This is a genomic window from Pseudomonas sp. MG-9 (assembly GCF_018729515.1).
GTDB lineage: Bacteria > Pseudomonadota > Gammaproteobacteria > Pseudomonadales > Pseudomonadaceae > Aquipseudomonas > Aquipseudomonas serboccidentalis.
The window spans coordinates 1-56,809 of the sequence record NZ_JAHHZH010000003.1; the positions used below are offsets into that span (position 1 = coordinate 1).

A 56,809-nucleotide genomic window follows, 5' to 3' on the forward strand; every position below is an offset into this window, starting at 1 on the left:
TTGTTAAAGAGCGGTTGGTTAAGATCTTTCGTCTCAACCGAGGCGCGCATTCTACAGCAGCCTCATTTGCTGTCAAGTGATTATTTTCAGAAGTTTTCGAAGATTTCTTCAACAACTTCAACCACTTACGCTTCAGATCTCTCGTCAGCGGGAGGCGAATAATACAGGACTGAATTTACTGGTCAACCCCCTTCGAGAAATTCTTTTCAAAACAAGGGACTAAACCCGCCATGACAACTGATGCCGCCGTCAGCATCAGATCGAAGACAGACCTCAAGCCCCCTGTTTCAGGTTATTTCGCTGCGACAACGCCCATTGTGCCCTGGTCAGCCCGTAACACTTGCACAGGGCGGGCGTTGCCGACAGTCTCAGCTCGGCGTCATATAAATGCACCGCGCCGATCTTCAGGGCGGCTTTCTGCGAGCGGATGTTCGAAGGTGCGATGTGCAAATAGACAGTGTCGTACGTCTCGAAGGCATGCTCCACCATCAGACGCTTCAGTTCGCGATTGGCCTCCCCTCCCCATTTCGCCCGGATTAAAAAGGTGTACCCGATGGCGATGCTCTCCGGTAAGTCAGGCGGTATATAGAAGCTGGACGTCCCGACGATCTGCCCCGACTCGATGTCGATGACTGCAAGCGCTTGGCCGGTGGCCAGGCGAGCGGCGAAGTAAGCTGCAAACACCTGCCGCTCATGACGGTCGCAGGCAGGATGGTCAACCCAGATGAAAGGATCGCTGGCTGCCAGATACAGCCCTTCAAAATCACTGTCGGCCAGTGGCCTGAGCCTCAGCGTGCTCCCGCACAAAACAGGTTGCCTATCGAAGTCGCTCACAAGATCAGGCTCCTTTCCAGATGAGTCATGGGAATGGAGCCAGTCTAGGGCGACAGCTCAGCAAGGAAAGATCCAATGTGACTGCTATTAATGGAGCCATCACCGACGACCATCGTCTGCAGCAGACTTCATCGATGATGCACAGGGTATGATCAGCCCCAACCAACACCTCGGACCTACCTTATGCCCGACTCCCGGATTCGCCCAACCCCCGCGCCCTTGCTCAATCCGGGCGAGACCGTGGTTCTGTTCGACGGAGTCTGCAAGCTGTGTAACGGCTGGGCAAGGTTCCTGATTCGCCATGACCACCAGCACCGGGTGCGCCTGGCCGCAGTGCAATCGCCCGAAGGCCAGGCATTGCTGGCATGGGCCGGTCTGCCGGTGGACCAGTTTGACACCATGGCGGTGATTCGCGACCGGCATTACTGGGTGCGCTCGGATGCGTTCTTCGAAATCGTCGCGCAACTGCCTGCCCGTTGGTGGCCGGCCCGACTGCTGCGCATTGTCCCACGGGCACTTCGGGACTGGACCTACGACTGTGTGGCGCTGAATCGCTACCGGATCTTCGGCAAGTACGACACCTGCCTGTTGCCCGATCCCGATCACGAACGACGCTTCTTAAAGGCGCCGGTGTGAATCCCCTGCTACATCAGCAGTCCGAGCCACTGTGCCGGCGTCATCTTCGTCACCATCATCAAGACAATCACGAACATCCCCAGAAAGCCGAAAACGCCCATCCAGAACCACTGGCGGTAAACAGCCTGGTAATCGGCATCAAGCCCCGCCCCACGTTCGACCGCGCTCACCGCCATCCCCTGCAAGCGCTTTTGCAACACCAGCACCGGTAACCAGAGCGAGCCCACTATAAAGAAGAGGATCAGCGAGACCAGTACCCACTCTGTAGTCAGCGGCAGTCCACTGAGTCTCGTCAACATATAGCCCGTCAGGATCTGAATGAAGCCCGCCGGTGTGGTGATCCAGGCGTCGTAGCGCACGACCATTCTCGCCACATGCGCAATCACCTGCGGGTTGGCCGCGCGACTGGCAGCGATCAGGTAGAGATAGGACCCCATGCCGAAACCGAACAGGAAAATCGCGGCAATGACATGCACGTACTTCAGGCCCAGATACAGCATGCTCAGCGCTGCCCGTCAGAGAAATGCACGGACAGACTCAGGTTCTGCGGATCGTTGATCGCGGCCATGTACTCGTCGACGCTGATTTCGCCCACGCAAGGACGGGCGCCGGGTTCGGGCAAATAACCTCGGGCGATCTTCGCAGCCAGTGCGACGGCAGCACAACTCGGGATCTCCGGCCCTTTGTCATTCAACGCAGTGAGTTGCGCCGACATCGACAACGTCTGGTCATCCAGACCGACACCCCGCACATCTATATACATCGCACTTTTGCCATCGCCGAAACGTTCGAACCACGTCCCCCAGCGATGCAACCTCGCGGCCCAGGGTGCATGGTCACGCACCAGGCCCTTCCTCATCGCCAGAGCAAACAGATAATTCGCCACACCGCCGAGTTTGAGGCCGGCACCCGCCTTGAAGCTCAGAGTGTGCGCACCATAGCGGCTGGCAAAAATGTCCATGTCCGGCACATCGACATTAGCCAATGCACGAGTGCCCAGCCCCTGCAGCTTGCGCAGGGTCAGGTCCTCCCACCCCATCACCTCATGCACCTGACCATTCCTTAACTGACGGATCGGCTTGCCGGCGTATGCGAGTACGCCTTCGACCGTCGACAACCCCGGCATCTTGGCCGATGAGGAAATACCGTGTTCGATCGAGTCGATGCGTTTGAAGCGATAGCGCTGTTCATCGATGATCGCTGACGAAAGCGTCGGCACCGAGCTGCAACCACTGAGGATCGCAACACCCGCCTGCCGGGCTCGAGCATCGAGGACGCCGATGCCATTGACGAACGTCCGGCAGTCCGACAGATCGCAATAGTTGACGCGCGCTTCGATGCAGCTCTCGGCCACCGCATAGGATTGCCCCTGAAACGGGCCACCGGTGTGAACCACCAGTTGAATGTTCATCGCGCGCAAGGCGGAGGCGAAACCGGCGCCCATGGCATCACCGCACCAGCTCTCGCAGGCCGGGCCCAGTTCAGCGACCTTGCGCGCCAGCTTCTGAGGATCGCGCCCTGAGATCGCGAGTTCGACGTCCGGCATGTCGATCAAATGCCGACAAACGATACTGCCAAAGTTTCCATACCCTCCAACCACCAACACCCTGAGTGCCATCAACGCTTCCCTGAACGATTGAAAAACCGGCCCACCATCGGGCTCGGCGCAGCTTCCCCGATATCACCGGGCCAGGCAAGTCTGCCGCCATGGGCGAGAATGGAGTAACGTCTGGGCATCGACAACGGAGGTTGATGTGAGTAAACGAGTTATCGTGATCGGGGCTGGAATCGTCGGCGCGACACTGGCGTACCACCTCGCCGTAAAAGGTGCGCAAGTCGTCGTGGTCGAGGCGAATGAGGTTGCGTCCGGCGTGACGGGACGTTCCTTCGCCTGGATCAACACGTCACACGGCGGGGCAGATCCTGTTGCCCCATTGCGCGCAGCGGCCATCGCAGAATATCGCCGACTTCAATCCGAGTTGCCGGATCTGAACGTTCGATGGACTGGTGCGCTGTCTTACGGTGATGGCGTGTTTCATGCGCCGTCTATATATAGCGCGCAGATTCTCGACCTTGAGCCCAACCTCAAGCACCCTCCAGAACGTGCATTCTTTGCCGCCGATGAAGGCGCGCTGGATGCCGTGCAGGCAACACACATCTTGATCGCGGGCGCTCAAGCCCATGGCGCGACGCTGTTAACGCAGAGCCCGGTACTCGGCTTTCAGACATTGAACGGCTCGGTCACCGGTGTCATCACTGCGACGGGCAACCTCGATGCCGATATTGTCGTGCTGGCGGCAGGCACCGCGATCCCGCAACTGGCAGATCAGTTGAACGTCACCCTGCCCATCGACGCTTCACCCGCCCTGTTCATCCGCTACAAAACCCAGCCTCATCGGGTAAACACGATCATCTCCAGCCCCGAGATGGAAGTCCGGCAGGACGCCGACGGCACGTTGCTGGCGGCGGAGGACTACATAGATGACGCGCCGCACAACAGCGCGCACGCCATCGCGCTGAAAACAGCCAAAGCCATCCAAAACGATCTTCACGGGGTGATTTCCATCGCGCCCGAAGTGGCGTGCGTGGGCCTGCGCCCAGTGCCGGCCGATGGAATTCCGATCATTGGCTATCTGCCGAACATCGGCGGCGCATACGTGTGCGCGATGCACCCGGGTGTAACGCTGGCGGCGGTCGTGGGGCGACTGGTTGCTGAGGAAATCGTCGATGCCGCGCCTGCGGCCGCATTAGCGCCCTGTCGTCCAGAACGATTCCAGTCACAGCCCTGATGATCACCCGCTATAACACCCGAGTATCCGATGGATGTCCGGGCCTGAGTCAGGCTCACCGCAACACGCCTTCTGCTTATACAGAATTCAGTTGTGTTGCACCGACCGGTTGAATCCACCGCCAATAGCGGACGGAGCTGTGCTATCAATAGGGCTTTGAGTCAGATGGTGAGAAGGCAACCATGAACCACAGCCGAACTGCACTGGTGACAGGTGCAACCAAAGGGATTGGTTTCGCGCTCAGTACCCAACTGAGTCAATCAGGGTGGACTGTGGTCGGCATCGCCAGGCACTCGATCGACTATTTTCCCGGAAAGCTGTTGCTCTGTGATTTAGCCGACACTCAGAAGACGGGCGAGATGCTTGAGAAACTGCTAGAGCGCACGTCTATTGATGCTGTCGTCAATAACGCTGGCGTCGCGGCTCCGCAAAGCCTTGAAACTCTTGATCTTGAAACGCTTCAAAAAGTTTTTGACCTGAATGTCAGAGCCTCGGTGCAAGTTACTCAAGCTTGCCTGCCGTCGCTTAAGCGATCTTCTGCTGGACGCATAGTGAATGTGTGCAGCCGTGCCATTTTTGGAGCCCGGGACAGAACAGCCTACGCTGCCGCAAAAAGTGCTTTGGTGGGTATCACTCGTACGTGGGCGCTTGAGTTGGCGCCCATTGGAATTACGGTCAATGCAGTCGCACCTGGCCCTATAGAAACCGAGCTTTTGCGCAAAACCAGACCTGTGGGAAGTGAGGGTGAGCGTCAAATACTGTCCACGATTCCGATGCAAAGACTGGGCATGCCATCAGAAGTTGCCTCTCTGATTACTTTCCTGTTGAGTGCACAAGCATCCTTCGTGACGGGCCAAGTGATCAGCGTCGATGGCGGAGGAAGTCTCGGTGGCAAGTAGCGATACGACGCAGATCGATGCCATCCCCTGCAGCACATGTTCGCGTCTGTGCGAAAATAATTGCGGGTCAGGCTAAGGTTTCAATCACCGTTGACCCGGAGTTCCTGCACAAGATCCCCCAATGACTCCACGGAACCGTGATGACTGCTGGCCGAGCGTTGCGTATCCCACGACATGGCATCGTCAACGCAGAAGTCGCCAGCGCACTGCACGCTCAGATCTTCATCGAGCAAACCGAGTGGAATCCACACGTAAGTCGACCCGCGAAGCGGGTTGGGCACAGTCGAGCCGCATTGCGCGCAGAAGTCGTTCCTGTAACCCCCGGGTTTGACCCAACTGCTGATCGACGCCTGCCCTGCTTCCCAGCGAAAGTCACGCGCGTTGACCAGCGTGGCGAGGTTGTGGCCGACACCCGTTTGCTTGCGGCACAGGGAGCAGTGGCAGCGGTAAAAAAAGCGCGGTTCAACGGCGAGGGAAAAGCGTACCGCGGTGCACAGACACTGCCCTGTTGTCATGGGGTTCTCCTTTGGACGAGCGCTTGCACATCCATGCTGAAGTTTCTTATGTGCAAAGCATTCTAACGATCTACGAGCGCCCGGCGATGACTCAGATGAACAAGCCCGAAGGCGCTCCCGGCAGTCGGGCAAAACCCGGACTATCCGCTCGCTTAAGCTAATGCGGACTCACCACAACAACGTCTTGTTTTCGTCAAACTTGCCTGCGACCCGTAAATAGGTTTCAGTCCATCCGCTGCTCATGCTGATCTCTTGCAATGGCCCGGTCGGTGCAAACAAAACCGCTTGAAACTGACTTTAACCTGAACTGATTGGGCGGCCAATCGGCACAGAGGTCGGTTTATCGCAGCCGACGACCAGCGCACCGTTGCTTACTTTCACGGAATCTACACGCCTACCGACCGGAGACAGATAAAGTACGCCAGGCCGTCGGCCCGGATGTTCCCGTGGTGCACCTGCGAGGCAAGCGGCAGGTTGCTGCATTTGTCGATGGATTGACCGTCAAGTCCGCGATCTGCCTGGAGTGAACGTGCTTGCCGGCAATCGGTCGGATTGCACAAGTGCTCAGCGGTGTCGGCTGCCGCAGCGAATGTCATAGAGGACCAGCATGGACACCGGAAAACTCGAATTTGGCGCAGATGAAATCGCGCAAATGCAGCGCTTCAACAAGATCCTCGCCTGGCTGCCACGGTTTCGCATCCGCAATCGCGTCCTGCCGAGACTGGTCCAGGCTTTGCTGCGCGTCAGTCAAAAGGCCGGCGCAGACAAGCTGCGTAAACATGGTCTCAAGGCCGAGGAGATCGTGATTGACTCGCATGGCGTCGCAGTGCCGCTACGGATTATCAGGCCCAAAGGCAAAGCCCGAGGCGTGGTGCTGGATTTTCATGGCGGGGGCTGGGTCATCGGCAACCCGCAGATGAACGATAAGCTCAACGCAGGCATGGTCAATGCGTGCAGCGTGGCGGTGGTTTCGGTGGATTATCGACTGGCGGTCGACACACCGGTCGAGGGGCTGCTGGAGGATTGTCTGGGGGCCGCTCGCTGGCTGCTTGGCTGCAACGAATTCGCTGACCTGCCGGTGATCGTCGTCGGGGAGTCGGCGGGCGGGCATCTGGCGGCGGCGACGTTGTTGGGGCTGCAATCATCGCCCGAATTGCTCAAGCGTATCCACGGTGCATTGCTGTATTACGGCGTCTACGACCTGAGCGGAACCGCCAGCGTCCGCACTGCGACTGCCGACACTCTGGTGCTGGACGGCCCCGGCATGGTTGAGGCGCTACGCCTGCTGACCCCAGGCCTGAGCGACGCGCAACGCCAACAACCTCCGCTGTCACCGCTGTACGGCGACTTCGCCGGCATGCCACCTGCGCTGATGTATGCCGGCGAGCTGGACCCGCTGCGCGACGACACCCTTGAGCTGGCCGCACGCTGGGCAAAGTCGGCAGCGGTTGAGGTGCACCTGCTGCCCGTTTCCGCCCATGGGTTTATCCATTTCCCGACGGCCATGGCCGACAGCGTTCTGGCTCACAGCCGCGCGTGGATCAATCTTCGGATTGCCGCGCAGGAACCCGCCGTGGATCGTTGCGCTCAGCTCACGCCAGCAACTCGGTAATCCACTGAATCTGCTGCGCCATCTCTTGCCGCTTTTCTTCAGGCACAGCCTGGCGCGCCTGGTTCAAGCTGTTCAGGGTTTTCTGTTTCTGGCGCAGCAAACGCTGCCATTTGGCGATGAATGCGGGACTGCGCGCCTGCATCTGCAACGGGCCGAAATACAACTGTTCAGCGGTGTAGGCCACCGGGCCGGAGCGCTCGGCGACGATGACTTCGTAAAAGAATCGGTTTTCCTGCAGCAATTCCTCGACGAGGATGCGGTAGCCGTTGTCCATCAGCCACTGGCGCAGCGGTTGCTCGCCGCCGTTGGGCTGCAGGATCAGCCGCTCCTGCCCGCTCAGACGCGATTTGCCGCTGTCGAGGATGTCGCGAATGGTCTCGCCGCCCATGCCGCACAGGCTGATCGCGGTGATCCCGTCACCCGGCTCGATCGCCGCCAGACCGCTGGCCAGCCGCACGGCGATGCGCGGCTGCAGATCGTTCTCGCGCACCGTGCGCACGGCCGCGTGGAACGGCGTCAACGCCACCTCACCGGCCACCGCCGCCGCAATGGCGCCGCGGCGCATCAGGGCCACCGGCAAATAACCGTGATCCGAGCCGATATCCGCCAACCGCGCGCCTACCGGCACGTGCGCCGCCACACGCTCCAGGCGCATGGACAAAGTGTGTTCGTTCAACTGCCGCCCCTTTTCCAGCCATAGCCGGCGCTGCAGGCCGGACAAGGGCCGCGACTCTAGCGGGGTGCGGCTGGCATTTCAAATCCCGGTAAGCAGAGGCATGGCTATCTTCTGCGCGACCGCTCTAATAATCTGCGTTCAGCGCTCCCCGGCTGGCTCGAAGTGCCACCTGATAACAACCAATGCAATCAAGGAAGAATCAACATTGAAAACAGCTCTCGGTGCCCTGCTGCTCAGCCTGTCCACCATCACACTGGCTGACACTCACCCCATCGGCTTTCGCACGACAACCCTGCCGGACTCACAGCGGCCGCTGGAAATGGTCGTCTGGTACCCCGCGACCACCACCGCGCCAGCGCAATTGATCGAAGACAGCCCGGTATTTGTCAGTGCGTCTGCCGTACGCGATGCACCGCCGACCGCCGGCGAGCATCCGTTGGTGGTATTGTCCCACGGTTATCGGGGCAACTGGAGCAACCAGATGTGGCTCGCCAGTGCCCTGGCCGATCAGGGTTACATCGTCGCGGCGGTCAACCACCCCGGCAGCACCACCCACGACCGCAGCCCGCAAGCAGCGGCGCAGTTGTGGCAGCGGCCGGTTGATCTGCGGCGAGCAATCGACGCGGTGCTGGCGCGACCGGAGCAATTTGGCGCCGTCGCGCCGCAGCGCATTGCCGTCGTCGGCCACTCGCTCGGTGGCTGGACGGCCCTGGAAATCGGCGGCGCACGTTTCGATCCCGAGCGTTTTGCCGAGGACTGCAAGGCCCATGCGCAGCTGGCCAGTTGCAGCGTCTACCAACAAATGAATCCCGCCAGCACGCCGCAAGCGAAGGCCGACCTGGCTGCCGACAGGCGTTACACAGCGGTCACCGCCATCGTCTCGCTGGACCTGGGCCTGTCACGCGGCATGACCGACGCAAGCCTCGCGGCGCTGCCCGTGCCAACGCTGGTGATCGCCGCTGGCGCCCCTTCCGAAGATCTGCCTGCGCACCTGGAATCCGCAGATCTGGCCAAACGCCTGCCACCGGCCACCACGCGGTATGTCGAGATCAGCGACGCCACCCACTTCAGCTTCATGTCGATCTGCAAACCGGGGGCAATCGAGATGCTCGAGGAAGATGCTCCGGGCGATGGCATCATTTGCCGCGATGGCGACAAGGCGCGCCCGCGTGAGGTGATCCAGCAGCAAGTGGTTGCGCTGATCAGCGATTTTCTGGCGTCGCCGAAGCCATGATCGACCGCGAGCTGCTTCTTCTGATCCTGCGCCACCTCAACAGACTCGCCAAATCGCTTCGACCCGGTTCTAATGCCCGCTTGGTGGGCACGCGCCCCGCTCCCTTTCACCGAGTAGAAACATGAACCGTCAAAAGAAACTGCAGCAGTTGTTCAAGGAAAAGGCCAAAAAGGCCAGTGCCAAACTGGCGCCGAAAAAGCCCAAGTACATCAGCAAGGCTGACCGTCTGAAGATGGCCGCAGAGGCGGCGTCGGAACCGGTCGAAACCACCGAGGGCTGATCCCGCTCCGCGTGCGTTATAAAAACGGCGAAATGTTGGCCATTGCCCGTGTGGTGTAGAGGTCTTTCTCGCCAACCGGCGCCACGTAGTGCAGCGCGTTGCGTGCCGCCTCTTCACCGGCAAGACGGGCGATGAACCAGGTCGCCAGATACTGCGAAGCCAGGCAGCCGCCGGCGGTAGCGACATTGCCCTTGGCTACGAACGGTTGATTGAGCACAGTCACGCCGGCCTCCTCCGCCCAGGGTTTGGTGATCAGATCCGTACACGCCGGAACCTCATTCAACAAGCCGAGTTTTGCCAGAATCAGCGTGCCCGAGCACTGGGCGCCCAACAGTTGCCGCGCCGGATCGAACTGCAGACGCGACATCAGTTGGGCATTCGCCACGATGTCCCGGGTCATGCTCCCGCTACCCACCAATACCGCGTCCGCGGCGCAGGCCTGCTCCAAAGACATCTGCGCCTCGATCACCAGGCCGTTCATGGACCGCAGCTTGTCCGTGGGGCCTGCGATCGACACCCGCCAACCGGGCTGTTTAACCCGGTTGAGAACGCCGTACGCGATGAGCGAATCCAGTTCGTTGAAACCTTCAAAAGTCAGGATGGCGATGTGCATGATCAGCCTCGTGCCAGGTTGCCGGTGGCTCATCGTAAAATCGGCCAATCAATACAATCAAAAAATTGTCATGACTACATTCTTAGCCGACTAGCCGACATCGACCGGCCGTCGACTGGCCAGCCAGGCGCCCCAGAAGAGACTGCTGAAAAAACGCGTCGCTTCGCCAAATCCCGCTTCATCCAATAACGCCTGAACCGCCGCCTCGGAATGCGGCGGATCCGCGCCCTGCAGGATTTTCCCCAGCTTGGCCGCCACCTCGTCAGCACTCGCGCCCTGCTGCCGCCATCTCTGCCCCCACGCCTGCAGCAATAACGGTTGGCTGGCATAGGCGTAATGATTACCCGCCACAATCAGCGGCGCCCCCGGCTTCAGCCGCTGCTGAATCGAACGCAGGATGTGGCGCTTGGGCTCATCGCCATTGAGGTGATGGAGCACACCGATCAAAGTCGCCGCATCGAAGGCGGGTTCGGCTGGCAAATCATCGACATGCCCCAGATGCAATGCCGTTCGGTGCAGCAATCCATTGGCCTGCAATTGCTCCGTCGCGGTTTCGAGCATGGATGCCGAAGGGTCGACCGCAGTGAAGCGCCAGTCCGGTTCCAGCGCAGCCATCGCGATGATCTCCTGCGCCGTACCACCCACGCCAACCACCAGCACATTGGCCGGACGTGACGGGCCGAGGGTGGCGGCCAACATGCACGCCGCCAGATCGTGACAGGCGTCGTAACCGGCCAATGCGATGCGGCTTTGTTTGCCGTATTCGCTGGCGCGAGAGGTGTCGAATTTTTCTGCAGGGTGGGTCGAGGATGAGGCCACGGCGATTCTCCTTATCGTTGGAGCACGCTACGCCGGTGAATGAGATAAGAAAAATGGATTAATTTCATAAGGCGCATTCCTGCAAGGAATGTGGGTCGGGCCTGACAGCGCGCAAAACGACTGTAGCTTTCGGCCAAAGCCTGTAGGAAAGTTGCCTGCATCGACTGCTGAATGAAAAGGCCAATACCCCATGAAGCCTCTGGATCTGACGCGCTTCGACCTCAATCTGCTGGTGGTGCTTGAGGCACTTTGGGCTGAGAGGCATGTCGGTCGCGCCGCGCAAAAACTGCATTTGTCGCAGTCGGCCACCAGCCACGCCTTGTCGCGGTTGCGCACGGCTTTTGATGATCAACTGTTCATTCGCAACCCGCGCGGGATGGCGCCGACGCCGCTGGCGGTCGAGTTGATGCCCCGAGTCGCGGCGGTGCTCGAGTCGGTGCGGCTGGTTGCCAGCCCCCGGGGGCCGTTCGATCCGGCACGCTTGCAGGCGACGCTCTCGGTGGCGGCCACCGATCATGCGGTGTTGACCGTCATCGCCCCGGCGCTGGCGAACATTCAGGCTGCCGCGCCGGAGGTGGTGCTGAAAATCGGGCCAGTGGATGGCGATTCAGCGATGCGCCAGCTGGATGCCGGTGAGATCGACCTTGTGCTGGGTTCGGGCTCGTTTGCCCAGATTCCGCAGCGCTTCGACTGCAAATTGGCGCACAAGGAGCGCTTCGTCGGCATCGCGCGCAAGGGTCATCCGGCGCTGGTCAAGCGCGGCAAGACGCTGCACATGGCGCTGGAGGACTTTACCCGTCTGCCGCACATTCTGGTTTCACCTCGCGGCGATAGTCGGGGCGCTGTCGACGATGCGCTGGAGCTGCTCGGCCACAGTCGCCAGATCAGCGTCACCTGCCCTAGCTTTCTGGCGGTGCCGTTCCTGGTCGGCGCTTCGCAATCAATCGCCGTGATCGCCGAACGGGTCGCCTTGCAGATGCAGGAAACCGCGCAACTGAGCCTCTTCGAACTGCCGCTGGCACTGCCCACCTGGGAGGTGCTCGTCGTCCGGGCGCGGGGCCGCGCCAACGAACCGGCCGTCGAGTGGCTCACCAACATGCTGATCACCAACTGACGATCAATCTCGCGCATCGAGATGCTGCGCCAATGCCATTGGATCGTCAGCCTCGGTCCTCCTAGAGTGCGGATGTCGTTCATCAGCCCCTCCGGAGTACCGCATGAAACCCCAGCCCACCCTGGTCATGATCCCTTGCTTCGCCGGGGCGCCATGGCAGCTAGAACAGATGGTCCACTTACAGGATCGCGCCATGCGCACCCTGCGTTTGCCCGACGACGTGCGCGACCTGGAAAAACTGACCAACTTCATCGTTGATCAGGTGCAGGATCTGGAGAGCTATGTGCTGGTCGGCGACTCCTACGGCGCGGTCGCCTCGATTGCGGTTGCAACGCGCCAGCCCAAAGGCCTCAAGGGGTTGGTGCTGTCCGGCGGCTTTGCCAAAAGCCCGATCACTTCGCCCCTGCTCAAGACCCTGGCCGCGTTGGCACCGTTGTTTCCCGGGCCGTTTTACCGCCAGACAACCTTGCGCTTTCACGCGGCTCAGTTGGCGTCGTCGTTCGACCAGGAAGGAGAAATCCCCTGGTCAACCGCCAAGAGCCGCGCTTTCTTCATCAAGGAGACGCCGCACAAGGCCTACGTCAACCGCGTGCGTTCGATCGAGAAAGTCGACTACACGCCCTTGCTGAAGAAGATCGACGTGCCGACGCTGATCCTCACCCCCGAAGAGGACAAGCTGATCGGCAAAGAGGCGGCGGGGATCCTGCTCAAAGGCATACGGGGTTCTCAGGAAGTCATCATGCTGCGCACCGGTCATATGTTCAGGTTCTCGCATCCGGGGGCGTACTCGCTGGAGGTGAGGAAGTTTCTGGAGCGGATGGTGCTTTGAGCGGGTATGTACATGGGCTGCTTACCTGTCCGTGTTCGTCTGCCGCAGAACCGTGAAAGCGGAACGCTTGGGCCGCTCTGTTGATGAAAGCTCCAGATCTTTGACGACTTGTCAATAGTACAGGCGGGCGACTGTGCGGGAGGCAACGCGGTAGTAGGCTTGCATGGCGTCAACTGCGCGAGTGCCCGATCTGTTCGGATTATCGATTAAGGCAGGTCAGGCCAATGCTTAAGCCGCATGTCAGATAACTGAAAGGATTCGAACATGAAAAAGTCCATTACTGCTCTGGCCGTATCCACGATGCTCGCTTTCACCGCAACGATCGCGAATGCTTCCGTGCATCCGACCACCCTCAAGGCTCCCCAGACCGTCAATCAGGTAACAGCCTCTATCGACACGCCGTTCGGAACCCATCGAACGGCTGGCGCAATCCAGATGGCCAGCCTGGCCAGAAGTTGCTCCGATGATCGATATTCCTGGTGGGAATACAGCGGTTGGGAAATCGTCGCTTGTCTCGGAAGCGGCCAGTGGTAATTATTCAGACGAGCCTGGTGCGTGGTGAGCACGCACCAGAGCCTGTTGCTGCATGCTGAAGTACTTCGCCTATTGCCTCATACGAAGCGTCGACGACCGAGCTGTGCGCATTTCTGGCCTATCGTTGGCCGCCACAGACAGCCGCAAATCGACCCTTTGTCGCCTCTCTGCCCCTCACACCATTTAAGGTGTCTACTGCTGATTAGGCCCTGTACCTACAAAGCGGTGCGCGCGATGAACAACGATCAGATGGCACCTGAGACAAAAGGCGTTTCGGTGGAGTTACTGGCAACGATTGATCTTGGCCCGGAGATCGAAGGCATGGCCGGGCGCCAACTCAGGATGCGCAGGGTGACCATCGAACCTGGCGGCGTCTTCGGGCCGATTCACAACCATGTAGACCGGCCAGGCACCGTTTACATACTGCAAGGCATCATCACTGATCATCGAGATGGCGTCGCCAGGGACTATGGGCCGGGCGTGGGCTGGCCCGAGGACAGGCACACCACGCACTGGCTGGAGAACAGAGGCACGGTTGCGGCGGTGGAGATCTCGGTCGATATTGTCAGGCAGGCGTGAACAGCACCTGCCCTGCCCGGCTGAAATTTTTCTCGTCGGCCGGTTCGATCACCTAACCTCATAGTTTGTGTGATCAACGAGAACCGGTCCTGCCCATGCGCAACGCCTTGAAGTCATTGTTATTTGTGACGCTGGCCCTGCTCGCTCCGAGCGGATCGGCGCTGTGGGCGGCGGATTTGCCGGCGCCGTCGGTGACCACCACGGCGCCGCTGGTGGAGGTGTCGCAAAGCGATCTGCAAGCCCTGCAATTGCGCCTCGACGGGTTGAAGCAGCAGATTTCCGCCGCCAACAATTACAACCAGCTAGAAGGCCCGCAGGACCGGGTGCAGACGTTCATCCTGGATGTCGATCGGTTGTCGGCGTCGTTGTTGCCGCAGCAGGCGCAACTGGCGGTGCAATTGGGCGTACTCGGCGCGGCGCCGGATACCCAGATTGCTGCTGAACAAGTCGATATCGCCGCGCAACGGGCGACACTCAGTGAGCAAAAGAACAAAGTCGATGCGACGCTCAAGAGTCTCACCGCGCTCAAACAAAGCGCCGCCGACCTGATCACACAAATTGCCGGCATCCGGCGCACGCTACTCGAAAGCGAACTGACGCTGCGCACCGACAGTATTCTGAGTCCGGACTTCTGGTCGCCATTGGTTTCGCCGGCCCCCGACGACAGACAGCGGCTGAATTTTTTCATCGCTCAAGTGAACAGCACGTGGGCCACGGTGTGGGCCCCCGGGCAGCGTTTTTTCACTTGCGTGCTGGTGCTGTTGGCCCTGGTGTTCTGGACCCTCGGACGCCGCTTCGCCGAGCGCGGGCTGACCTGGGTGTGCATCCATCGTATGCCGGAGGGGCGCCTGCGCCGTAGCGCACTGGCGTTCGCCTCGGCGCTGGCGACCCTGGGCACCACGGCCATCGCCCTGCACCTGCTGTTCTATGCCTGCACCCGCCACGAGCCATTGACTCCGATGCTGTCGACTTTTTCCGAGGAGTTCGAAAAAGCCGTTTACGCCTGCGCCCTGATCACCGCCCTGAGCCGCGCGCTGCTGTCGACGCAACATCCCTCGTGGCGGTTGCCGGCGATTGCCGATGCCGTGGCGCTGACGCTGAGGCCTTTTCCGCGGATTCTCGCCGGCACCCTGTTGGTACTGGTGACGCTGGTGCAGGTCAGCAACGCCACCGGCATGAGCAGCCAGATCGTGATCGCCCAGCGCGGGGTGATTGCCATCGTGGTGATCGCGATTCTGGTGCCGATGCTGATGCGCACCGGCAAGGTGCGCAAGGCGTTGATCACCGCCAATGACCCGGAGGCCGGCAGCACGTTTGCCGGGGTGATCTACAGCGTGGCCACGGTGTCGATGTGCGTGTCGGCCCTAGCCCTGCTCACCGGTTATGTGTCGCTGGCGCGGTTCATTACCTATGAACTGGTGTGGGCTTATATCGTGCTGTCGGGGTTCTATCTGCTGATTCAGGTGGTCAAGGACGCCTGCGAATACCTGTTCTCGCCGCGCTATTCGGCCGGCAAGACCATCAAGCAAACACTGGGCATGGGCGACCGGCGGCTGGAGCAAATCTCGACAGTGCTGTCCGGCGCCAGCCGCGCCGGGCTGTTGTTGCTGGCGGTGATCGCGCTGTTCGTCGGCGGCATCGGCACCACGCTCGGCCAGTTGACCACCAACATCATGGGCATCCTCGGCGGCGCCGGTTTGCGCAAGCTGAACATCGTACCCGCTCACCTGATCAACGCCGTGCTGGCGCTGCTGATCGGCATCTATCTGATCCGCGCCCTGCGCCGCTGGCTCGACAATGAGTTTCTGCCCAAGACCGACATGGACCCGGGCATGTGCGCGTCGCTCAGCACGTTGTTTTCCAACATCGGTTATGCCGCAGTCATCCTCCTGACCCTGTCGTCACTGGGCGTGCGCTGGACCAACCTGGCGTGGATCGTCAGCGCCCTGTCGGTGGGGATCGGCTTCGGCCTGCAGGAGATCGTCAAGAACTTCGTGTCCGGGCTGATCCTGCTCACCGAGCGTCCGGTGAAGGTCGGCGACCTGATCAGCATCAGCGGCGTCGAGGGCGACATCCGCCGGATCAACGTGCGCGCCACGGAAATCCAGCTCAGCGACCGCTCCATCGTCATCGTGCCCAACTCGCAGCTGATCTCGCAGAACCTGCGCAACGTCACCCTCGGCGGCAGTGCCCAGGGGGTGGCGAGCCTGGAACTGATGTTCCCGCTGGACATCGACCCCGAACAGATCAAGGAACTGCTGCTGAACACCTACCGGGAAAACGAAAACATCCTCGACAAACCGGCGTCGTACGTGCGCTTCAGCAAGCTTTCGCCGGACGGCATCACCCTGACGATAACGGGCTACGTCGGCAGCCCACGGATCGTTGGCGGGACCAAGAGTGATCTGCTGTTCGAGATTCTCAAGCGCTTGGGGGAAGCCGGCATTGCGTTGGCGAAACCGGCGTCAACCCCCTGACAGACCATTAAGCCCTGTGGGAGCGAGCTTGCTCGCGAAGAGGTTGGCACAGGCAATATCTCTAGCGACTGACACAACGCCTTCGCGAGCAGGCTCACTCCTACAGGGTTCTGCGATTAATACAGATTAGGCAATCTGACCGAGATCATTGTAGGAGTGAGCTTGCTCGCGAAGAGGCCGGCACAGGCAATATCTCTAGCGACTGACACACCGCCTTCGCGAGCAAGCTCGCTCCCACAGGGTTCTGCGATTAACACATATTAGGCAATCTGACCGAGATCATTGTAGGAGTGAGCTTGCTCGCGAAGAGGTTGGCACAGGCAATATCTCTAGCGACTGACACACCGCCTTCGCGAGCAAGCTCGCTCCCACAGGGTTCTGCGATTAATACAGATTAGGCAATCTGTACCGAGATCATTGTAGGAGTGAGCCTGCTCGCGAAAAGGCTGGCACAGGCAATATCTCTAGCGACTGACACAACGCCTTCGCGAGCAGGCTCACTCCCACAGGGTTCTGCGATTAACACAGATTAGGCAATCTGACCGAGATCATTGTAGGAGTGAGCCTGCTCGCGAAAAGGCTGGCACAGGCAATATCTCTAGCGACTGACACACCGCCTTCGCGAGCAAGCTCGCTCCCACAGGCCTCTGCGATTAACACAGATTTGGCAATCTGACCGAGATCATTGTAGGAGTGAGCCTGCTCGCGAATGGGCTCAGGCCGGCGCCCAGCGCCGATGCAACCACCGTGCAAACGCATCGAGCGCAAAGCCCAGCACGCCGATCAGCAGGACCATCGCCATCAGTTCCGAATACGCCAGGCGATCCCGCGTATCGAGAATGAAGTAACCCAGCCCCGCGCTGACCCCAAGCATTTCGCACGGCACCAACACGATCCACAGTATGCCGATCGACAGCCGCACCCCGGTCAGCACATGCCCGAGCACACCGGGCAGGATCACTTTGCGCAGGGTTTCCCAGCGAGTGGCGCTGAGGCTGCGACTGAGCTGCAGCCAGCGCGGATCGAGCTGGCGCACGCCGGCCACGGTGTTGAGCAGGATCGGCCACACCGCAGCGAAGGTCAGCAGAAAGTAGATCGGCTGATCGCCAACGCCCATCAGCATCACCACCACCGGCATCCACGACAGCGGCGAGATCATCCGCAAAAACTGAAACGCCGGAGTGGTCGCCGCTTCCAGATGCCGATAGCTGCCGATCATCAGCCCCAGCGGCACGCCGATCAGCAACGCCAGCAGCAGGCCGACCAGAATTCGCTTCAGGCTGACCAACACGTGTTCGTATAGCTCCGGGCGCAACAGCAGTTCGCCGAGGCTGGCGAGCGTCGCTTGCGGGGAAAAACGCAGCGCCAAGCCGTCATTGCCGCCGAACAGGTGTACGCCCAGCCACCACAGCAGCAACAGGCACACCAGCCCGGCGACACCCAACGCGCCGTGCAAAGTCGCAGAAGATCGCTGATGCATCAGAGGCTGAACTCCTCGCTGCGCTCGAAGCTTTCCGGCAAACCGAAGGTCTGCATGCCGCCGACGGCCGCGATGGCGTTACGCACGAAGCGGTCGTCCACCAGATCCTTGGCGGTTTGCTGCGGATCAAGGCTGGCGAGGAAACCCTTGTCGCCCTCGATCAGCGTGTCTTTCAGGCGCCTGACCAGTTCCTCGGTGTAGCTGGGAAACGGGTACGGCTGGAAGTCGATGCGCTGCTCGTCCCAATGGCTGTGCTGAATCGCCCCGCTGCTCAGGTACAACTCGCGGTCGCTGGCGACCGGCGACAGCACCCGATCGAGCACCGGTTGCGCGTGGGGCGTGTAGCGATTGGTACCGTCCTTGGACAGCAGTCTGGCTGCCTCGGCGCGGTTGTCGCGGGTCCAGACCTGCGCCTTGACGATGGCGTTGACCACTTTCTGCGACCACTCGGGACGGTTGTTCAGATCCTGCTCGTGCATGAACACCACGCAGCAGGCGTGATTGCGCCAGACGTCGCCGGTAAAGCGCTGCACCCGGCCAACCTTGAGTTCCTCGGCCAGGGCGTTGAACGGCTCGGCCACGATGTAGCCGGCAATGCGTTTGGTCGCCAGGGCTGGCGGCATGTCCGACGGCGGCAGCACCAGCAGGTTGACCTCGTTCGGTGCCAGCGCGGCGCTGGCCGACTTGCTCACCGGCACCAGGCCGTGGTCGCGAAACAGCTGCTGCACCACCACGTTATGGATCGAATACCAGAACGGAATCGCCACCGACTGCCCGCCCAGTTGCTTGACCTCGGTGATGCCCGGCGCCACGGTCAGGCCCGAACCGCCGACGTGGTTCCACGCCACGACCTTGGCCGGTACCTTACTGCCGTAGCGCGCCCACACGGTCATCGGCGACAGCAGGTGAATCACGTTGACCTGCCCGGAAATGAACGCCTCGATCACCTGCGCCCAGCTGCGCAGCAGCACCGGACGCTCGGCCTGAAGCCCTTCGGCCTCGAACAGGCCATTGTTGTGCGCCACCAGTAACGGCGTGGCGTCGGTGATCGGCAGATAACCGATGCGCACCGGCGCGTTCGGCTCGGAGGCCGCGCGGGCGTTCAGGCTGTTGAGCAGCGGCAACGCACCCCCAGCGGTCAGCAGCGCGCTGAGTTTGAGGAAGTCACGACGTGTGTGAGTGAAGTCGTCCAGGCACATGGTCAATCTCCGACGTAGCGGGCACAGGTTGAGTGAGGGGGTTACGGCTCGCCCGCCGAAGGGTTTTGAGGATGTCGATGCGCAGCGCGCCCAGTTCCTCGACCAGCTCGGCACGCGGCTGAGGCAGGTCGATGCGCCACTCGCCGAGGATGTGCGCCGGGCTGTTACCCAGTAGCAGAATCCGCTCGGAGAGCAGTAGGGCTTCGTCGATGTCATGAGTGATCAACACGGCTGCGGTGTGGTGTTCGGCAATCAGTTGCAGGAGCAATTGCTGCATGTCGGCGCGGGTGATTTCATCCAGCGCGCCGAATGGCTCATCGAGCAACAACACCTGCGGCTGACGCGCCAGACAACGGGCCAACGCGGTGCGCTGGGCCATGCCCCCGGACAACTGCGCCGGGTGCTGCAAGCGCGCGTGTTCGAGGCCGACGGCAGCTATCGCGTGGTCGATCCGCGCCTTGCGCTGCTCGGCCGTCAGGTGCGGCTGGCGGGCGAAATCCAGACCGAAAGCGACGTTCTTTTCCAGGGTCAGCCACGGCAGCAGACTCGGGTCCTGGAACGCCACCGCCACCCGAGGGTGCGCGCCGGTCAGTGGTTCGCCGAGCAGACTCACCCGGCCCTGCTGCGGTGCCTGCAAACCGGCCAGCACCCGCAGCAGACTGGATTTGCCGACGCCACTGGGGCCAAGAATCGTCACCACTTCACCGGGCTGCAATTGTAGATCGAAGTGTTCCAGCACGGTGTGCCAGCCCTGCTCCCGGGGATAACCGAGGCTGATGCCGTGCGCCTCCAGCAACGCTGCAGTCATGCCGTCGCTTCCCGTTTCTGCCGCTGCAATTCGGCGCGCAGTTGCACCAGACTCGGGGTGACAATCGGCACGAACGCCGACTCGCGCCAGCGCCGGGCGAAGCCACTGCCGTGCTCGGTCAGATAAGCCCTGCCGCCGCTGGCCTGCAGTTCCAATTGCACGGCACTGGCGGCGGATTCGGCCAGCGCAATGCGGATCTGAAACAAGGCGCCCGGTTGGGTCAGAAAACGCCCATCGTGCAGGCCTTGTTTGAGCTCGCTGACGGTCTGCGCCAGTTGCTCGCGTTGCTCATGCAGCGGCTCCAGCAGGATCGAGCGGCCGTCCTGCAAATGCCCTTCGACCTCTGCCAGCGCACGGCGCGCCAGACCGATCGCCATGCCGCACTGCAAGCCAAGAAACGCCGGGCGCACCGCCGGCAGAAACTTGCGCGCATCCTCATGCAGCAGCCATTCGCGACCAACCGCCACGTGCGCGAAATCGATGGCCGCGGTGTTGCTCGATTGCAGCCCCATCAGTTGCAGATCAGCGGAACGTTGCACGCCGGCAGCGTCATCCGGGATCGCCAGCACGAACGGCGAACCGCCCTCCTCGTGCTCGATCGCCGCCGCCACGACGAAACCGCTTTGGCGCAGATTGGTCACCCAGTGCAGGCGCCCCTTCAAGGTCCAGCCGTCAGCGGCGCTGGCCGCGCGCACTTGCAGCGCTTCGATGCCGGACAGGAACTTCATCGCGTTGGACAAACCGGTGGCCCCGGCCAGTTCACCGCTGAGCAACGACGGCAGCAATTTGTCTCGCAGCGCAGTGTTGGGGCTGTGCAGCAAGTATTCGATAAAGGCGCGCTGGCCCCAGAACACAAACGCTGCGGCCAATGAATGGCTGGCGACGGCGGCCAGGGTTTCCACGGCATCACTGACGTGACCACCGCTGCCGCCCAGTGCCGGGCTGATGCCGACGCGCAGTACCTCGGCCCGCGCCAGTTGCGTCAGCACCTGCTGCGGATCGCCGTCGCCCGCATCCAGGGCCTGGGCATTGTGTTCCAGCCATTGAATCAATGCCGGATTGAGCATGTCGTTTCTCTCCTTGTACGCAGCCGCATCAACCATAGACGATGCTGCCTGAAGCGCTGGCCGATTACGCGCGATACGGCGCCAGCTCGGGGTTGAGCGGCGTGTCGGCGAACACGTTGGCGAAGTTGCACAGGGTCGCCAGGCTGACACCGAGGATCACTTCCAGCGCATTGCCTTCGGTGTAGCCGGCGGCTTTGAATTCATTGAAGGTCTGATCGCTGACCTTGCCCCGGGTGGCAATCACTTCGCGGGCAAACGCGGCCAACGTCTCCAGTTTTTCCACGGGCACGGTGGCTTTCTCACGCAGCGCACTGACCACTTGCGGCGGCAGTTTTGCCTTATTCAGCGCGACGGCGGTATGACCTGCGACACAGAAATCGCAACCATGGTGGGTGGCGGCAATCAGTTGCACCACTTCACGCTCGGCGAGGCTGAGTTCGGCCTTGCCATTGAGCGCCGATACCGTAACGTAGGTTTCCAGCGCGGCCGGGGCGTTGGCCAGCACGGCCAGCAGGTTGGGGATGAACCCGGAATTTTTCTGCGCATTTTCGAGGAACGGCCGGGCCGCTTCGGGTGCGCTTTGCAGGGTGTGTAAGGTGACTCGCGACATGGTGCAGACTCCTGCTGATGAGTGTCCGGCAAGTCTGTTGGTTATAAAAATTCCGATCCATATTCTAAAGTAGCGATTACTTGCTCCTGAGTGTTTCCATTAGATGATTTCGTCCAGCCCACTGGTTGATTGGTTATTAGAAAGCCTCGAACTCGACGCCAGCCTGTTCCACGTCGGCCGCTATTGCGGTGGCTGGCACGCCAGCACGCACGGGCTGGCGCGCGCAAGTTTTCACCTGATCGTGCAGGGCCATTGCTGGCTGCATATCGAAGGTCATCCAGCGGCCTTGCGCCTGGACAGCGGCGATGCGGTGTTCCTGCTGCGGGACCTGAATTACCGGCTCTCCAACACGGACAATTCAGCCATCGCCCAAACGCTGCCACGCATGGCGATGTCTGCGCTCGACAGTCAGGCGCAGGACGGTGTCGGGCTGGTTTGCGGCTTCTTTCATTTCAAATCCGGGTTGTCATCGCTGATCATCGAAGGCCTGCCGGACTGGATCATCCTGCGCGCCGGCGACCCGGGCTCCAGTGCGGCGCGGGCCTTGTTCGAACTGATCCTGCAAGAATGCGAACGCCTGCCGGCGCCCTCCTCGGCGTTGCTGGAGCGCTTGAGTCATCTGCTGTTTCTTTACGTGCTGCGCCAGCAAATGGCCGACAACCAAAGCCTCGGCGGCCTCGTGGCACTGGCGCGTAACCCGCAGTTCGCACCGTTGCTGGATCAGTTGATCGAGCAACCGCAATTGCCGTGGTCACTGGAGAGCATGGCGGCGAGCATCGGCCTGTCGCGCTCGGCGTTTTTCAAGCGTTTCAATGAACTGGCCGGGCAGTCGCCGGGGCAAGTGTTGCTGGCCCTGCGCATCCGCCACGCCTGCCAGTTGCTGCGCGCCAACCACACGGTGGAACAGGTATGCGCGGCGGTGGGCTATCAGTCGATTGCCGCGTTTACCCGGGCGTTTGCCAAGTCGGTGGGGGTGCAACCGGGGGCGTATCGCAAGCAGCATGAGGGGCGCTGAGCGAGACGTTAGCTGGAAACCACCGCCACACTCATAGAGTTCCTTAACGCCGATGGGCCAGCGAACGCACCAGCCGGTCGCCCAGGCTTTGCACGCCCTGCACGAGGATGACCAGCACCACCACGGTGGCGACCATCACTTCATTGTTGAAACGCTGATAGCCATAACGGATCGCCAGATCACCCAGCCCGCCACCGCCGATGACGCCGGCCATAGAGGAAAAACCGATCAGCATCACCAGCGTCAGGGTGATGCCCGCCAGCAAGGCCGGCAGCGCTTCGGGCAGCAAAACCTTGAAAATCACGTGGCGGATGTCGCCGCCCATGGCGAGGATCGCGTCGATCCGGCCCTTGTCGACTTCGTCCAGCGCGTTCTCGACGATCCGCGCAAAAAACGGAAACGCGCCAATGGTGATCGGCACCACCGCCGCCGTGCTGCCCAGCGTCGTGCCGACCACCAGACGGGTCAGTGGAATCAGCGCGATCAGCATCACCACGAACGGCAGCGAGCGCCCCAGATTGACCAGCGAACCCAACGCCGCATTCAGCCGCGGCATCGGCCACAGTCCGTCGCGCCGGCTGACAAACAGCAACACCCCCAGCGGCAAACCGATCAGCAGCGTGAACAGCCCCGCGAGCAATACCATGTACAGGGTTTCGCCGGTGGCGTTGAACACCAGTTGCAGGATTTCATCCCAGTTGATCGTGCGGTTCATGACTGGGCCGCCCGTACGCCGTATTGCTTGAGAAAACTCAGCCCCGGCGCGGCATGCCCCAGTGGCAGACCGCAAGTCGGACGCAGCGAGGCACCCAGCCGCGACTGCGGATCCGCCAGCAGGCGCGGCACCGGCCCGGCCTCGACCAGCCGGCCGCCGGCCATGGACGCGGCGTGATCACAGATCGACTTGACCACGTCCAGCTCATGGGTGATCAGCACGATGGTCAGGCCCAGTTGCCGATTGATGTCGCGCAGCAGTTCGAGAATCGACGCCGTGGTTTCCGGGTCCAGCGCGCTGGTGGCCTCGTCTGACAGCAGATACGCCGGCTCGGCTGCCAGGGCGCGGGCAATCCCCACCCGTTGTTTCTGGCCACCGGACAACTGCGAGGGAAAGGCTTGCGCCTTGTCACTCAAGCCGACCAGATCCAGCAACTCGCGCACCCGCATGTGGCGCCAGGGTTTGCCGACGTTGGCGATCTCCAGCGGCACGGCGATGTTGTCGAACACGGTGCGCGAATGCAGCAGGTTGAAGCCCTGGAAAATCATGCCGATGCGCTGACGCTGGCGGCGCAAGTCGCTGGGCGACAGGGTCAACAGGTCGACGCCGTCGATCAGGATCCGCCCGCTGTCCGGGCGTTCGAGCAGGTTGAGGCAACGCAACAGGGTCGATTTGCCCGCACCGCTACGTCCGAGAATGCCGTAGATCGCGCCATCGGGAATGCTCAGCGACACCTGATCGAGCGCCGGTGCAGCGGCCGACGGATACGTTTTGCTCAACTGCTCGACGACGATCATGGCTTGGCATCCACCACTGGAATCACCGAGCCATTGAAGTTATCGGTGATGTATTTCGCCACTTGCGGCGAGGTCAGGTCCTTGGCCAGTTGCGCGATCCGTGGATCGTTCTGCAACGTCGGCGTGGTCACCAGAATGTTGGCGTACGGATTGTGCTCGGCCTTCTCCAGCCCCAGCGCATCCCTGGCCGGCACCAGCCCGGCTTCCAGCGCGTAGTTGCCGTTGATCACGGCGAGGTCGACATCGTCCAGGGCCCGGGGAATCTGCGGCGATTCGATTTCGAGGATCTTCAGCTGTTTCGGGTTCTCGGCGATGTCCTTGGGCGTTGCCTGAGCGGCCGCCGGATCGTTGAAACCGGACTTGAGTTTGATCAGCCCGTTGTCCTGCAACAGGTACAGCGCACGGCTCAGGTTGGTGACGTTGTTGGGCACGGCCACGGTGCCTTTTTCCGGCACCTCGGCGAAGCTTTTGTGCCGACGCGAATAAATCCCCAGCGGCTCGATATGCACCGTGGCAGCCACCGCGAGTTTTTGCCCCAGCGCTTGCTCCTGGGATTTCAGATACGGCAGATGCTGGAAGTAATTGGCATCGACATCGCCGTGCACAAGCAGCTCGTTGGAGTTCACGCCGTTGGGGATCTCGATGACCTTGAGGTTGAGTTGCGGATCGATTTTCTGAATGTAGGCCAGAATCTGCGCGTGGGGCACCGGGTCAGCGGCCACCCGCAACGGCTCCAGCGCCTGAGCGCCGAACGAAGTCACCAGCGCGCCGAGCACGGCCAGGGTCAAACCTGCTTTTTTCAACATGTGCGGAGTCCTTGAGCGAGTGATGAATCAGGCGTTGGCGGTCTTGCGAAGCGGTGCTGCGGGAATCAGCGCGTCGGCATAAAAGCGCCGGGCGACATCGGGATGCGAACGCAACCGGCCCTTGAGGTAGTTCCAGCCGACATCGCGAAACAGCGGATTGAGCGGATCACTCGCCGGGCCACGTGCTTCGCGCAACAGCACGGTCGGCAACGGATACAGCGGCACCACGGCGTCGAGTTGCGCACCGAGGAAAAACGCGATGGACAGCCGCTCGCTGCCTTCGGGCGGCGACACCACGCGATGCACGGTGGCGCGCAAATAGCCGTTGGTGGCCAGCTCCAGCAGTTCGCCGATGTTCACCACCAGCGTGTTGTCGCGGGGCAACGCATCGATCCAGCGCCCCTCCTCGACCTCCACTTGCAACCCCGCCTGCTGGTCTTGCAGCAGAAAGCTGAGGAACCCCGAATCCTTGTGGGCGCCGACGCCCTGATGACTGGCCGCGCTCGACTGCCCCGGATAGCGCATCAGCTTGATGTGCTCGTTGGGCTTGTCGCCGTACAACCGGTCAAAGGCATCGGCCGGCAACGACAGCGCCTCGGCAAACGCCCGCAACAGGCGCAACGACATACGCGTCATCGCCTGCTGCCACTCGAGCAGCAACGGCTTGAGTGGCGGCAAGGCCTGCGGCCATTGGTTGGGTCCCTGCAACCGCGCCCACAGCGGACTGTCCGCCAGCAACGGTAACGCCTCGCGCTCGGCCCCCAGATCGAACTGCTCGCGCAGATCAGGCTGACCGCGAGTGATCTCGGAAGCGGCACGGTTGTAACCGCGAAAGTGCGGCGAATTGATCATGCCGACAGCGCTTTTATCGCCGTCTGGCAAGGCAAAGAACTGCCGCGCCTGATCCTGGACCTGCGCCAGCAAGCCACTGTCGATGCCATGCCCGGTCAGGTAAAAGAACCCGACATCCCGAGCAGCATGGCGCAGGTCTTCGAGAAATTGCCGGCGCTGCTGCGCCGAGCCGTCGAGCAGCGAAAGATCAAGAATAGGCAGCGTGTTGATGACTGGTACGTGCGGCATGATTCACTCCCGTGTGAATCAAACCTGAAGAGCCTGTGATCGATTCAGCGTGTGCCGTCATGGCAATCGGGAGGTCTATCGGTTTGATGCTTTGGTTCGTCTGTGAGCCAAAACTAAACGATATTAAAAACGACGGACAAATATCTTTTTTGCATTAGCTTAGCGCTGGTGATGATCAGCGTTGCTGGCGCCTGAAAAAACAAAAGCCTGCTTTCAAGGCAGGCTTTTAGTCTGGCAACACCCCTTACTTCTGCGCCGCCGTAATCGCCGAATAACTGTTCATCAGATTCCGATAGTTGGGAATCCGCTGCGACAGCAGGTTGCCCAGCCCTTCGATGTCGTTGCGCCAGTCGCGGTGCAGTTCACAGGCCACCGAGAACCAGTTCATCATCTGGGCACCAGCCTGGGTCATGCGGTTCCAGGCGGCTTGCTGGACGGTGGTGTTGAAGGTGCCGGAGGCGTCGGTGACGACGAACACGTCGAAGCCTTCCGCCAGCGCCGACAGGGTCGGGAATGCTACGCAGACATCAGTCACGACGCCGGCAATGATGATCTGCTTGCGGCCGGTGGCCTTGATGGCCTTGACGAAGTCTTCGTTGTCCCAGGCGTTGATCTGGCCTGGGCGGGCGATGTACGGCGCGTCGGGGAACATTTCCTTGAGTTCCGGAACCAGCGGGCCGTTCGGGCCTTGTTCAAAACTGGTGGTGAGGATGGTTGGCAAGTTGAAGAATTTTGCCAGGTCGGCCAGGGCCAGTACGTTGTTCTTGAATTCGTTCGGCGTGAAGTCCTGAACCAGAGAAATCAGACCGGTCTGGTGGTCGACCAGCAGGACTACGGCGTCGTCTTTGTTCAGGCGGTTGTAGGTTGCAGTGCTCATGTTTGAATCCCTTTTCTTGGTTGTGGTGGTTGGGGTTGCGTTGAACATGGGCACAGATTACGGACACAGCCTGAACGGATAAATCCGTTGAAAAGCGTTTCACTGTCAACTCAAAGCAGACAATCAAGCCGAGTGGCACAGGCGCCCCACCCCGCTTGAAGCCCCCGCTCACTCGGGGGCCGGCAACGGTTTGGCGATCATCAGGCTGCACGGTGCCCGGTTCAGGACACTCTCCACGGTCGCGCCGATGAAGCCGTCCAGCCCGCGCTGATAGGCAGTGCCGAGCACCAACAGGTCGCACTGGCTCCGGGAGGCGAACTGCTCGATCACCAGATGCGGAATGCCGGTCAATTGGTGGCGACAGTGCATCGCAATGTCATAGCGTTCAGCCAGCGCATCAAAAGCCTCTTGCTGGGTGTCGTTGATCGCCTCGCACAGGCTGTGATCCAGGCTCAGGGTCGGCACGCTCATCGCCGCATCGCCTAATACCGACCAGTTACTGACGTTGAGGATGTGCAAGGTCGCGCCGCATGCGCCTGCCAGCGTTGCGGCCAGGTCGAGGATGCGTTCGTTGAGGCCCTGGGTCAGGTCTTCCAGATGCGAAAGATCAACCGCCGCGAGTATTGTCAGCGGCAGCGGATGACGGGCTTCGATAACCAGATGCACGGGAGCCGGACAGTCGCGCAGCAGCAGCCAGTCCAGCGGTCGATGGAACGCCCGATTCAGCGCCGGGACATGATGGGCATCCTTGATCACCAGATCAGCCCGATAGTCATTGATGTATTCAAGCATGTGCGCCGGCGTGGCCCGGGCCCAGACCACTTCGCTGGTGACCTGCACGCCACTGCCTGCCTGAAACCGTGCCTGCTGCTCCAGCCAGTGTCGATGCACCTGTAAGTAACCTTCGCGGGCCTGGGCCATCGCGTCGTGGTCGAACAGGCCGGCCACCGCCAACGCCTGCACATAGTCGAACGCCACGATGTGCAGCGCCGCACCGGTGGCCTCGGCCAGGGCCCGCGCTCGATCGAATGCCGGAGTTCGGATCATTTCGGTGGGAGCAATCAACAGCATACGTTTGAGCTTGAGCATCACAGACCTCGCCCTGGCAGCACGAGGCTGGCCCGTTGGCCAGCCTGACATCCCTGTCGATTACATATCGACGACCAAGCCAGTATCCGGCGATGCCCTTGCAGGACTCTGATTTTTATCAAGCGATGGCAGATGTGCAGCAGTGCATCCAGTGCGCTTTGTCCGTTCGTCACCTGCCACTGCTGATGCCGGAATAAGCTCAGCGCCCGAAACCCACAACACCTATGCTCAATGCACCCACAGAGGCGTAATAGCTCCCATGTCAGAAGTACTTCCGTTCCACGCGCAGCATCTCAAGGCCGCGTGCTCCAATTGCAGCGTGCTGGAGTTGTGTCTGCCGATCGGCTTGAACGGTGCGGAAGTCGAGCGTCTGGACACGCTGATCGTGCAGCGGGTCAAAGTCAAAAAGGGCACGGCGCTGTACCGCACCGGCGATCCCCTGCGTTCGCTGTACGCCGTGCGGATCGGCTCGTTCAAGACCAGCATGCTGTCAGTCGACGGGCGTGAACAGGTCACCGGGTTTCACATCCCGGGCGAGATGCTTGGGCTGGACGCCATCAGCGCCGACGAGCATGCCTGCAACGCCTTTGCGCTGGAGGACAGCGAGGTCTGCCCGATCCACTTTGCGCACCTGGAAAAGCTCGCGCAGAACCTGCCGTCGCTGCAGCACAACCTCAACCGGTTGCTGAGCCGTGAAATCGTGCGTGACCACAGTATGTTGATGCTGATGGGCAACATGAACTCGGATGAGCGGCTGGCGGCGTTTCTGCTCAATCTGTCGCAACGCTTGAGCATCCGCGGCTATTCCTCCAAGGATTTCGTGCTGAAAATGCGCCGCGAGGAAATCGGCTCCTACCTCGGGTTGCGCCTGGAAACCATCTGCCGCGGCATCGCCCACCTGCGCGATCAGGGGCTGGTGGAAATCAGCGGCCGCAACGTCCGGATCCAGAACATGGACGGCCTCAAGCAATTGCTTGCCGGCTGCCACCGCTCGCCTCGCTGATCCCTGCTCCGGCGAGCGCTAGCCAGCGTCGCCGCATTGTCTGACCGCCAGAATGCTGCCCGGCACTGAATACAACGCGCGCTCGGTGTTGCTGCCGATCAAGCGATCCATGCCGACCCGATGCGCCGTGCCCATCACCACCACGTCCGCCAGGTATTGCTCGACAAACTCGCTGATCACCGGCACCGGCAAGCCCATGGCAAAATGCCGACGCTCCGGTGGCACGCCGTAGCGATCAGCCAGGGTGACGAAGGCCTGATGCAGGGACTCGCGCAGCTCTTCGACGAAGTTGCCGTTCCAGCCGCCGGTGACCAGCGGCGCATCACCGTTGAACGCCGCCGACAAGTCGTAAGCGTACAGCAGGTGCAACGGCGCATCGCACTGCAGGGCCAGAGCATTGGCGGTCTGGATGATGGTGTCGTTCAAGCCGTTGATCTGCGTGGCCGGATCGAACGGGTCCACTGCCGCCACCACTCGGTGCGGTAAGGCGTATCGGATCTGATTGACCAGGTGCACCGGGACCGGACATTCGCGCAGCAAGTGGCAATCAAGCGGCGTGACGAACACCCGTTTGAGCACCGGCTCCAGCGTCACATCCTTGATCAGCAGATCGGGCTTGAGGGTCTGCACGGTCTTGAGGATTTCCAGCAACGGATGGGTGGTGAACACCACGTCCACGGTGACCTTCAGGCCATGGCCGTTGAGCCGTTCGACCTCATCGGCGATCCAGCGTCGGTAGCGGCGCAGATAGCGTTGCGCGTCGACCTCATCGATCTTGTCTTCCCACAGGTGCGCCACCGGCACCGGTTCGACAAAGGCCCGCACATCCAGCGCAGCCCCGCTCGCCTTGGCCAGTGCCATTGCGCGCAGCATGGCGGGCGACTGATGCAGTGTCTGGTCGGCGACCAGCAGCAAACGTTGATATTGCCCCATCACACACCTCCGCTCGGCACCGGCGCTGACAGGCCGGCAAGGTTTCAGCCTGCGCTCGCGGCCCCCTGCCTGACGTTGATTTACATCAAACACAAGCCAATCAGTGGCGCCATCGCGTGTGTCTGATCCAGATCAGATCCAGACACCGGCAACGGCGTAGAAAGGAAAGAAAGAGCAATTGGTCACCGCGTGTCAGCCTTTCAAACCGGATGGAGGATTACCCCATGCTTACTGTCAAAGACCACAATGATCGGGCCGTGGCGGCGTACGCCGCAGTCTCCGGGCAATACTGGATTGAAGCCGTCAAGGATGGACGCCACGTGTTGATCCGCCCGTTGGCGGAAAAGGACCGTGAGCGTGAATACGCCTTCATCAAGCGCCTGTCACCCGAGTCCCGGCACATGCGTTTTCTGGCGCAGATCAGTGAACCCGGCACGGCGATGCTCGACCAACTGATGGACACCGATAACAAGAAGCGCACGGCCTTCATCGCGCTGGTGCATGAAGACGGCCAGTTGATCGAAATCGGCATCAGTCGTTATGCCGCCACCGGCGAGCATGAATGTGAATGCGCCGTGACCGTTGCCGATGAATGGCAGCACCTGGGACTGGGAACGCTGTTGATGGAGCACCTGATCAAGGCGGCGCGCAAGAACGGCTTTCACCAGATGTATTCGGTCGACGTCGCCAGCAACGAACCGATGCGTGAACTGGCCCGGACGCTGAACTTCGAAACCCATCATGATCCTGACGACAGCCGGCAGGTCATACACCGTCTTCAACTGTAAAAAATCGCCCGGTGATGGGCCCGTCAGGACTCATCACCGGGCGATTGCCTTCACGACTGCAGCGTATGTCCCGGTTTGATCGCCAGCACACTGCAAGGCGCGCGGTGCAGGATCTGTTCGGCGGTGGTGCCCAACAACTTGTTCAAACCATGATGCTGCACCGTGCCCATCACGATCACGTCGGTGTGATGTTCTGCGGCGAACTCGCAAATGCTCGACACCGGCGGCCCCTCGACAAAGTGTCGGTGGGTCGGCGGCACACCATGGCGTTCGGCCAGGGCCGCAAACGCCTCGTGTTGCGCACTGCCCAAAGATTCATAGATCCCGGTGGCCAGGGGCAGCGCGCCATAACCCATGTCCGTGGCGTACACCGACGTCCAGTCGTAAACATGCAGCAACTCCAGCCGGGCATCACATTGCTCGGCCAGCCGGGTGGCAGCTTTCACAATCTGATCGTTGAACACCAGATCCTGATCCTCACTGCGCAGCACGTCGATAATCGCCAGCACATTGCGCGGCCGTGGGTGGACGTCATCGGTGACCAGATGCACCGGCGCCGGGCAATCACGCAGCAACTGCCAATCCAGCGGCGTGTAAAACACCCGCTTCAATGCCGATTCCTGCTGCGCATCCTTGATGATCAGCGCCAGCGGCATCTCGTTGACGAACTGCAGAACTTCTTCATACGGATGTTGCACCCAGACCACCTCGCTGGTGACCTCGATGCCATGGCGCGCGAGCAAGCCGGCCTGTTCGGCCAGCCATTGGCGATGGGTACGCAGATAACCGTCTCGGGCCAGACGGACTTGTTCGGGGGCGAACAGGCCCACCACGGCCAGCGCCTGCAAATAGTCGAAGGCGACAATGTGCAACGGCAGTTGCATGGCGACTGCCAGCGCAGCGGCACGTTCGAACGCCGGTGTGTGGGTCATGGCTGGGGGAGCGATCAACAGTAAACGCGAAGTCTGCGACATGGGGCACCTCGGCACGATGGCCATCTGGATCGAGTGAACAGGGTTCCAGATTGCGCGTTCCTGCCGCCGGCGAGTTGATCTTGATCAGCTCTGCATGACACGCCCCGAGGCCAACATCGAACCCTCGCCGCCGCTGTTTCAGTACCACAAGCTGCCGGCCCACATCGCCAGGGTCAGCAGCACCTGCCCGGGAATCACATAAGCGGCGAAACGCCGGCCACCGCTGACCCAGGCCACCACGCATTTGCTCAGCGAGTTGCTGCTGATCGCGATCAGGGCGGGACCGACAATCGCCTCCACCGGTAACAGACCGGCCTTGGCCAGCCCGGCGATAGACGCGGTCGAGGCGTGGGCATCGGCAAATCCGCTGAAGGTGGCGGTGAGCATCACACCCACCTGACCAAAGTGACTGAGCATTGCCGACGACACCAGGGTGATCGCCGTCATGGTCAAGGCAACGACCACGGCAAGTTTCGGATTGAATGCGCCGCCCACCGACATCGTCTCGGCAGCCCCTCGGGTCGGCCGGGGAAACATCAGACAGGCGCTGTAAATCAGCGTAGCAATACTGCCGGCCATTAACGGCAGCCACATGTTGCGCAACAAGGCTGGATCGACTGCGGCGAGAATCAGCCCGGTCTGAATCATGGTCGCCAGATTGGACAGCAGCGCCGCCGCGCTGAGGACCCGTAGATTCGCCGGTTCCCGGGCGACCCGATGGCCCATGGTCGCAATGGTCACGGTGCTGGACGCGAAACCGGAGGCGATGGCGCTGATGGCGTAGCCGTAACGAACGCCCAGCGTCCGCACGGCGATGTGCCCGGCCGCCCCCACCAGCATCAGTAACACCGTCAAGGTGCAAATGGTGCGCAGATTAATCGCGGCGTAAGGCCCGATGTAACGGTCCGGCGTCAACGGCAAGACCACCAGCGCGGTAATCAGCAAGACCAGGCCGTCGCGCATTTCGGTTTCGCTCAACTGACTGATCGCGAAGTCATGCAGCTTTTCCCGATACGTCAGCAATCCCGCCACCACCACGCCAATGGCGACCGCCAGTTCGGCAGAGCGGGTGCACAACGCGCCCAGTATGAGCACGGTGATCAGCGCCACTTCGCTAGTCACGCCGGGATCGTCATCGCGCCCGCGCCAATAGGCGACGGTGATCAGCAACGTCAAACCGATCGCGACAATCCCGACCAACAGCGCCGCCCCCACCGCCATCGCGGCGTAGCCCAGCAATGCGGTGATCGCGAATGTACGCAAACCTGCGCTGCCTCGACGCTCTCCGGAACCCTTGTGACGTTCGCGCTCAAGACCGACGAGCATGCCAATGCCCAAGGCAGCCGCCGCCCCCATCATGCCAAGGGATTCATTCATCGTCGATTTGCCTTGCCTCGTCCCTGCGCCAATCGGATTCAGCCCGCGACAGCCTCCACAGCTCCGGCCGGTGCCGGCAGTGCAAACACTTTGCGTTCAGTTGCTTGCGGCCAGGGGTGTGGCGCGTCGATGCGGGCCTTGAGTCGGCTGACAAATGCTTGAGCGTCCTCCAACTGATTGAAGTACACACGACAATCATCCAGCGACACAACCCAGCCGTGCGGCACCGCCGTTGCACTGATATCGATGTTCATCGAAAAGCCTCCGTCAAATCGAAAAAGAGCCGTTGTTCAAGGAGTGATCGCCACTTTCATGACCCCGTCACGCTGGTGTGCAAACAGTTCATACGCCGCCTCGATGTCATCGAGTTTGAAGCGATGGGTTACCAGCGGCGACAGATCCACCGCACCGCTTTGCACCACCGCCATCAAGCGGCGCATGCGCTCCTTGCCTCCGGGACACAGGGTCGAGACGATGCTGTAATCGCCCAGGCCAGCGGCGAAGGCACCGAGCGGGATGTGCAGGTCGCTGGAATACACCCCCAGGCTCGACAAGCGGCCACCGGGACGCAGCACCCGCAATGCCGATTCGAACGTGCCCGGAGTACCCAGCGCTTCAATGGACACGTCGACGCCACGGCCATCGGTCAAGGCCATGATCTGCTCGACCACGTCGCCATCCTTGAAGTTGACCACGTGGGTCGCGCCCAGCCGCCGTGCGACGCTCATGCGCTCCGGCACGGCATCGACGCCGATGATCGTGGTCGCGCCCTTGAGCCGCGCACCGGCCACGGCACACAGGCCAATCGGCCCGAGGGCAAACACCGCGACGCTGTCACCGATGTTGATCTCCCCGCGCTCCGCCCCGGAAAACCCGGTGGACATGATGTCCGGGCACATCAGCACCTGTTCGTCGCTCAAGCCATCAGGGATCGGACACAGGTTCGCCAAGGCGTCCGGCACCAGCACGTATTCGGCCTGACAGCCGTCGATGGTGTTGCCGAACTTCCAGCCGCCAATCGCCTTGAAACCGTGGCGGGTGTCCGGGCCGTCCTGCGAGCCACAGCCACACAGGCACGCGTAACTTTGTCCGCTGGGGGTGATGGCCCCGGCAATCACCCGCTGCCCTTCAACGAAGCCACGCACTTGCGAACCCAGCCGTTCGATGACGCCCACCGGCTCGTGACCGATGGTCAGCCCTTTGGCTACCGGGTATTCGCCGCGCAGAATGTGTATGTCAGTGCCGCAGATGGTCGTGGTGGTGACACGGACCAGCGCATCCAGTGGCCCGACCTCCGGAATAGGTTTGTCTTCGAGCACAATGCGGTTCTTTTCGACGAAGATCGCCGCTTTCATGGTGGCCATGGTCAATTCCTCCGAGCGAGTCGCAGCTTGAGTCGTCATCAAGACTGCGCCGCCATCACGGTCCCGAAATTGATAATGGTCAATAATCCATGAATCAGCCCGCCGCACTGCTCGCGAAGAGCGCATTCCAGCCAACATCTGCACCGACTGCGCCACCGCATTCGCGAGCAAGCTCGCTCCCACACGGAATCTGTGGCGGGTGCTGAAAGTGTGTGCACCACTGTAAAACCTGTAGGAGTGAGCCTGCTCGCGAAGAGGCCTGCCCAGTCAACATCTGCAGTGACTGACCCACCGCTATCGCGAGCAGGCTCACTCCTACATTGGATCTGTGGCGGGCGTGAGAAGTGTGTGCACCACTGTAAAAACTGTAGGAGTGAGCCTGCTCGCGAAGAGGCCAGCCCAGCCAACATCTGCACTGGCTGACCCACCGCTATCGCGAGCAGGCTCACTCCTACATTGGATCTGCGGCGGGTGCGATAAGTGTGTTCATCGCAGTAAAACTGTGGGAGTGAGCCTGCTCGCGAAGAGGCCAGTCCAGTCAACATCTGCACTGACTGACCCACCGCATTCGCGAGCAAGCTCACTCCTACATTGGATCTGCGGCGGGTGCGATAAGTGTGTTCATCGCAGTAAAACTGTAGGAGCGAGCCTGCTCGCGAAGGGGCCAGTCCAGTCAACAGCTGCACTGACTGACCCACCGCCATCGCGAGCAGGCTCACTCCTACATTGGATCTGTGGCGAGTGCGAGAAGTGTGTTCATCGCAGTAAAACTGTAGGAGTGAGCCTGCTCGCGAAGAGGCCAGCCCAGCCAACAGCTGCACTGGCTGCCCCACCGCCATCGCGAGCAGGCTCACTCCTACATTGGATCTGCGGCGGACGCGAGAAGTGTGTTCATCGCAGTAAACCTGTAGGAGCGAGCCTGCTCGCGAAGAGGCCAGCCCAGTCAACATCTGCACTGGCTGCCCCACCGCTATCGCGAGCAGGCTCACTCCTACATTGGATCTGCGGCGGGTGCGATAAGTGTGTTCATCGCAGTAAAACTGTAGGAGTGAGCCTGCTCGCGAAGAGGCCGGCCCAGTCAACATCTGCACTGACTGCCCCACCGCTATCGCGAGCAGGCTCGCTCCTACATTGGATCTGCGGCGGACGCGAGAAGTGTGTTCACCGCAGTAAAACTGTAGGAGTGAGCCTGCTCGCGAAGAGGCCAGCCCAGCCAAAATCTGCACTGACTGCCCCACCGCTATCGCGAGCAGGCTCGCTCCTACATTGGATCTGCGGCGGACGTGAGAAGAGCATTCACCGCAGTAAACCTGTAGGAGTGAGCCTGCTCGCGAAGAGGCCGGCCCAGTCAACATCTGCACTGACTGCCCCACCGCTATCGCGAGCAGGCTCGCTCCTACATTGGATCTGCGGCGGACGCGAGAAGTGTGTTCACCGCAGTAAAACTGTAGGAGTGAGCCTGCTCGCGAAGAGGCCAGTCCAGTCAACATCTGCACTGGCTGCCCCACCGCTATCGCGAGCAGGCTCACTCCTACATTGGATCTGTGGCGGGTGCGAGAAGTGTGTTCATCGCAGTAAAACTGTAGGAGCGAGCTTGCTCGCGAAGGGGCCAGCCCAGCCAACACAGACCGCGCGTCCGGTCACCGGCGGCGGCAACGCCTCCCTTTGACAAATATCAAGCCGCCCCCCGGCGCCAGCGCCACGATGGGCGCAAGGCTCACGGCCCGAACACAGCGTCGCCTTTTCGCGTCGCGTGTGCGATCAACCACGGGAGATTTGTCATGTCTGAGCAATCGCGTTTCATGCTGGTGGTGTCGCCGCTGATGAAAAACAGCCCGGCTTTCGAACGCGCAGCCGCCCTGGCCAAGGCGTCCGATGCAGCGTTGCACATCGTCGCGTTCGACTACCTGGAAGGCCTGGCCACCGCCGGGCTGGTCAACGAACAGGCGCTGGAGCAGATGCGTCTGGGCTACGTCGAGCGCCATCACCAATGGCTCGAAGATCAGGCCCGGCCGCTGCGCAAGCTTGGCGTGCACGTCACCACGGAAGTGGTCTGGGTCGAACGGCCGTTGCAGGAAATCCTCATCCACCTGCGCGAACAACCGATGGCGGCGCTGATCAAGGCGCTGGATCACGAATCGCTGCTGTCGCGCCTGATGTTCACCCCGCTGGATGTGCACCTGCTGCGTGAATGCCCGGTGCCGCTGCACTTCGTCAGCCATGTGCAACACGCCCTGCCGCGCCGGATTGTCGCGGCGGTCGACCCGTTCCATCGCGACGGTCAATACAAAGGCCTCAACGACCGGATTCTGTACGAAGCCAGCAAACTGGCAAGCTCGTGCAACGCTGAACTCGACGTGATCTACGCCCATGACCTGTCCTCGATCAGCGCCGCCGAATTCGGCTTCGACCGTGCCTCGGCGTTCTTCTCCTCAAACGCCGCCAAGTTGCTGTTCGACGCCCAGGGCGAAGCCTTCCGTGAATTGGCCGAGCGCAACGACATTCCGGCAGAAAACCAGCACATGATCATGGGCGATCCTGCCAAGGTCCTCGCCAGCTACGCCGACGCGTATGACATCGACATGATTGTCATGGGCCGCGTCGCTCATCGGGGCCTGGGCCGCCTGATCGGCAGCACCGTCGAACACCTGCTGTACAGAATGCCGTGCAGCGTGTGGGTGGTGGCGCCGGAAAGGCTCGAATGAGGTGATGAGCCAATAACACCTGCATTAAACCGTCTTCCAAACGTTGTACTAGGATAGGATCCAATTCCTGACATTGTGTCGACCAGGGAACACGGTCGATGCAAGGTCAGGAATGGATCGTTTCACCTGTCAATCATGGATGACGCTTATGAACTCACACCTGTTCCCTCAGATCGGTAAAGTCATCGCCAGCACCGGCAGCCGGCACTTCCCGCGGATGTTGCATGACCTGATCCAGACTCAACTCGCGGTGGACGCCACGCACATCCGCCAGTTGCGCGTTGAGCCGATGGGCCACACCGCGAACCGCCGCCAGGCGGACATCGGCAAAGACCCGGCCCTGCTGGCCGAAACGTTGTTCTCCGAGCACAGTGCCGCGCGCACCGCCGAGCTGGCTGACCTACACCCGGCCAGCGCCGAAGCCTCGCAACTGCACCTGACCCGGCGCAAGGACGGTTACCGCTATGTGATCTCGGTGTATCGCAACGATCAGTCGCAGCGCTTCTCGGCCCAGGAGCGAAGCTTGTTGGAGGATATTTCTCCGGTGCTGTTGCCGATGGTCGAAAAACACATTCATGCCCTGCAACCGGTACGGGCCAACGCCCACGATCAGTCGCCCAACGCCGACGGCACACAACCGGGCCTGGGCAACCTGCGCCAGCGCTTCGGCGAACGCCTGCAGCAATTGGGCCTGAGCCTGTCCAATCGCGAGACAGAGGTGTGCGTCGGCCTGCTCGCCGGGCGCACTGCGCCGGAGCTGGCCGAGCAGTTGCAGTTGAAGGTCAATACCGTGGAAAGCTACCTCAAACGCGCCGCGATCAAACTCGGGATCAGCGGCCGGCACTCGTTGATGCGCTGGATGTATTCACCCGACGACACCCACCACACCACGCCACCTCCGCTGCCTGAACCCGTTGTCCCTGAGATTGCGACGCGGGATAAAACCATCGGCTTGAATCCCGCCCCGGATCAGTTTCAAGGAGAGGCGATTGCGTGGGCGGCTTTTACATAAAAAGCAGACGACTCGGTGATGACTCGGAACCAGGGATGATAAGGATATGAATCTGACCGGCAGCATTCGCAACATGGAAAACCCGCATTTCTACTGGCAACTGGGGGAACTGATTGCCAGCACTGGCGATGATCATTTCGCCAGCAACCTGTTCCAGTTGGTCGACACGCTGGTGCCGGTCAACCGCGTCGATCTCAGCGAATGGACGCTGGACGAACGCCAGGCCAGCGTGGTCGAGATCAAGGCGCTGGGCAGCGCCGGCCTGCCGCAGACCTTCCCGGCGCCGGATTCGTTGCTGCGCCCGGACGATCATCCGCTGTTGCAGAAGATGATCGAGATGAATGACTCACTGCTGATTCAACTCAAAGCGTCGCTCCAGCCCCGACATCCGCAGCACAGCGTGCACCAGTGCAATCTGGTGTCTCGCACCTCCAACCGCCGTTGTGTCATCTCGTTCTATCGACCGCATACGCAACGGGTGTTTTCCCTGCCGGAGCTGTCGTTTCTCAAAAGCCTGTCCGACACCCTGCTGCCCCTGATCGAGCGCCACGCGCAGCTCAGTCGGCAGATCATCGCCAAACAGCCGCGCCTGCCACTGGCGGACCTGGAGCAGGCGCCGTTGCAGCAGGTGTTCGATGAACGTCTGGCGCTGGGCGGCATCGTCTTGTCGGTCCGGGAGAAGGAGGTCTGCCTCGGGCTGCTGAGCGGCGGCACCGTGCCACAACTGGCCGAGAAGCTACGGGTCAAGAGCAGCTCGGTCGAGACCTACCTCAAGCGTGCGACCGCCAAACTCGGGGTCAGCGGGCGGCATGGTCTGGCGCGCTGGATGGCCGGGGCCTGATCGCGAACAGCATCGACAGCTCGCGCACCAATGAGGTCAGTGTCCAGTAGGCACTCGTCACTTTTTCTTACACCTTTTGTCGCCCGATCCTATGCTGCGCGGCGATCCGCGGCCGGCGGTTGCCTTCAGTTTGGTATCATGCGCCGCTTTTACGGTTAACCCCCCGCCAGTCCTGCCGACTGACGGGCTGCAAAAGGCGGTATTAGATGACGGCTTTGTTGACTCGCCGCAAGGTGCTTGCGGGAATGGGCGTACTGGGCCTGGGCCTGCTCACCGGCTGCGACACCCGTGGCCAACTGTCGTACAAGTACGGCAAGGACCTGAGTGACAAGATCCTCGGACGCACCTTCAAACTGAAGAACACCGACGGCGAAACCATGACGCTGTCGAGCTTCCGCGGCATGATGCCGATGATCTTCTTCGGCTTCACCCAATGCCCGGCGGTGTGCCCGACCACCCTCGCCCGCGCGGCGCAAATCAAGAAGCTGATGGGCAAGGACGGCGACCGTCTACAGGTGATCTTCATCACCCTGGACCCGGAACGCGACACGCCGCAAATCCTCGACGCCTACGTCAAAGCCTTCGACCCGAGCTTCGTCGCGCTGTACGGCACGCTGGAAGAAACCAAGGCCACCGCCAAGGAATTCGACGTGTTCTACGAGAAAGTGCCGGCGGGCGATACCTACACCATCTCCCACACGTCCACCAGTTACGTCTACGACTCGCGCGGCCAGCTGCGCATGGGTCTGTCTGTATCGCTTTCGGCACAAGAGTGCACGGAAGATTTGCTCACCGTTATGGAGGTCTGCTGATGCACCCCGTTCTGAACAACATCAAACGCGCCGTTTTCGGTCTGTCCCTGTTGGGCCTGGCGTTTCAAGCCTCGGCCCAGACCCAGGTCGACGACGCCTGGGTGCGTGCGACCGTGCCGACCCAATCGGCCAGCGGCGCATTCATGACCGTCACCGCCGACAGCGACAGCAAACTGCTGAGCGTGGCCTCGCCGGTGGCCAAAGATGTGCAGATCCACGAAATGTCGATGAAGAACGACGTGATGAGCATGGGCCCGGTCAAGTCAGTCGACCTGCCGGCCGGCAAAGCGGTCACCTTCGACCCGAACGGCTACCACGTGATGCTGATGGGCCTGAACGGCCAGCTCAAGGAAGGTGAAAGCGTGCCGCTGACCCTGACCGTGGAAAACGCCAAGGGCGAGAAAGAGACCGTTGAGGTGAAAGCCGAAGTCCGTTCGCTGACCAATATGCAAGGCCACGATCACAGCAAAATGCATTGATCTGACTGAGCGGTAATAAAAAACGGGGCGGCCTGAATCATCAGGCCGCCCCGTTTTTTTTCGCGTCGTTCAGGGGCGCTTGCGGGCCAATGCATTGCGCACGCTTTCTCTGGACATCCCCGAGCGGGAAACAGGTGCGGGTTTCTGCGCTTTTACCTCAGCCAACTGCTGCTTGCGCTTGAGCACCTGACGCCAGCGATAGCCGAGATAACCGACCGCCGCGAAGAACCCCAGCCACCCCGTCACCCAATTGACCACCGTCCACAATCCGACGGTGATCAGCACGGTTTTCCCGGTGAACAACTTCAGGCTGTCATCGACAGGCACCGTTTCAACCGGCGTCTGTTGCGCCAGCGGAATTTGCTGCATCCCGTCCAGATCAAAGCGCAGGGAGAAGTCCGCCCCGGGCACCTGAACGTCTATTCGATCGCCGTCAGCGGTATGCACTCGAACCTCGCCATTGATGACCGACACCGAGCTGAAACTGACCTGGGTTTCACGGTGAATCTCGCCGTTGACCAGGGTCACGACGGTTCGTTGTTGGACATTGGGGGTGTCGCGCATGCCGATTCCTTGAGAGATCCACGCCGGGCGGCGTGCAAAGGGAAAATCCGTTGGGCTCGAATGCTACTGAGTGGTCACCACCCTGTCCAGAAACGCGGCCAGCGTGTGCCTGCGACGGCAAATCTTAAACAGTCTGAAACAATAAATCTGCCGTCGGTATCACCCCCGTCCATTCGCCGCTATCGGGCTGACACGTATACCGGACGCGGTTTCACGTCTTGTGCCGCGCTGGCGCAAGCAGAACAGCCCGGTGTTTAAAAGGGCGATCCGGCAGCCCACCCTTGGTATCATCGCGCACACTTTTATGACGATTTGATGGCTGGAAGGTCTTTTTGTGAGCGTTCTTTTTCGTTGGTTGCGGCAGCCGCACGCCCGCCTCTTTTCCCTGGTGCTGCTGGTACTGATCGTACCGGTGTGCCTGCGCGCGGCGTTGGGCTGGTCATCGCCGTTGGGCTATTTGTCCGACCTGGCGATCGGCAGCCTGCTGGTGGTGTTGCTGCATCGCCGTGCATGGTGGCTGGCGTTGCCGTTGCTGCTGTTCTGGGGGCTGCTGGCGGTGGCGACGGCCGAGCTGGTGAGCGCCGTCGGCCGACTGCCGAACCCTTCCGACCTGCATTACCTGATTGACCCGCAGTTCGTGGAAAACTCCACCGGTGGCGGCCTCGCCCATCCTGCGTTGGGCATTGCCTTGCTGTTGGCGCTGAGCCTCTGGTTGGTGACCCGTTTCGCCAATCGCGGCCAACCCGCGCCTGCCCTGCCCCGCACGGTGTGGGCCGCGCCGGCGCTGCTGTTCGCCGCGCACTGGGGCGCGCAGAACCTGTGGCCGAACGATGAGGACCCGTGGCGCCTGTACAACCTGCCGCATCATTTGCTCGCCTCGCAGGTGGCCGATCTGCAGTTGCAGGCCGAGGAATGGCTGGACGGTGACGTCGAAGAACCCGCGCCGCAGATGGCCGGGCTGACCGATCTGGACCTCAACGGACACAAGCTGCTGGCCGCACCGGGTCAGGCGCGCAACGTGCTGATCATCGCGCTGGAAGGCATTCCCGGCGCTTACATCCGCGCCAACCGCGAGGCCATTGGCAGCCGTTATCAGGAAGACCTGATGCCCAATCTCAGCCGCTGGGCCGAGCGCGGCATGAACACCCCGGATTACGTGCTGCATACCCATCAGACCATTCGCGGCCTGTACGCCATGCTCTGTGGCGATTACGACAAACTCAACAACGGCACGCCCAAAGGCGTGGAGATGCTCACCCAGCAGGAACGCAATCAGGCGTGTCTGCCGGCGCAGCTGCGCCAGCACGGCTTCAGCACGCATTACCTGCAAGGCGCCGGTCTGCGCTTCATGGCCAAAGACAAGATCATGCCGCACATCGGTTTCGATGCGACCCATGGCCTGGAATGGTTCACCAACGCCAACTACCTGGAGTTTCCGTGGGGCAAGGATGACAAGGCGTTCTTCGAAGGCGCGCTGGATTACGTCGGCCAACTGAAGAAGCAGAAGCAACCGTGGATGCTCACCCTGCTGACTGTCGGCACGCACCAGCCCTACTCCGCCCCGGAAGAATACCTGGAGCGTTACGACACGCCGAAGCAGGCCGCCGTCGGCTATCTCGACGATGCGCTGGAGCAGTTCCTCAGCGGTCTCGAACGCCAGGGCGTGCTGAAAGACACACTGGTGGTGATCACCTCGGACGAATCCCACGGCATCGATGGCGTTCGCCTGGCGTCGTCCTGGGGCTTCAACCTGACGCTGGCGCCGGAACAGGCACAACTGCCGCGACTGAATGCCGGGGTGTATGGCCATGTCGACCTGAGCGCGTCGATCCTCGACTATTTCGACTTGCCGGTGCCGTCGGTGTTGAGCGGCCGTTCGCTGTTTCGCGACTACGACAGCGGGCGCGAAATCATGTCCTATACCAACGGCAAGCTGCGCTACCACAACGGCCAGGGGACCTTCTCCGAGTGCGACATGCCGCGCCGCTGCCGCTATTACCAAAGCGCCGGTTTCATCGCCGACAGCGCCATCTTCAAGGGCAATGAAAGCAGCCAGCACGCCCGGCAGATTGCCGCCCGCGCCATGGCGCTGGACCTGTCGCTGCTGCGCACGCCGCTCAATCAGCGCTATCAGTTCGGCAGCAACAACATCATCCCGCTGCAGGCGCAGATCAACGATGACTGGGCCGACAACCTGATCGGCGCGCAATACCTGGAAATGCCCAAAGGCTCGCACACTCGCGTGCGCCTGACCGTGCGTTCCGTGGATCCGCAGCAGGCGGCGTACATTCAGCTCAAGGCCAAGGAGTTCGAACAGGACGTGCAACTGGGCCTGCCGACGGAGATGGTCGCCACGGCGGATCAGCCGCTGGAGATGGACTTCAGTTTCGACAACCCAAAACAGCGCAAGGCCTTCTCGTTCCACTTGCTGGGTTATGGGCTGGGTGCAGTGGAGGTCACGGATTTCAGTGTGATCACTCAGTTGCCGGGGCAGGAGGATTTGATGGATGCGGTGCCGGAGGACGACACTGCGCAATCGAGTTAGCCCTCCCCGGAAAATAGTCAATCCCTCAACATTAGTCACGACAACAGCTCAACTCAATCAAGCGAACGGCCATTAACATCTCGACTAACGCAGACGCTACCGAAGACAAGCTTACTAATATGAGATTCACATAAACATATCAAAGCCTACAGTAGCACCTGACTACCAACAGCAGTTTATTGAGAAAGAGGTCTGGAGATATCAAACTCCCCCGTCACTTTCCTCCCATCTCTCAATACAAAGTTAATGGTACCTTTTACGCGATGACGGCCCTTGAAAAAGGTGACAGTAACCGACGAACCGTATTGAGCGGGATTCCACACACCGTCGGTCATCGCATCCCAAATCATTGATCCAGAAGGATACTCTACGACATGAGGACCATCACCGACCAATGAGCTCAGAATTGAAAAAGATACCCAGTTTTCATTTTGGTGGATTCCACCAATCCGATACTCATTCAAATGTTCCACTTGAAAAGTGACCGAACTGCTTTTCAGAAATTTTCTCCCGTCAACATAAGCAACGAAAGTGCCAGAGTCTGTTGAATTCTTAAAAATATCAGCAACTTCTTTTTCTCGACTAGACATATCTGCCATTCCTTTATTTGATTAATCAGGCCTGTTAGCCTGCCACCAATATATTTACGGTCAGCTCTATTGGGCACTGTCAGAAATGACAGTTCTTTAGTCGTTTTCGAACTAAACAACTTCCAATCCATTCCATAGCGACATTGATTAAAGAGCGCACGCCGCTCAACCAGCGCTATCAGTTCGACGGCAACAACGTCATCCTGCAGCAAGCGCAGATCAACGATGACCGCCTTCTCGTTCCACTTGCCGGGTTATGGGCTGGGTGCAGTGGAGGTCACGGATTTCAGTGTGATCACTCAGTTGCCGGGGCAGGAAGATTTGATGGATGCGGTGCCGGAGGACGACACCGCGCAATCGAGCTGATCACAAACTCCCCGTAGGAGCTGCCGCAGGCTGCGATCTTTAAGCAAAATCAACAGATCGCAGCCTGCGGCAGCTCCTACAGGGGGGAGTGTTAACAGGTCAACTAATCAGAACGTCGTGCGCAAGCCCACCTGAATGCTGCGCCCTTCTGCCGGCGCGATATCGCGCAGGATCGAACTGGCGTAGCGCACGGTCTGGTTGGTCAGGTTCTCGGCGTTGACGAAGGCCAGCCATTTGCTCTGGCCGACATCAAAGTGATAGCCCACATTGGCGCCCAGCGTGGTGTAGCCATCGGTGCTGCTTTCGTTGGCCGGCACACGATGCTGCGAGCTGGCGTGTTCGATATCGATCCGCGCCTGCCAGCGATCCAGTTCCCACAGCAAACCGCTGTTCAAGCGCAGTGGCGCGATGCGCGGCAGGTCTTCGCCGGTGTCGAGGTTCTTGGCGCGGGTGTAATCGCCTGACAGCTCCAGGGCAAACTTGCCGTAGGCATTTTCGCCAAGTGTCCAGCGATCCTGCGCCTCGATACCACTGAAGCGTGCGCGCACGCCCGAGTAGGTGTATTCGGGAATACCCCCTGCGTCCTCCTCCCCTTCATCATTGAGTGTACGGCCGGTGCCGAGCAGACCGATGTAGTTCGAAAAATGGCTATAGAACACACCGACGCTGCCTTTGTGCGTGCCGTTGTCGAAGCGCAACGCCAGGTCGCTGGACACGGCTTTTTCTTTCGACAGCCCGGCGTCGCCGACTTCATAGGTGCCAGTCGCGACGTGGGCACCATTGGCGTACAACTCATAGAACGTCGGCGCGCGTTCGGTGTAGCCCAAGGTCGCGGCGACCGACCAGATCGGCGTCAGCGTATACACCGCGCCGGACGACAGGCTGCCGGCGGTGAAACTGCTGGAGCGGTCGGCGTTGGCAAAACGCTCGTTGCCTTTGGCATCCGGATCGACGGTGGTGTGCTCCAGTCGCCCGCCGAGGGTGAACAGCAGGCGCTCGGTGGCTTGTAACTCTTCCAGAATGAACAGTGCGCCGGCATCGGTATCGGTATGCGGCACGAACGCTTCTTCACCCAGCGCCGAGAATTCGTTGCGGCTGACCTGGGCGCCGATCACCCCGTTGAACGGCCCCAGTGGCTGATGCCTGGCCTCGACCCGAGCTTCGTAGCCCTTGTTCTTGAACGTGGTACCGACCTCGCCGCCCTCGATTTCCCGGTGCTCGTAATCGGTGTAGCCGGCGTCGAGTTTGATCGAGCTGAAAGGGCCGTCGAGGTTGCGGATTTCCGAGGCGAACGCGTAGTGCTCCTGCTGCATGCGAATGCGCACGTCGTCTTCGGCGGGTGAGCCGTAGTTCGAATCGTAATTGCTGTAGGACAAACCGGCGTAACCGTCATCCCAGATGTAGGAACCGCCGACGGCACCACCGTCCTGGCGACCGTCGCTGTTGGCCAGACGATGCTTGCGCGAATCGCCGTCGTCGTTGGCGCGTGCAGCGCCGGTCTTGGCGTAACCGGGAATCTTCAGGTCATTGAACTCACGAGCGCTGGCATCCAGGTGCAAAGCGAACTGTCCGTTGCCGGCCTCCAGTTTCCCCGCGCTGCTGCGGGTGGTGTCGGCGCCGCCGTAGCGCAACTCGCCGGCGCCGTGTATGCCGTCGATGGCTTCGGTGGGGATGCGGTTATCGAAGGTGTTGACCACCCCGCCGATCGCGCTGCCGCCGTACAGCAGAGCCGCCGGGCCACGGACGATCTCAATACGCTCGACGTTGACCGGGTCCAGCGGCACCGCGTGATCGTACGACAGCGACGAGGCGTCCAGCGCACCGACGCCATTGCGCAGGATGCGAATGCGGTCACCGTCCTGACCGCGAATGATCGGCCGACTCGCGCCCGGGCCGAAGTACGACGAGGACACCCCGGGCTGTTTGTTCAGGGTCTCACCGAGGCTGCCCTTCTGCTGAAACGTGAGGTCGTCGCCACTGAGCACGGTCGAGGGCGATGCCAAGGTCTGGCTGCCCAAGGGATTACCGGTGATGACTTGCGGTTGTAGCTCGAGCGGCTCGGCAGCGAACACCGGCGAGGCAATCAGCAGCGCGGCGGCCAGAGGAGTCAGGCGTCGTTGAAGGGGCTGGGAACGGGCAGGCATTTCAGAACTTCCGTGAGCAGAAAAAATAAGAATCGCTGCCGGTGTTTTGCTAATGACGCCGGCAGAAACAGAATGAAATCTTTTTTATGTTATACAATAACATTTCTTTCTGTCATCCCGATTCTTGCAATTCGTCTTGCAGCAAGCGCTCAAGGACGCGGATCTGCGGCTTCGCTCAGAGGGTTTTCCAGCCTGCACAACGGCATGAAAACGCTGAAAGACTATGGCTATCAGCCCCCAATAGTCGGCCTATTAGCTGACTGCCCGAGTCGGGTCTAGCCTTACTAGTCCGAAGTCGGCACGAGCCGGCCACAGAAGACCTGATAAGGACCCGAACATGGCAAACGAATCGAAATGCCCGTTCAACCACGCCGCCGGTGGTGGTACGACGAACCGTGACTGGTGGCCGAATCAACTGAACCTGAAGATCCTCAGCCAGCACTCGCCCAAGTCCGACCCGCTGGGCAAGGACTTCGACTACGCCAAAGCCTTCAAAAGCCTGGACTTCCAGGCGCTGAAACAGGACCTGCGCGCGCTGATGACCGACTCCCAGGACTGGTGGCCCGCCGACTTCGGCCACTACGGCCCGCTGTTCATCCGCATGGCCTGGCACAGCGCCGGCACCTATCGAACCGCCGATGGTCGTGGGGGCGCCGGTTCCGGGCAACAGCGTTTCGCCCCGCTCAACAGCTGGCCGGACAACGTCAGCCTCGATAAGGCGCGGCGCCTGCTGTGGCCGATCAAACAGAAATATGGGCGAAACATTTCCTGGGCCGACCTGATCGTGCTCACCGGCAACGTCGCGCTGGAATCGATGGGCTTCAAGACCTTCGGTTTCTCCGGTGGTCGTCCCGATGTCTGGGAACCGGACGAAGACGTGTACTGGGGCTCAGAACGCGAATGGCTCGGCGGCGACAGCCGTTACGGCAAAGACAAGGCCGCCATGCAGGAACCCGGTGACGGCACGCTGGTGGCCGAACCGGATCTACATGGCAAAGAGGAAAGCCGCACCGATCAGGGCGAACGCAATCTGGAAAACCCGCTGGCCGCGGTGCAGATGGGCCTGATTTACGTCAACCCGGAAGGCCCTGAAGGCAATCCTGATCCGGTCGCTTCGGGTCGCGACATCCGCGAAACCTTCGCCCGCATGGCCATGAACGACGAAGAAACCGTGGCGCTGATCGCCGGCGGTCACGCCTTCGGCAAGACCCACGGTGCCGGCCCTGCCGACAATGTCGGGCCGGAGCCGGAAGCGGCCGGGCTGGAAGAACAGGGCCTCGGCTGGCGCAACGCATTCGGCACCGGCAAGGGTGCCGACACCATTACCAGCGGCCTGGAAGTGACCTGGACCACCACCCCGACCCAATGGAGCAACAACTACCTGGAAAACCTCTTCGGCTTCGAGTGGGAATTGTTCAAGAGCCCGGCCGGTGCGCACCAGTGGAAACCGAAAAACGGTGCCGGCGCCGGTACCGTTCCGCATGCGCACGACCCGAGCAAGAAACTCTCACCCACCATGCTCACCTCCGACCTGGCCCTGCGTTTCGACCCGATCTACGAGCCGATCGCCCGGCGTTTCCTGGCCAACCCGGAGCAACTGGCCGACGCCTTCGCCCGCGCCTGGTACAAACTGATCCACCGTGACATGGGCCCGCTCTCGCGCTACCTCGGCCCGGAATTGCCCAACGAGGAACTGCTGTGGCAGGACCCGATTGCCGATGCCACTCACCCGCTTATCGACAGCAACGACGCGGCGGCGCTGAAAAGCAAAGTGCTGGCGTCCGGCCTGACGGTGTCGCAACTGGTCTCCACCGCGTGGGCCGCAGCATCCACCTTCCGTGGTTCGGACAAGCGTGGTGGGGCCAACGGCGGTCGGCTGCGTCTGGCTCCGCAGAAGTTCTGGCAGGCCAACCAGCCGGAGCAACTGGACAAGGTGCTGAAAACCCTCGAGGGCATTCAGAACGAGTTCAATGCCGGCTCATCCGGGAAGAAAGTCTCACTGGCGGACCTGATCGTGCTGGCGGGTAACGCCGGGGTCGAGCAAGCGGCGAAAAACGCCGGGCACTCGGTGTCCGTTCCGTTCAATCCAGGGCGCACCGATGCGACTCAGGAACAAACCGATGTCGAGTCGTTTGGTTTCCTCGAACCGATCGCCGATGGTTTCCGCAACTACAGCAAGGGCAAGTACACGGTGTCGGCCGAAGCGCTGCTGATCGACAAAGCCCAACTGCTGACCCTCTCCGCACCGGAAATGACCGTGCTGCTCGGTGGTCTGCGGGTATTGGGGGCCAACGTCGGGCAAAGTCGTCATGGTGTGTTCACCTCTCGCACGGAAGCGCTGACCAACGACTTCTTCAGCAACTTGCTGGACATGGGCGTGGAGTGGAAACCGACATCACCGGCGGCGGACGAGTTCGAAGGACGCGACCGCAAAACCGGCAGCGTGAAATGGACGGCGACGCGGGTCGATCTGGTGTTTGGTTCCAACGCGATCCTGCGGGCGCTGGCCGAGGTGTATGCGAGTGCTGATGCGAACGATCAGTTCGTGAAGGACTTCGTGGCGGCGTGGGCCAAAGTGATGGAGCTGGATCGGTTTGATCTGAAATAACGCAATAACCTGTAGGAGCTGCGGCACGCTGCGATCTTTTGACTTTGATTTTTCAAGATCAGAATCAAAAGATCGCAGCGTGCCGCAGCTCCTACAGAGATTTGTGAACGACGCAAAAAAACTGTGGGAGCAAACCGGCTCCCACCTTTCGTTACGCGTTAAGCCAGGCTTTTGCTCACCACTTCGTACACGTCACTCGACAGCTGCCCCGAAGCCAGAATCCGCTCCAGCTCGGCCTTCATCAACGCCTGCCGCGCAGTGTCGTATTTGCGCCAGCGGGTCAGCGGCGCCAGTTGGCGCGAAGCGATCTGCGGGTTGAAGCCGTTCAGCTCGATCACCAGGTCCGCGAGGAAGCGGTAGCCCGAACCGTCGGCGGCGTGGAAGTTGATCAGGTTCTGCCCGGCAAACGCGCCAACCAGTGCGCGCACCTTGTTCGGGTTCTTGATGTTGAACGCCTTGTGCTGCATCAAGGCTTTCACGCGCTCCAGACCGCCCGGCAAGGTGCTGCCGGCCTGCACGCTGAACCACTGATCCATGACCAGCGGGTTGTCCTTGAAGTGCTCGGCGAAGCTCGCCAGCGCCAGGGCTTTCTGCTCTTCGAACGGTGAGTTGACCAGCACGGCCAGCGCGGTCAGGCGCTCGGTCATGTTGTCGCTGGTTTCGAATTGCTCAAGGGCGGCGGCCAGCACTTCTGGTTTGCCGCTGAGCATCAGGTACGACAGCGCAATGTTCTGCAACGCACGACGGGCGAAATGCTCGGCCTCGGCCACGTACGGCGTTTGCCTGGACAGGTCGCGGTTGGCCTGGTAACGCAGCCACAGCGCTTCGAACAGGTTGTCCGCCAGTTGCTTGCGGGCAAATTCGCGAGCGTTATGAATCGCCTCGACGTCAGCCACGTCGCTGATTTCGGTCAGGTAGGCTTCGCTTGGCAGCGAGAGCATTTCGGCGACCATGGCCTGATCCAGCGACTCGTCGGACAGCACGGTTTTCAGTGCCGAGATCAACCGCGGATCGAGCGCCAGGCTCTCGCCCTTCTGCTGCTGGGCGATCAGCTCCTGCAGGACCTGCACCGACAATTGCTGACCGGCATCCCAGCGGTTGAAGCCGTCGCTGTCGTGCTGCATCAGGAACATCAACTGGTCGCGGTTGTACGGGAAGCTCAGTTTCACTGGCGCCGAGAAGCCGCGCAGCAGCGATGGCAGCGGGTGTTCGGCGATGTCGACGAAGGTGAAGGTCTGCTCGGCTTCGGTCACCGAGATCACGCGGCTGGGGCCTTGCGCCGCCGCTTCTCCGGCCAGACGCAGGGCAATCTCGTTACCCTGGCGGTCGAGCAGGCCCAGTTCGACCGGGATCACGAACGGAAGTTTTTCCACCTTGTCCGGGGTTTCCGGGCAGCTCTGGCGGAAGGTCAGGCTGTAGGTTTTCGCGGCCGCGTCGTAGGACTCGCTCACCGCCAGACGCGGTGTGCCGGCCTGGCTGTACCAGCGCTTGAACTGGGTCAGGTCGACACCGTTGGCGTCTTCCATGGCCTTGACGAAATCGTCGCAGGTCACGGCCTGGCCGTCGTGGCGTTCGAAGTACAGGTCACTGCCCTTGCGGAAGCCGTCGGCGCCCAGCAGGGTGTGGATCATGCCGACCACTTCCGAGCCCTTTTCGTACACGGTCAGGGTGTAGAAGTTGGAGATCTCGATGAAGCTGTCCGGGCGCACCGCGTGGGCCATCGGGCCGGCGTCTTCGGCGAACTGGTGGGTACGCAGATAGGCGACGTCCTGAATGCGCTTGACCGTGGCCGAGTTCATGTCGGCAGAGAAGCCGGAATCACGGAACACGGTGAAGCCTTCTTTCAGCGACAGCTGGAACCAGTCGCGGCAGGTCACGCGGTTGCCCGACCAGTTGTGGAAGTATTCGTGGGCGACGATTGCCTCGACCCGCTGGTGCGCGGCGTCGGTGGCGGTTTCGGCGCGGGCCAGTACGGCGCTGGAGTTGAATATGTTGAGGCCCTTGTTCTCCATCGCGCCCATGTTGAAATCGTTCACGGCGACGATCATGAAGATGTCCAGATCGTACTCGCGACCGTAGACCTCCTCGTCCCAGCGCATCGACTTCTTCAGGCTGTTCATCGCGTGCTGGCACTTGTCGATGTTTTCCGGCTCGACATAGATGCGCAGCGCGACGTTGCGGTGGGTCATGGTGGTGAACGTGTCTTCGACGCACCACAGGTCACCGGCCACCAGCGCGAACAGATACGCCGGTTTCATGAACGGGTCTTCCCAGGTCGCCCAGTGCCGGCCGTCTTCGCCCGGACCCGAGGCGATCGGGTTGCCATTGGACAGCAGCACCGGATAGCTGTGCTGCTCGGCGACCACCGTGGTGGTGAACTTGCTCATCACGTCCGGGCGGTCGAGGTAATAGGTGATTTTGCGGAAGCCTTCGGCCTCGCACTGGGTGCAGAACATCGTGCCGGACTTGTACAGGCCTTCCAGCGCGGTGTTGGTTTCCGGGTGGATCCGGACGCTGGTGTCTACCGTGAAGCTGGTGCTGGCCGGCTGCAGGGTCAGGGTGTTTTCCGTCAGCTGATAGTCGCCGGCGCCCAGTTCCCGGTCGGCCAGGGTCACCGACAGCAGCTCCAGTTGCTGGCCGTCGAGCACCAGCGGCGGCAAGCCCGGGCCGCGCTCAGGGTTGCGGCGCATCACCAGTTGCGCGTGGACCAGGCTGTGGTCCTCGAACAATTCGAAGGTCAGGTGCGTCTCGTCGATCAGGTATTCCGGCGCCTGATAGTCCTTCAGGTAAATCATCTTCGGTTGTTCGGTGCGCATGCTGGAATCCTTATTGATGCACGGCGAGCTGATAGGCCGTGTACTTACGAATGTTGATCACGCCAGTGTCGAAGATCAGGTATTGGCCCTTGATCCCCAGCAGCGTGCCTTCGGCAATCGGGTTCTTGTCCAGGTTGAAGCTGACGATTTTGGCCGGGTATTGCTCGACCGGATAGCGGATTTCGAGAGGTTCTACATCGGCAATCGTCTGAATTGCTTGTAGGCCGAATCGCTGTTGCAGACCTTGCAAGCCTTCGGCGCAGCTTTCAAACAGTTGATCGCGCACCTGAGCCAGATCCACCGGTGCCGCATCGCCCTTGAGCAACGCGCGCCAGTTGGTTTTGTCCGCCACCTGGCTGCGAAACAGGTCTTCGACGAAGCCGGACTGCTGGCGCGTGGCGACGCGCATGATCGGCAGCGCCTGACTCGCGCCCTGATCCAGCCAGCGGGTCGGCAGCTGCGTGGCGCGGGTGATACCGACCTTGATGCCCGACGAGTTGGCCAGATACACCACATGATCGGTCATGCAGAACTTCTCGCCCCACTCAGGCTCGCGGCAGGTGCCGGCCTCGAAGTGGCAGCGCTCCGGGCTCATGATGCAGATGTCGCACTGCGCCAGTTTGGTCATGCACGGGTAGCAGTAACCCTGGCTGAAACTGGTTTTGGTCTTGCGCCCGCAATGGGTGCAATGAATCGCCCCCAGGTATTCCAGACGCAGCGTGCTGCCGATCATTGGGTTGACCGGCACCTCGACGTCATCCAGACGAAACGCGTATTGCACGTTCGGCCCGTCCAGGCGTGCCGACATTTTGCTGATTGCACCGCGGCCAATCTCGATCAATGGATAGCGTCCGATTTGAACAGGATGTTCGGCACTTCGATCGATTTCGACGCACATTCTTGCGGGCCCATGTAACCGGTGCGCTGATCTTCAGGCAGGTTCTGGATTTCCCAGGCGATCATCGCCTGCAGCGACAGCTCACGCTGTTCGGCAGTGAGTTTGCCACCGTCGGACCACTTGCCGATCTCCACCGCCAGTTTCAGGCTCTCGTAGATGTCCGGGGTGATGTTGTTGATCATGTCGTTAAAAGAGGACATCAGGGTCTCCGTGCTCTTTATTCACTGAAAATTTAGGCGGCCAGTTTACGGCGGTTATACAAACCACCCAACAAACCGGTGAAGCATCCGATGAGTAACCCGCTGACATGGGCGGCGTTGGCGATCTGGCCGAAACCGATCATCGAGACCAGCCCGGACATGCAGATCACCAGCCACACCAGCATCATCACCAGCACGCCACGCGGCAAGCGATAAGCCGGGTTCGGTGCCAGCAACTGGAAGATCCAGCAATGGCCGAGCAGCCCGTACAGCACGCCCGAAAGGCCGCCGAACAGGCTCGGGCCGTTCCAGGCGAACTGCGCGTAGTTCGACACCAGGCTGAACAGCAGCGTCAGACCGAGCAGATTGATGCTGCCCTGACGCGACTCGATGCGCCGCCCCAGCTCCCAGTACCACATGCCGTTCATGGCCAGGTGCAGGATGCCGAAGTGCAGCAGCATCGGCGTGAACAACCGCCACCACTGCCCCGCCGCGAGGCTGTCGGCCAGTGGTGTGAAGTGGATGTAATCACCCGCCACGCGGAAGTCGAGGAAGGTCAGCCAGCGCACGGTCTCAAGGTTGTCGCCCAGATACGTCAGGCCGCCAACCAGCAGGCTCAGCAGCAGGATGAACCCGGTAGCCTTGGCGTGCTTGAGTTGTTCGGCGAAGCTCGGACGCTTGAACGTCGGAGCCACCGGGATGTCCAGCTGTTGATCAGGATCACCGGCCGGGAAACGCTCGTACAGCGAACGCACGTCCTCGCTGATTTCCGACGGTGCCCACAGCACCTGCTCGCCCGCCTCTTCGCTGACCCGATGCGGCACCTGCATCCGTTGCAGCAGTTTGACGAAACCGCTCAGGTCCACCGCCAACGGCAGACGTAATACCGCTACCGCACTCATTGCAGCACCTCCGGCCGCTCGACATCGACCCAGACAAATTTATGCGGATCCAGGCGTGTTTCCTGATCCAGACGATAGGCCACCAGTTTGCCGTAGAGCACCGCGCTGTAATCGAGACACGCCAGGTTCGGGCGGATCGGCGCCGGTTTGCCGCTGCGCCAGTAGTGGCCGACGAACAGCAATGGCTCGTCGACGCCGTAGCGCAACAGGTTGTTTTTTTCGCTGGAGGTCAGCGGTTTCCGAGCCACCGGTTCCGGCAGCGCATCCGGCTGGAAGACGATGTCGCCGTAGGTTTTCGGGTCGTCTTCCCAGAATTTGGTGCGGAAGAACGAACGCACCAGACCGTCGCCGCTGGTCATGGTCAGGCCATCCGGCAGGCGCATGTCGGTGCCGCGCAACAGGCGATCGAACACTGTGCAGGCAAAGCTGCCGGGCACGGCCGAGGCCTGGAGAAAGTGTTCATCGATACGCGCATCGGGAAACAGCCCGCGCAACGGTTCGATCAGGCTGGCATCCCAACAGGCATGCACCACGCGGAACCGTCCGGCATCGACCACCAGCGGCAGCTCGTAGAACCAGTTGAGGAAGTCATGCCAGTCGCCGGGGTGATCTTCGAACTGGGTCAGGGTTTCGTGCAGCAGACGCGCATGGCGCGGCGTGTGCTCGCGCACGAACTGCTTGCCGCTGCCCGGAAGCGCTGGCGTGCTCCAGCCCAGTGCGTTGAATTCGTGGTTGCCCATGATGCACAGCGCCTGCCCGGCCTCGACCATGTCGTGGACGATGTGCAGCGCCTCGCGGATCCGCGGGCCACGGTCAATGATGTCGCCGACGAACACGGCCATGCGCGATGGATGCCGCCAGACCCCGCCCTGCTTGTGATAACCGAGTCGGTCAAGCAAGTGTTCCAGGGTCAGGGCGCATCCGTGCACGTCACCAATCAAGTCATAACTGCGCGCGGGATCGAGCATCAGTCGCCTCCACCACCCAACTTGCTGCCCCAGCCGAGCTTGGTCCGGCAGACTTCGTAGTAGTTGTGGTCGAGCGGGTGAATCAGCCGCAGCTTCTGTGCTTTTTTGCTGACGGTGATGGTGTCGCCCGGCGCGCAGGTGAAGTGGTTCTGCCCGTCGCAGGAGACCTGCGGGTAGATCTGCATGTTTTTCGACACGACGATTTTCAGCTCACTGTTGCCATCGACCACAATTGGCCGGCTCGACAACATATGGGGGTACATCGGCACAATCACAATGGCGTCGAGCTTGGGATGCATGATCGGCCCGCCGGCGGACAGCGCGTAAGCCGTGGAGCCGGTCGGGGTGGCGACGATCAGGCCGTCGGCCTTCTGGCTGCAGACGAACTGGCCGTCGATGTACAGCTCGAACTCGATCATCCGCGTCGATTTACCCGGGTGCAGCACCACGTCGTTCAGCGCGTCGCCCTGGCCGATGGCCTCGGCATGGCGACGAACTTCGGCTTGCAGCAGGAAGCGGTTTTCCACCAGATAATGGCCGTCGAGCACTTTGGCCACTTCGACTTCCAGCTCATCGGGACGAATGTCGGTCAGAAAGCCGAGGCTGCCACGGTTGATCCCGAGTACCGGAATATTGTGTTTGGCCAAGGCGCGAGCGGCGCCGAGCAGGCTGCCGTCACCGCCGACGACGATGACCATGTCGCAGACTTCGCCGAGCATCTTGCGCGACGAGGTCTGCAGGCCGTGGCCCGGCAGGACTTCGGCGATGGTGTCTTCGAGAATCACGTGCAGGTGACGATCGAGCAGAAAGCGTTTCAGTCGGCGGACGGTATCCAGCACCTGGGAACTGCCCAGGCGACCGATGATGCCGATATTACGAAATTGCTCCATGGGACCTCTGCGGACAATCGAAAACGCGAAAAACACGATTATGGGCGAAAGCCTGCGATAGACAAAATCCTTTCAGCCTCAAGGGTGCGCTCGTGTTTCAGGCTATGCTCGCAAGATGATCCTGTTTCCCGACCTGCTCCAGTTGCCACACCAATTACGCCATCCGGAAGTGCGTGATCTGGCGTGGGTGATTCTCGCCCCGCCGATGCTGGCGGCGACGCCGTGGCCACAGCGTCATCCGCTGGCCGGCAGCGACTGGGTGAGCGATCCGCAGCGCCTGGAGCACTGGCTGCGGCAACTGGATCGCGACAGTTATGGCTTGCTGCATTGGCTGTCCCAGGCCCGCACCCGGCGGCTGGGCCTGTATTACGAACGGTTGTGGCAGTTTGCCGTGGAGCATGCGCCGGGCATCGAGCTGATTGCCGCCAACCTGCCGATCCGCCGCGAAGGCCACACCCTCGGCGAGCTGGACATGCTGCTGCGCGACCGCGACGGCGTGCATCATCTGGAACTGGCGATCAAGCTCTACCTCGGCCCGCAGAACGGCGACGGCCATGACCCGGCGCAATGGCTGGGGCCGGGTTGCCATGATCGACTGGACCGCAAACTGGCGCATCTGGCGGAGCATCAATTGCCGATCTCGGCGCGCCCGGAAAGCCGTGCGGCGCTGGCCACGCTGGATATCGAAGTGTTCAGTGCGCAGTTGTGGCTGGGCGGCTACCTGTTGTATCCGTGGCCCGGCCACGCCGAACCGCCGAAAGGTGCGCATCCGCAGCACTTGCGTGGCAGCTGGCTGCATCAGAAGGACTGGCCAGCGTTCGTCGCCCAGCGCCCGGCCGGACGCTGGCAACCCCTGCCCCGGCATGCGTGGCTGGCGCCGGCGCACTACCCCGCCGACCAGACCTGGAACCCGGAACACCTGCAGATGTGGCTGGACGCCCTGGAACCATTGGCCCCGGCGCAACTGATGGTGCGCCTGATCGAGAATGCACAGGGCGAATGGGAAGAGGCGGAGCGGTTGTTTCTGGTGTCGGATCTTTGGCCGAA

At 61.1% G+C, this 56,809-nt stretch carries 55 protein-coding genes (1 of these 55 cut by a window edge); 23 read left to right on the forward strand and 32 right to left on the reverse strand.

From position 1 onward, the window contains the following. Nucleotides 1-273: 273 nt before the first annotated feature. Nucleotides 274-834 carry a GNAT family N-acetyltransferase gene (locus KKQ10_RS08260; RefSeq protein WP_353844740.1) on the reverse strand — a complete coding sequence of 187 codons (561 nt, stop codon included), beginning with the start codon at nt 832-834 and terminating at the stop codon, nt 274-276. 183 nt (nt 835-1,017) lie between these two features. Between KKQ10_RS08260 and KKQ10_RS08265 the strand changes: the two genes are divergently transcribed. Further along, on the forward strand, nt 1,018-1,470 hold the full coding sequence (locus tag KKQ10_RS08265) for a thiol-disulfide oxidoreductase DCC family protein (protein WP_215500778.1): 453 nt from the start codon (nt 1,018-1,020) through the stop codon (nt 1,468-1,470). A gap of 8 nt (nt 1,471-1,478) precedes the next feature. Here KKQ10_RS08265 and KKQ10_RS08270 read toward each other — a convergent pair whose 3' ends face one another. Next, on the reverse strand, nt 1,479-1,970 hold the full coding sequence (locus KKQ10_RS08270) for a DUF2269 family protein (RefSeq protein WP_215500779.1): 492 nt from the start codon (nt 1,968-1,970) through the stop codon (nt 1,479-1,481). 2 nt (nt 1,971-1,972) lie between these two features. Continuing rightward, nucleotides 1,973-3,088, reverse strand: coding sequence for a saccharopine dehydrogenase family protein (locus tag KKQ10_RS08275; RefSeq protein WP_215500780.1), 1,116 nt, complete (start codon nt 3,086-3,088; stop codon nt 1,973-1,975). Between the two features lie 136 nt (nt 3,089-3,224). On the opposite strand from KKQ10_RS08275, the gene KKQ10_RS08280 reads away from it, so the two are divergent. Next, nucleotides 3,225-4,259, forward strand: a complete 1,035-nt coding sequence (locus KKQ10_RS08280) for an NAD(P)/FAD-dependent oxidoreductase (RefSeq protein WP_215500781.1) — start codon at nt 3,225-3,227, stop codon at nt 4,257-4,259. 182 nt (nt 4,260-4,441) lie between these two features. Then, nucleotides 4,442-5,158, forward strand: coding sequence for an SDR family oxidoreductase (locus tag KKQ10_RS08285; protein ID WP_215500782.1), 717 nt, complete (start codon nt 4,442-4,444; stop codon nt 5,156-5,158). Between the two features lie 80 nt (nt 5,159-5,238). On the opposite strand, the gene KKQ10_RS08290 is transcribed toward KKQ10_RS08285, so the two are convergent. Beyond that, the gene (locus tag KKQ10_RS08290) at nt 5,239-5,673 is read right to left on the reverse strand and encodes a GFA family protein (RefSeq protein WP_215500783.1); all 435 of its coding nucleotides are present in this window, start codon (nt 5,671-5,673) and stop codon (nt 5,239-5,241) included. Between the two features lie 607 nt (nt 5,674-6,280). Here KKQ10_RS08290 and KKQ10_RS08295 point away from each other — a divergent pair. Continuing rightward, on the forward strand, nt 6,281-7,285 hold the full coding sequence (locus tag KKQ10_RS08295; protein ID WP_252191546.1) for an alpha/beta hydrolase: 1,005 nt from the start codon (nt 6,281-6,283) through the stop codon (nt 7,283-7,285). Here the strand turns inward: KKQ10_RS08295 and KKQ10_RS08300 are convergent. Then, nucleotides 7,266-7,961, reverse strand: a complete 696-nt coding sequence (locus KKQ10_RS08300) for a tRNA (adenine(22)-N(1))-methyltransferase (RefSeq protein WP_286674820.1) — start codon at nt 7,959-7,961, stop codon at nt 7,266-7,268. The two genes, KKQ10_RS08295 and KKQ10_RS08300, sit on opposite strands and share 20 nt — an antisense overlap. Before the next feature lie 205 nt (nt 7,962-8,166). Between KKQ10_RS08300 and KKQ10_RS08305 the strand changes: the two genes are divergently transcribed. Further along, the gene (locus tag KKQ10_RS08305; protein ID WP_215500784.1) at nt 8,167-9,195 is read left to right on the forward strand and encodes an alpha/beta hydrolase family protein; all 1,029 of its coding nucleotides are present in this window, start codon (nt 8,167-8,169) and stop codon (nt 9,193-9,195) included. 121 nt (nt 9,196-9,316) lie between these two features. Further along, nucleotides 9,317-9,475: a DUF2986 domain-containing protein gene (locus tag KKQ10_RS08310; RefSeq protein WP_127651907.1), complete on the forward strand. Its 159-nt coding sequence runs from the start codon at nt 9,317-9,319 to the stop codon at nt 9,473-9,475. A gap of 16 nt (nt 9,476-9,491) precedes the next feature. On the opposite strand, the gene KKQ10_RS08315 is transcribed toward KKQ10_RS08310, so the two are convergent. Together KKQ10_RS08315 and KKQ10_RS08320 are read right to left on the reverse strand one after the other, a co-directional pair. Further along, entirely contained in the window at nt 9,492-10,088 is a 597-nt protein-coding gene (locus KKQ10_RS08315) for a DJ-1/PfpI family protein (RefSeq protein WP_215500785.1), read from the reverse strand. Nucleotides 10,089-10,178: 90 nt separating this feature from the next. After that, a complete protein-coding gene (locus KKQ10_RS08320; protein WP_215500786.1) occupies nt 10,179-10,907 on the reverse strand; it encodes a class I SAM-dependent methyltransferase in 729 nt (242 codons plus the stop codon). Nucleotides 10,908-11,097: 190 nt separating this feature from the next. Between KKQ10_RS08320 and KKQ10_RS08325 the strand changes: the two genes are divergently transcribed. The 5 genes from KKQ10_RS08325 to KKQ10_RS08345 all read left to right on the forward strand — a co-directional run bounded on the left by KKQ10_RS08325 (nt 11,098) and on the right by KKQ10_RS08345 (nt 16,440). After that, nucleotides 11,098-12,021 (forward strand): LysR family transcriptional regulator, encoded by a 924-nt coding sequence (locus tag KKQ10_RS08325; RefSeq protein ID WP_215500787.1) that lies wholly within the window; start codon nt 11,098-11,100, stop codon nt 12,019-12,021. Between the two features lie 103 nt (nt 12,022-12,124). Continuing rightward, a complete protein-coding gene (locus tag KKQ10_RS08330) occupies nt 12,125-12,850 on the forward strand; it encodes an alpha/beta fold hydrolase (protein ID WP_215500788.1) in 726 nt (241 codons plus the stop codon). 264 nt (nt 12,851-13,114) lie between these two features. After that, entirely contained in the window at nt 13,115-13,384 is a 270-nt protein-coding gene (locus KKQ10_RS08335; protein ID WP_127651902.1) for a hypothetical protein, read from the forward strand. A 234-nt stretch (nt 13,385-13,618) separates the two neighbouring features. Beyond that, nucleotides 13,619-13,963, forward strand: coding sequence for a cupin domain-containing protein (locus tag KKQ10_RS08340; protein WP_127651901.1), 345 nt, complete (start codon nt 13,619-13,621; stop codon nt 13,961-13,963). Nucleotides 13,964-14,058: 95 nt separating this feature from the next. Next, the gene (locus tag KKQ10_RS08345) at nt 14,059-16,440 is read left to right on the forward strand and encodes a DUF3772 domain-containing protein (RefSeq protein ID WP_215500789.1); all 2,382 of its coding nucleotides are present in this window, start codon (nt 14,059-14,061) and stop codon (nt 16,438-16,440) included. Between the two features lie 715 nt (nt 16,441-17,155). Here KKQ10_RS08345 and KKQ10_RS08350 read toward each other — a convergent pair. The 5 genes from KKQ10_RS08350 to KKQ10_RS08370 form a co-directional block, all read right to left on the reverse strand. Then, nucleotides 17,156-17,920 carry an ABC transporter permease gene (locus KKQ10_RS08350; protein ID WP_215500790.1) on the reverse strand — a complete coding sequence of 255 codons (765 nt, stop codon included), beginning with the start codon at nt 17,918-17,920 and terminating at the stop codon, nt 17,156-17,158. After that, nucleotides 17,920-19,119, reverse strand: coding sequence for an ABC transporter substrate-binding protein (locus KKQ10_RS08355; protein WP_215500791.1), 1,200 nt, complete (start codon nt 19,117-19,119; stop codon nt 17,920-17,922). Before KKQ10_RS08355 ends, KKQ10_RS08350 begins: the two co-directional genes overlap by 1 nt. Then, nucleotides 19,085-19,927, reverse strand: coding sequence for an ABC transporter ATP-binding protein (locus KKQ10_RS08360; RefSeq protein WP_127651897.1), 843 nt, complete (start codon nt 19,925-19,927; stop codon nt 19,085-19,087). Before KKQ10_RS08360 ends, KKQ10_RS08355 begins: the two co-directional genes overlap by 35 nt. Beyond that, nucleotides 19,924-20,994 carry an acyl-CoA dehydrogenase family protein gene (locus KKQ10_RS08365; protein ID WP_127651896.1) on the reverse strand — a complete coding sequence of 357 codons (1,071 nt, stop codon included), beginning with the start codon at nt 20,992-20,994 and terminating at the stop codon, nt 19,924-19,926. The genes KKQ10_RS08360 and KKQ10_RS08365 overlap by 4 nt, the downstream gene beginning before the upstream one ends. Before the next feature lie 64 nt (nt 20,995-21,058). Next, nucleotides 21,059-21,604, reverse strand: coding sequence for a carboxymuconolactone decarboxylase family protein (locus KKQ10_RS08370; RefSeq protein WP_127651895.1), 546 nt, complete (start codon nt 21,602-21,604; stop codon nt 21,059-21,061). Nucleotides 21,605-21,707: 103 nt separating this feature from the next. On the opposite strand from KKQ10_RS08370, the gene KKQ10_RS08375 reads away from it, so the two are divergent. Continuing rightward, on the forward strand, nt 21,708-22,619 hold the full coding sequence (locus KKQ10_RS08375) for an AraC family transcriptional regulator (RefSeq protein WP_215500792.1): 912 nt from the start codon (nt 21,708-21,710) through the stop codon (nt 22,617-22,619). Nucleotides 22,620-22,662: 43 nt separating this feature from the next. Here KKQ10_RS08375 and KKQ10_RS08380 read toward each other — a convergent pair whose 3' ends face one another. The 6 genes from KKQ10_RS08380 to KKQ10_RS08405 form a co-directional block, all read right to left on the reverse strand. Further along, nucleotides 22,663-23,334, reverse strand: a complete 672-nt coding sequence (locus KKQ10_RS08380) for a methionine ABC transporter permease (protein WP_215500793.1) — start codon at nt 23,332-23,334, stop codon at nt 22,663-22,665. After that, nucleotides 23,331-24,131, reverse strand: coding sequence for a methionine ABC transporter ATP-binding protein (locus tag KKQ10_RS08385; protein ID WP_215500794.1), 801 nt, complete (start codon nt 24,129-24,131; stop codon nt 23,331-23,333). The genes KKQ10_RS08380 and KKQ10_RS08385 overlap by 4 nt, the downstream gene beginning before the upstream one ends. Continuing rightward, nucleotides 24,128-24,937 carry a MetQ/NlpA family ABC transporter substrate-binding protein gene (locus KKQ10_RS08390; protein WP_215500795.1) on the reverse strand — a complete coding sequence of 270 codons (810 nt, stop codon included), beginning with the start codon at nt 24,935-24,937 and terminating at the stop codon, nt 24,128-24,130. Before KKQ10_RS08390 ends, KKQ10_RS08385 begins: the two co-directional genes overlap by 4 nt. Nucleotides 24,938-24,964: 27 nt before the next feature. Beyond that, nucleotides 24,965-26,017: an isopenicillin N synthase family dioxygenase gene (locus KKQ10_RS08395; protein WP_215500796.1), complete on the reverse strand. Its 1,053-nt coding sequence runs from the start codon at nt 26,015-26,017 to the stop codon at nt 24,965-24,967. A 244-nt stretch (nt 26,018-26,261) separates the two neighbouring features. Next, nucleotides 26,262-26,894 (reverse strand): isochorismate family cysteine hydrolase YcaC, encoded by a 633-nt coding sequence (ycaC, locus tag KKQ10_RS08400; protein WP_215500797.1) that lies wholly within the window; start codon nt 26,892-26,894, stop codon nt 26,262-26,264. 168 nt (nt 26,895-27,062) lie between these two features. Then, on the reverse strand, nt 27,063-27,983 hold the full coding sequence (locus KKQ10_RS08405) for a universal stress protein (protein WP_215500798.1): 921 nt from the start codon (nt 27,981-27,983) through the stop codon (nt 27,063-27,065). 259 nt (nt 27,984-28,242) lie between these two features. Between KKQ10_RS08405 and fnr the strand changes: the two genes are divergently transcribed. Then, the gene (gene fnr / locus KKQ10_RS08410; protein WP_215500799.1) at nt 28,243-28,986 is read left to right on the forward strand and encodes a fumarate/nitrate reduction transcriptional regulator Fnr; all 744 of its coding nucleotides are present in this window, start codon (nt 28,243-28,245) and stop codon (nt 28,984-28,986) included. Between the two features lie 18 nt (nt 28,987-29,004). Here the strand turns inward: fnr and KKQ10_RS08415 are convergent, their stop codons facing one another. Further along, nucleotides 29,005-29,919 carry a universal stress protein gene (locus KKQ10_RS08415; RefSeq protein ID WP_127651885.1) on the reverse strand — a complete coding sequence of 305 codons (915 nt, stop codon included), beginning with the start codon at nt 29,917-29,919 and terminating at the stop codon, nt 29,005-29,007. A 224-nt stretch (nt 29,920-30,143) separates the two neighbouring features. On the opposite strand from KKQ10_RS08415, the gene KKQ10_RS08420 reads away from it, so the two are divergent. Next, complete coding sequence (locus tag KKQ10_RS08420; RefSeq protein ID WP_127651884.1) at nt 30,144-30,707, forward strand: GNAT family N-acetyltransferase; 564 nt, start codon at nt 30,144-30,146, stop codon at nt 30,705-30,707. 50 nt (nt 30,708-30,757) lie between these two features. Here KKQ10_RS08420 and KKQ10_RS08425 read toward each other — a convergent pair whose 3' ends face one another. The 4 genes from KKQ10_RS08425 to KKQ10_RS08440 all read right to left on the reverse strand — a co-directional run bounded on the left by KKQ10_RS08425 (nt 30,758) and on the right by KKQ10_RS08440 (nt 34,422). Then, on the reverse strand, nt 30,758-31,681 hold the full coding sequence (locus KKQ10_RS08425; RefSeq protein ID WP_215500800.1) for a universal stress protein: 924 nt from the start codon (nt 31,679-31,681) through the stop codon (nt 30,758-30,760). Nucleotides 31,682-31,819: 138 nt separating this feature from the next. After that, a complete protein-coding gene (locus tag KKQ10_RS08430; protein ID WP_215500801.1) occupies nt 31,820-33,058 on the reverse strand; it encodes an MgtC/SapB family protein in 1,239 nt (412 codons plus the stop codon). 38 nt (nt 33,059-33,096) lie between these two features. Continuing rightward, on the reverse strand, nt 33,097-33,312 hold the full coding sequence (locus KKQ10_RS08435; protein ID WP_215500802.1) for a hypothetical protein: 216 nt from the start codon (nt 33,310-33,312) through the stop codon (nt 33,097-33,099). A 36-nt stretch (nt 33,313-33,348) separates the two neighbouring features. Next, nucleotides 33,349-34,422: an NAD(P)-dependent alcohol dehydrogenase gene (locus KKQ10_RS08440; RefSeq protein ID WP_215500803.1), complete on the reverse strand. Its 1,074-nt coding sequence runs from the start codon at nt 34,420-34,422 to the stop codon at nt 33,349-33,351. A 1,781-nt stretch (nt 34,423-36,203) separates the two neighbouring features. Here KKQ10_RS08440 and KKQ10_RS08445 point away from each other — a divergent pair. From KKQ10_RS08445 to KKQ10_RS08465, 5 genes are all read left to right on the forward strand, one after another. Next, on the forward strand, nt 36,204-37,127 hold the full coding sequence (locus tag KKQ10_RS08445; RefSeq protein ID WP_215500804.1) for a universal stress protein: 924 nt from the start codon (nt 36,204-36,206) through the stop codon (nt 37,125-37,127). Between the two features lie 148 nt (nt 37,128-37,275). Further along, nucleotides 37,276-38,139, forward strand: a complete 864-nt coding sequence (locus KKQ10_RS08450; protein WP_215500805.1) for a helix-turn-helix transcriptional regulator — start codon at nt 37,276-37,278, stop codon at nt 38,137-38,139. Between the two features lie 46 nt (nt 38,140-38,185). Further along, nucleotides 38,186-38,980, forward strand: a complete 795-nt coding sequence (locus KKQ10_RS08455; protein ID WP_215500806.1) for a helix-turn-helix transcriptional regulator — start codon at nt 38,186-38,188, stop codon at nt 38,978-38,980. 206 nt (nt 38,981-39,186) lie between these two features. Next, nucleotides 39,187-39,792, forward strand: a complete 606-nt coding sequence (locus tag KKQ10_RS08460) for an SCO family protein (protein ID WP_215500807.1) — start codon at nt 39,187-39,189, stop codon at nt 39,790-39,792. Beyond that, on the forward strand, nt 39,792-40,271 hold the full coding sequence (locus KKQ10_RS08465) for a copper chaperone PCu(A)C (protein WP_127651875.1): 480 nt from the start codon (nt 39,792-39,794) through the stop codon (nt 40,269-40,271). Before KKQ10_RS08460 ends, KKQ10_RS08465 begins: the two co-directional genes overlap by 1 nt. Before the next feature lie 69 nt (nt 40,272-40,340). Here the strand turns inward: KKQ10_RS08465 and KKQ10_RS08470 are convergent, their stop codons facing one another. Next, complete coding sequence (locus KKQ10_RS08470) at nt 40,341-40,835, reverse strand: hypothetical protein (RefSeq protein WP_215500808.1); 495 nt, start codon at nt 40,833-40,835, stop codon at nt 40,341-40,343. Between the two features lie 334 nt (nt 40,836-41,169). Here KKQ10_RS08470 and KKQ10_RS08475 point away from each other — a divergent pair, with 334 nt between their 5' ends. Then, entirely contained in the window at nt 41,170-43,380 is a 2,211-nt protein-coding gene (locus KKQ10_RS08475) for an LTA synthase family protein (RefSeq protein WP_215500809.1), read from the forward strand. A gap of 176 nt (nt 43,381-43,556) precedes the next feature. On the opposite strand, the gene KKQ10_RS08480 is transcribed toward KKQ10_RS08475, so the two are convergent. Then, the gene (locus KKQ10_RS08480) at nt 43,557-43,970 is read right to left on the reverse strand and encodes a hypothetical protein (protein WP_215500810.1); all 414 of its coding nucleotides are present in this window, start codon (nt 43,968-43,970) and stop codon (nt 43,557-43,559) included. 225 nt (nt 43,971-44,195) lie between these two features. On the opposite strand from KKQ10_RS08480, the gene KKQ10_RS08485 reads away from it, so the two are divergent. Beyond that, nucleotides 44,196-44,336 (forward strand): hypothetical protein, encoded by a 141-nt coding sequence (locus KKQ10_RS08485; RefSeq protein WP_215500811.1) that lies wholly within the window; start codon nt 44,196-44,198, stop codon nt 44,334-44,336. A gap of 107 nt (nt 44,337-44,443) precedes the next feature. Here the strand turns inward: KKQ10_RS08485 and KKQ10_RS08490 are convergent, their stop codons facing one another. Then, nucleotides 44,444-46,480, reverse strand: a complete 2,037-nt coding sequence (locus KKQ10_RS08490) for a TonB-dependent receptor (protein WP_215500812.1) — start codon at nt 46,478-46,480, stop codon at nt 44,444-44,446. Nucleotides 46,481-46,817: 337 nt separating this feature from the next. On the opposite strand from KKQ10_RS08490, the gene katG reads away from it, so the two are divergent. Further along, complete coding sequence (gene katG / locus KKQ10_RS08495; protein ID WP_215500813.1) at nt 46,818-49,088, forward strand: catalase/peroxidase HPI; 2,271 nt, start codon at nt 46,818-46,820, stop codon at nt 49,086-49,088. A gap of 158 nt (nt 49,089-49,246) precedes the next feature. Here katG and pepN read toward each other — a convergent pair whose 3' ends face one another. Genes pepN through KKQ10_RS08525 form a run of 6 tightly spaced genes read right to left on the reverse strand, consistent with a single transcriptional unit; the run spans nt 49,247 to nt 55,762 of the window. Beyond that, entirely contained in the window at nt 49,247-51,904 is a 2,658-nt protein-coding gene (gene pepN, locus KKQ10_RS08500; protein ID WP_215500814.1) for an aminopeptidase N, read from the reverse strand. Between the two features lie 10 nt (nt 51,905-51,914). Further along, on the reverse strand, nt 51,915-52,745 hold the full coding sequence (locus KKQ10_RS08505) for a DUF2797 domain-containing protein (RefSeq protein ID WP_215500815.1): 831 nt from the start codon (nt 52,743-52,745) through the stop codon (nt 51,915-51,917). Further along, complete coding sequence (locus tag KKQ10_RS08510; protein WP_007919229.1) at nt 52,742-53,002, reverse strand: YeaC family protein; 261 nt, start codon at nt 53,000-53,002, stop codon at nt 52,742-52,744. Before KKQ10_RS08510 ends, KKQ10_RS08505 begins: the two co-directional genes overlap by 4 nt. A 32-nt stretch (nt 53,003-53,034) precedes the next feature. Continuing rightward, the gene (locus KKQ10_RS08515; RefSeq protein ID WP_215500816.1) at nt 53,035-53,904 is read right to left on the reverse strand and encodes a rhomboid family intramembrane serine protease; all 870 of its coding nucleotides are present in this window, start codon (nt 53,902-53,904) and stop codon (nt 53,035-53,037) included. Continuing rightward, nucleotides 53,901-54,875 (reverse strand): metallophosphoesterase, encoded by a 975-nt coding sequence (locus tag KKQ10_RS08520; protein WP_414891757.1) that lies wholly within the window; start codon nt 54,873-54,875, stop codon nt 53,901-53,903. The genes KKQ10_RS08515 and KKQ10_RS08520 overlap by 4 nt, the downstream gene beginning before the upstream one ends. Next, nucleotides 54,872-55,762, reverse strand: coding sequence for an NAD(+) kinase (locus KKQ10_RS08525; RefSeq protein WP_003224174.1), 891 nt, complete (start codon nt 55,760-55,762; stop codon nt 54,872-54,874). Before KKQ10_RS08525 ends, KKQ10_RS08520 begins: the two co-directional genes overlap by 4 nt. Nucleotides 55,763-55,877: 115 nt before the next feature. On the opposite strand from KKQ10_RS08525, the gene KKQ10_RS08530 reads away from it, so the two are divergent. Further along, nucleotides 55,878-56,809, forward strand: the 5' portion of a protein-coding gene (locus KKQ10_RS08530) for a DUF1853 family protein (RefSeq protein WP_127651865.1). It continues 19 nt past the right edge of the window; only the first 932 of its 951 coding nucleotides appear in the window; it begins with the start codon at nt 55,878-55,880; its stop codon lies off the right edge, out of view.

Coding starts and splice junctions, on each gene's coding strand:
- KKQ10_RS08265 (WP_215500778.1), top strand. CDS start 1,018: ATGCCCGACTCCCGGATTCGCCCAACCCCCGCGCCCTTGCTCAATCCG.
- KKQ10_RS08270 (WP_215500779.1), bottom strand. CDS start 1,970: ATGCTGTATCTGGGCCTGAAGTACGTGCATGTCATTGCCGCGATTTTC.
- KKQ10_RS08275 (WP_215500780.1), bottom strand. CDS start 3,088: ATGGCACTCAGGGTGTTGGTGGTTGGAGGGTATGGAAACTTTGGCAGT.
- KKQ10_RS08285 (WP_215500782.1), top strand. CDS start 4,442: ATGAACCACAGCCGAACTGCACTGGTGACAGGTGCAACCAAAGGGATT.
- KKQ10_RS08290 (WP_215500783.1), bottom strand. CDS start 5,673: ATGACAACAGGGCAGTGTCTGTGCACCGCGGTACGCTTTTCCCTCGCC.
- KKQ10_RS08295 (WP_252191546.1), top strand. CDS start 6,281: ATGGACACCGGAAAACTCGAATTTGGCGCAGATGAAATCGCGCAAATG.
- KKQ10_RS08310 (WP_127651907.1), top strand. CDS start 9,317: ATGAACCGTCAAAAGAAACTGCAGCAGTTGTTCAAGGAAAAGGCCAAA.
- KKQ10_RS08315 (WP_215500785.1), bottom strand. CDS start 10,088: ATGCACATCGCCATCCTGACTTTTGAAGGTTTCAACGAACTGGATTCG.
- KKQ10_RS08325 (WP_215500787.1), top strand. CDS start 11,098: ATGAAGCCTCTGGATCTGACGCGCTTCGACCTCAATCTGCTGGTGGTG.
- KKQ10_RS08330 (WP_215500788.1), top strand. CDS start 12,125: ATGAAACCCCAGCCCACCCTGGTCATGATCCCTTGCTTCGCCGGGGCG.
- KKQ10_RS08335 (WP_127651902.1), top strand. CDS start 13,115: ATGAAAAAGTCCATTACTGCTCTGGCCGTATCCACGATGCTCGCTTTC.
- KKQ10_RS08340 (WP_127651901.1), top strand. CDS start 13,619: ATGAACAACGATCAGATGGCACCTGAGACAAAAGGCGTTTCGGTGGAG.
- KKQ10_RS08345 (WP_215500789.1), top strand. CDS start 14,059: ATGCGCAACGCCTTGAAGTCATTGTTATTTGTGACGCTGGCCCTGCTC.
- KKQ10_RS08350 (WP_215500790.1), bottom strand. CDS start 17,920: ATGCATCAGCGATCTTCTGCGACTTTGCACGGCGCGTTGGGTGTCGCC.
- KKQ10_RS08355 (WP_215500791.1), bottom strand. CDS start 19,119: ATGTGCCTGGACGACTTCACTCACACACGTCGTGACTTCCTCAAACTC.
- KKQ10_RS08360 (WP_127651897.1), bottom strand. CDS start 19,927: ATGACTGCAGCGTTGCTGGAGGCGCACGGCATCAGCCTCGGTTATCCC.
- KKQ10_RS08365 (WP_127651896.1), bottom strand. CDS start 20,994: ATGCTCAATCCGGCATTGATTCAATGGCTGGAACACAATGCCCAGGCC.
- KKQ10_RS08370 (WP_127651895.1), bottom strand. CDS start 21,604: ATGTCGCGAGTCACCTTACACACCCTGCAAAGCGCACCCGAAGCGGCC.
- KKQ10_RS08375 (WP_215500792.1), top strand. CDS start 21,708: ATGATTTCGTCCAGCCCACTGGTTGATTGGTTATTAGAAAGCCTCGAA.
- KKQ10_RS08380 (WP_215500793.1), bottom strand. CDS start 23,334: ATGAACCGCACGATCAACTGGGATGAAATCCTGCAACTGGTGTTCAAC.
- KKQ10_RS08385 (WP_215500794.1), bottom strand. CDS start 24,131: ATGATCGTCGTCGAGCAGTTGAGCAAAACGTATCCGTCGGCCGCTGCA.
- KKQ10_RS08390 (WP_215500795.1), bottom strand. CDS start 24,937: ATGTTGAAAAAAGCAGGTTTGACCCTGGCCGTGCTCGGCGCGCTGGTG.
- KKQ10_RS08395 (WP_215500796.1), bottom strand. CDS start 26,017: ATGCCGCACGTACCAGTCATCAACACGCTGCCTATTCTTGATCTTTCG.
- ycaC (WP_215500797.1), bottom strand. CDS start 26,894: ATGAGCACTGCAACCTACAACCGCCTGAACAAAGACGACGCCGTAGTC.
- KKQ10_RS08405 (WP_215500798.1), bottom strand. CDS start 27,983: ATGCTCAAGCTCAAACGTATGCTGTTGATTGCTCCCACCGAAATGATC.
- fnr (WP_215500799.1), top strand. CDS start 28,243: ATGTCAGAAGTACTTCCGTTCCACGCGCAGCATCTCAAGGCCGCGTGC.
- KKQ10_RS08415 (WP_127651885.1), bottom strand. CDS start 29,919: ATGGGGCAATATCAACGTTTGCTGCTGGTCGCCGACCAGACACTGCAT.
- KKQ10_RS08420 (WP_127651884.1), top strand. CDS start 30,144: ATGCTTACTGTCAAAGACCACAATGATCGGGCCGTGGCGGCGTACGCC.
- KKQ10_RS08425 (WP_215500800.1), bottom strand. CDS start 31,681: ATGTCGCAGACTTCGCGTTTACTGTTGATCGCTCCCCCAGCCATGACC.
- KKQ10_RS08430 (WP_215500801.1), bottom strand. CDS start 33,058: ATGAATGAATCCCTTGGCATGATGGGGGCGGCGGCTGCCTTGGGCATT.
- KKQ10_RS08435 (WP_215500802.1), bottom strand. CDS start 33,312: ATGAACATCGATATCAGTGCAACGGCGGTGCCGCACGGCTGGGTTGTG.
- KKQ10_RS08440 (WP_215500803.1), bottom strand. CDS start 34,422: ATGGCCACCATGAAAGCGGCGATCTTCGTCGAAAAGAACCGCATTGTG.
- KKQ10_RS08445 (WP_215500804.1), top strand. CDS start 36,204: ATGTCTGAGCAATCGCGTTTCATGCTGGTGGTGTCGCCGCTGATGAAA.
- KKQ10_RS08450 (WP_215500805.1), top strand. CDS start 37,276: ATGAACTCACACCTGTTCCCTCAGATCGGTAAAGTCATCGCCAGCACC.
- KKQ10_RS08455 (WP_215500806.1), top strand. CDS start 38,186: ATGAATCTGACCGGCAGCATTCGCAACATGGAAAACCCGCATTTCTAC.
- KKQ10_RS08460 (WP_215500807.1), top strand. CDS start 39,187: ATGACGGCTTTGTTGACTCGCCGCAAGGTGCTTGCGGGAATGGGCGTA.
- KKQ10_RS08465 (WP_127651875.1), top strand. CDS start 39,792: ATGCACCCCGTTCTGAACAACATCAAACGCGCCGTTTTCGGTCTGTCC.
- KKQ10_RS08470 (WP_215500808.1), bottom strand. CDS start 40,835: ATGCGCGACACCCCCAATGTCCAACAACGAACCGTCGTGACCCTGGTC.
- KKQ10_RS08480 (WP_215500810.1), bottom strand. CDS start 43,970: ATGTCTAGTCGAGAAAAAGAAGTTGCTGATATTTTTAAGAATTCAACA.
- KKQ10_RS08485 (WP_215500811.1), top strand. CDS start 44,196: ATGACCGCCTTCTCGTTCCACTTGCCGGGTTATGGGCTGGGTGCAGTG.
- KKQ10_RS08490 (WP_215500812.1), bottom strand. CDS start 46,480: ATGCCTGCCCGTTCCCAGCCCCTTCAACGACGCCTGACTCCTCTGGCC.
- katG (WP_215500813.1), top strand. CDS start 46,818: ATGGCAAACGAATCGAAATGCCCGTTCAACCACGCCGCCGGTGGTGGT.
- pepN (WP_215500814.1), bottom strand. CDS start 51,904: ATGCGCACCGAACAACCGAAGATGATTTACCTGAAGGACTATCAGGCG.
- KKQ10_RS08510 (WP_007919229.1), bottom strand. CDS start 53,002: ATGTCCTCTTTTAACGACATGATCAACAACATCACCCCGGACATCTAC.
- KKQ10_RS08515 (WP_215500816.1), bottom strand. CDS start 53,904: ATGAGTGCGGTAGCGGTATTACGTCTGCCGTTGGCGGTGGACCTGAGC.
- KKQ10_RS08525 (WP_003224174.1), bottom strand. CDS start 55,762: ATGGAGCAATTTCGTAATATCGGCATCATCGGTCGCCTGGGCAGTTCC.